56 protein-coding genes and 2 tRNA genes (2 of these 58 running past the window's edge) are annotated in these 55,922 nt (G+C 68.8%); 25 read left to right on the top strand and 33 right to left on the bottom strand.

What is annotated here, in order from left to right; all coding sequences use genetic code 11:
* From ACIGEP_RS10535 to ACIGEP_RS10580, 10 genes are all read right to left on the bottom strand, one after another.
* A protein-coding gene (locus ACIGEP_RS10535; protein WP_396661572.1) for a cytidylyltransferase domain-containing protein crosses the window boundary here: on the bottom strand, positions 1 to 228 show its 5' end (the start). 942 nt of this gene lie to the left of the window's left edge; 228 of the gene's 1,170 nt are visible here — the first part of the coding sequence; its start codon is at positions 226 to 228; its stop codon lies beyond the left edge, outside the window.
* A complete protein-coding gene (locus tag ACIGEP_RS10540) occupies positions 225 to 1,577 on the bottom strand; it encodes a polysialyltransferase family glycosyltransferase (RefSeq protein ID WP_396661573.1) in 1,353 nt (450 codons plus the stop codon). The genes ACIGEP_RS10535 and ACIGEP_RS10540 overlap by 4 nt, the downstream gene beginning before the upstream one ends.
* Positions 1,574 to 2,551 carry a glycosyltransferase family 2 protein gene (locus ACIGEP_RS10545; protein WP_396661574.1) on the bottom strand — a complete coding sequence of 326 codons (978 nt, stop codon included), beginning with the start codon at positions 2,549 to 2,551 and terminating at the stop codon, positions 1,574 to 1,576. The genes ACIGEP_RS10540 and ACIGEP_RS10545 overlap by 4 nt, the downstream gene beginning before the upstream one ends.
* A 75-nt stretch (positions 2,552 to 2,626) precedes the next feature.
* Positions 2,627 to 3,493 (bottom strand): fumarylacetoacetate hydrolase family protein, encoded by an 867-nt coding sequence (locus ACIGEP_RS10550; RefSeq protein WP_396661575.1) that lies wholly within the window; start codon positions 3,491 to 3,493, stop codon positions 2,627 to 2,629.
* Positions 3,494 to 3,547: 54 nt separating this feature from the next.
* Positions 3,548 to 4,210 carry an SDR family NAD(P)-dependent oxidoreductase gene (locus ACIGEP_RS10555; protein WP_396661576.1) on the bottom strand — a complete coding sequence of 221 codons (663 nt, stop codon included), beginning with the start codon at positions 4,208 to 4,210 and terminating at the stop codon, positions 3,548 to 3,550.
* An 8-nt stretch (positions 4,211 to 4,218) separates the two neighbouring features.
* The gene (locus ACIGEP_RS10560) at positions 4,219 to 6,111 is read right to left on the bottom strand and encodes an alpha-galactosidase (RefSeq protein WP_396661577.1); all 1,893 of its coding nucleotides are present in this window, start codon (positions 6,109 to 6,111) and stop codon (positions 4,219 to 4,221) included.
* Positions 6,108 to 6,947, bottom strand: coding sequence for a carbohydrate ABC transporter permease (locus ACIGEP_RS10565; protein WP_396661578.1), 840 nt, complete (start codon positions 6,945 to 6,947; stop codon positions 6,108 to 6,110). Before ACIGEP_RS10565 ends, ACIGEP_RS10560 begins: the two co-directional genes overlap by 4 nt.
* Positions 6,947 to 7,879 (bottom strand): carbohydrate ABC transporter permease, encoded by a 933-nt coding sequence (locus tag ACIGEP_RS10570; RefSeq protein ID WP_396661579.1) that lies wholly within the window; start codon positions 7,877 to 7,879, stop codon positions 6,947 to 6,949. Before ACIGEP_RS10570 ends, ACIGEP_RS10565 begins: the two co-directional genes overlap by 1 nt.
* Positions 7,879 to 9,201 carry an extracellular solute-binding protein gene (locus ACIGEP_RS10575; protein ID WP_396661580.1) on the bottom strand — a complete coding sequence of 441 codons (1,323 nt, stop codon included), beginning with the start codon at positions 9,199 to 9,201 and terminating at the stop codon, positions 7,879 to 7,881. The genes ACIGEP_RS10570 and ACIGEP_RS10575 overlap by 1 nt, the downstream gene beginning before the upstream one ends.
* Positions 9,202 to 9,271: 70 nt before the next feature.
* Positions 9,272 to 10,030 (bottom strand): SDR family NAD(P)-dependent oxidoreductase, encoded by a 759-nt coding sequence (locus ACIGEP_RS10580; protein ID WP_396661581.1) that lies wholly within the window; start codon positions 10,028 to 10,030, stop codon positions 9,272 to 9,274.
* Between the two features lie 656 nt (positions 10,031 to 10,686).
* Between ACIGEP_RS10580 and ACIGEP_RS10585 the strand changes: the two genes are divergently transcribed.
* Genes ACIGEP_RS10585 through ACIGEP_RS10595 form a run of 3 tightly spaced genes read left to right on the top strand, consistent with a single transcriptional unit; the run spans position 10,687 to position 13,128 of the window.
* The gene (locus ACIGEP_RS10585; RefSeq protein WP_396661582.1) at positions 10,687 to 11,187 is read left to right on the top strand and encodes a hypothetical protein; all 501 of its coding nucleotides are present in this window, start codon (positions 10,687 to 10,689) and stop codon (positions 11,185 to 11,187) included.
* Positions 11,188 to 11,209: 22 nt separating this feature from the next.
* Positions 11,210 to 12,370, top strand: a complete 1,161-nt coding sequence (locus tag ACIGEP_RS10590) for a mandelate racemase/muconate lactonizing enzyme family protein (protein ID WP_396661982.1) — start codon at positions 11,210 to 11,212, stop codon at positions 12,368 to 12,370.
* A 17-nt stretch (positions 12,371 to 12,387) separates the two neighbouring features.
* A complete protein-coding gene (locus tag ACIGEP_RS10595) occupies positions 12,388 to 13,128 on the top strand; it encodes a FadR/GntR family transcriptional regulator (protein WP_396661583.1) in 741 nt (246 codons plus the stop codon).
* Positions 13,129 to 13,160: 32 nt separating this feature from the next.
* On the opposite strand, the gene ACIGEP_RS10600 is transcribed toward ACIGEP_RS10595, so the two are convergent.
* The 4 genes from ACIGEP_RS10600 to ACIGEP_RS10615 all read right to left on the bottom strand — a co-directional run bounded on the left by ACIGEP_RS10600 (position 13,161) and on the right by ACIGEP_RS10615 (position 17,009).
* Positions 13,161 to 13,547, bottom strand: coding sequence for a DUF779 domain-containing protein (locus tag ACIGEP_RS10600; RefSeq protein ID WP_396661584.1), 387 nt, complete (start codon positions 13,545 to 13,547; stop codon positions 13,161 to 13,163).
* Between the two features lie 10 nt (positions 13,548 to 13,557).
* A complete protein-coding gene (locus ACIGEP_RS10605; RefSeq protein ID WP_396661585.1) occupies positions 13,558 to 15,108 on the bottom strand; it encodes an aldehyde dehydrogenase family protein in 1,551 nt (516 codons plus the stop codon).
* A 156-nt stretch (positions 15,109 to 15,264) separates the two neighbouring features.
* Positions 15,265 to 16,578 (bottom strand): GAF domain-containing protein, encoded by a 1,314-nt coding sequence (locus ACIGEP_RS10610; RefSeq protein ID WP_396661586.1) that lies wholly within the window; start codon positions 16,576 to 16,578, stop codon positions 15,265 to 15,267.
* A gap of 101 nt (positions 16,579 to 16,679) precedes the next feature.
* Entirely contained in the window at positions 16,680 to 17,009 is a 330-nt protein-coding gene (locus tag ACIGEP_RS10615) for a winged helix-turn-helix transcriptional regulator (protein ID WP_396661587.1), read from the bottom strand.
* Between the two features lie 72 nt (positions 17,010 to 17,081).
* Here ACIGEP_RS10615 and ACIGEP_RS10620 point away from each other — a divergent pair, with 72 nt between their 5' ends.
* A complete protein-coding gene (locus ACIGEP_RS10620; protein ID WP_396661588.1) occupies positions 17,082 to 17,729 on the top strand; it encodes an FMN-dependent NADH-azoreductase in 648 nt (215 codons plus the stop codon).
* 96 nt (positions 17,730 to 17,825) lie between these two features.
* Entirely contained in the window at positions 17,826 to 18,221 is a 396-nt protein-coding gene (locus tag ACIGEP_RS10625) for a DUF6992 family protein (protein WP_396661589.1), read from the top strand.
* Positions 18,222 to 18,240: 19 nt separating this feature from the next.
* Here ACIGEP_RS10625 and ACIGEP_RS10630 read toward each other — a convergent pair whose 3' ends face one another.
* Complete coding sequence (locus ACIGEP_RS10630; protein WP_396661590.1) at positions 18,241 to 19,668, bottom strand: CCA tRNA nucleotidyltransferase; 1,428 nt, start codon at positions 19,666 to 19,668, stop codon at positions 18,241 to 18,243.
* A 207-nt stretch (positions 19,669 to 19,875) separates the two neighbouring features.
* Positions 19,876 to 21,399 carry a methyltransferase gene (locus tag ACIGEP_RS10635; RefSeq protein ID WP_396661591.1) on the bottom strand — a complete coding sequence of 508 codons (1,524 nt, stop codon included), beginning with the start codon at positions 21,397 to 21,399 and terminating at the stop codon, positions 19,876 to 19,878.
* 107 nt (positions 21,400 to 21,506) lie between these two features.
* On the opposite strand from ACIGEP_RS10635, the gene ACIGEP_RS10640 reads away from it, so the two are divergent.
* The 4 genes from ACIGEP_RS10640 (at position 21,507) to trxA (ending at position 26,668) form a co-directional block, all read left to right on the top strand.
* Entirely contained in the window at positions 21,507 to 23,576 is a 2,070-nt protein-coding gene (locus ACIGEP_RS10640) for a DUF6049 family protein (RefSeq protein ID WP_396661592.1), read from the top strand.
* Positions 23,576 to 25,192, top strand: a complete 1,617-nt coding sequence (murJ, locus tag ACIGEP_RS10645) for a murein biosynthesis integral membrane protein MurJ (protein ID WP_396661593.1) — start codon at positions 23,576 to 23,578, stop codon at positions 25,190 to 25,192. Before ACIGEP_RS10640 ends, murJ begins: the two co-directional genes overlap by 1 nt.
* Positions 25,193 to 25,277: 85 nt before the next feature.
* Positions 25,278 to 26,270: a thioredoxin-disulfide reductase gene (gene trxB, locus ACIGEP_RS10650; protein ID WP_396661594.1), complete on the top strand. Its 993-nt coding sequence runs from the start codon at positions 25,278 to 25,280 to the stop codon at positions 26,268 to 26,270.
* Positions 26,271 to 26,344: 74 nt separating this feature from the next.
* Positions 26,345 to 26,668, top strand: coding sequence for a thioredoxin (trxA, locus tag ACIGEP_RS10655; protein ID WP_396661595.1), 324 nt, complete (start codon positions 26,345 to 26,347; stop codon positions 26,666 to 26,668).
* Between the two features lie 10 nt (positions 26,669 to 26,678).
* Here the strand turns inward: trxA and ACIGEP_RS10660 are convergent, their stop codons facing one another.
* The 10 genes from ACIGEP_RS10660 to rpmH all read right to left on the bottom strand — a co-directional run bounded on the left by ACIGEP_RS10660 (position 26,679) and on the right by rpmH (position 33,298).
* Entirely contained in the window at positions 26,679 to 27,689 is a 1,011-nt protein-coding gene (locus ACIGEP_RS10660) for a hypothetical protein (protein WP_396661596.1), read from the bottom strand.
* A gap of 68 nt (positions 27,690 to 27,757) precedes the next feature.
* Positions 27,758 to 28,093, bottom strand: coding sequence for a tryptophan synthase subunit alpha (locus tag ACIGEP_RS10665; protein WP_396661597.1), 336 nt, complete (start codon positions 28,091 to 28,093; stop codon positions 27,758 to 27,760).
* A gap of 40 nt (positions 28,094 to 28,133) precedes the next feature.
* Complete coding sequence (locus ACIGEP_RS10670; protein ID WP_396661598.1) at positions 28,134 to 29,120, bottom strand: ParB/RepB/Spo0J family partition protein; 987 nt, start codon at positions 29,118 to 29,120, stop codon at positions 28,134 to 28,136.
* Positions 29,120 to 30,049 carry a ParA family protein gene (locus ACIGEP_RS10675; protein ID WP_396661599.1) on the bottom strand — a complete coding sequence of 310 codons (930 nt, stop codon included), beginning with the start codon at positions 30,047 to 30,049 and terminating at the stop codon, positions 29,120 to 29,122. The genes ACIGEP_RS10670 and ACIGEP_RS10675 overlap by 1 nt, the downstream gene beginning before the upstream one ends.
* Positions 30,050 to 30,193: 144 nt before the next feature.
* On the bottom strand, positions 30,194 to 30,838 hold the full coding sequence (gene rsmG / locus ACIGEP_RS10680; RefSeq protein WP_396661600.1) for a 16S rRNA (guanine(527)-N(7))-methyltransferase RsmG: 645 nt from the start codon (positions 30,836 to 30,838) through the stop codon (positions 30,194 to 30,196).
* Positions 30,831 to 31,334 (bottom strand): protein jag, encoded by a 504-nt coding sequence (locus tag ACIGEP_RS10685; RefSeq protein WP_396661601.1) that lies wholly within the window; start codon positions 31,332 to 31,334, stop codon positions 30,831 to 30,833. The genes rsmG and ACIGEP_RS10685 overlap by 8 nt, the downstream gene beginning before the upstream one ends.
* Positions 31,335 to 31,355: 21 nt before the next feature.
* Positions 31,356 to 32,453, bottom strand: a complete 1,098-nt coding sequence (yidC, locus tag ACIGEP_RS10690) for a membrane protein insertase YidC (protein WP_396661983.1) — start codon at positions 32,451 to 32,453, stop codon at positions 31,356 to 31,358.
* Between the two features lie 6 nt (positions 32,454 to 32,459).
* Positions 32,460 to 32,771 (bottom strand): membrane protein insertion efficiency factor YidD, encoded by a 312-nt coding sequence (gene yidD, locus ACIGEP_RS10695; RefSeq protein WP_396661984.1) that lies wholly within the window; start codon positions 32,769 to 32,771, stop codon positions 32,460 to 32,462.
* 41 nt (positions 32,772 to 32,812) lie between these two features.
* Positions 32,813 to 33,151, bottom strand: coding sequence for a ribonuclease P protein component (rnpA, locus tag ACIGEP_RS10700; protein ID WP_396661602.1), 339 nt, complete (start codon positions 33,149 to 33,151; stop codon positions 32,813 to 32,815).
* 9 nt (positions 33,152 to 33,160) lie between these two features.
* A complete protein-coding gene (gene rpmH, locus ACIGEP_RS10705) occupies positions 33,161 to 33,298 on the bottom strand; it encodes a 50S ribosomal protein L34 (protein WP_022879826.1) in 138 nt (45 codons plus the stop codon).
* A 426-nt stretch (positions 33,299 to 33,724) separates the two neighbouring features.
* On the opposite strand from rpmH, the gene dnaA reads away from it, so the two are divergent.
* From dnaA to ACIGEP_RS10740, 7 genes are all read left to right on the top strand, one after another.
* Positions 33,725 to 35,026 carry a chromosomal replication initiator protein DnaA gene (dnaA, locus tag ACIGEP_RS10710; RefSeq protein WP_396661985.1) on the top strand — a complete coding sequence of 434 codons (1,302 nt, stop codon included), beginning with the start codon at positions 33,725 to 33,727 and terminating at the stop codon, positions 35,024 to 35,026.
* Between the two features lie 431 nt (positions 35,027 to 35,457).
* Positions 35,458 to 36,600, top strand: coding sequence for a DNA polymerase III subunit beta (gene dnaN, locus ACIGEP_RS10715; protein ID WP_396661603.1), 1,143 nt, complete (start codon positions 35,458 to 35,460; stop codon positions 36,598 to 36,600).
* 54 nt (positions 36,601 to 36,654) lie between these two features.
* Entirely contained in the window at positions 36,655 to 37,821 is a 1,167-nt protein-coding gene (gene recF, locus ACIGEP_RS10720) for a DNA replication/repair protein RecF (protein ID WP_396661604.1), read from the top strand.
* Positions 37,808 to 38,302 (top strand): DUF721 domain-containing protein, encoded by a 495-nt coding sequence (locus ACIGEP_RS10725; protein WP_396661605.1) that lies wholly within the window; start codon positions 37,808 to 37,810, stop codon positions 38,300 to 38,302. Before recF ends, ACIGEP_RS10725 begins: the two co-directional genes overlap by 14 nt.
* Positions 38,303 to 38,426: 124 nt before the next feature.
* Complete coding sequence (gene gyrB / locus ACIGEP_RS10730; protein ID WP_396661606.1) at positions 38,427 to 40,469, top strand: DNA topoisomerase (ATP-hydrolyzing) subunit B; 2,043 nt, start codon at positions 38,427 to 38,429, stop codon at positions 40,467 to 40,469.
* 53 nt (positions 40,470 to 40,522) lie between these two features.
* Complete coding sequence (gene gyrA / locus ACIGEP_RS10735) at positions 40,523 to 43,081, top strand: DNA gyrase subunit A (protein ID WP_396661607.1); 2,559 nt, start codon at positions 40,523 to 40,525, stop codon at positions 43,079 to 43,081.
* Entirely contained in the window at positions 43,078 to 43,485 is a 408-nt protein-coding gene (locus ACIGEP_RS10740) for a DUF3566 domain-containing protein (RefSeq protein ID WP_396661608.1), read from the top strand. The genes gyrA and ACIGEP_RS10740 overlap by 4 nt, the downstream gene beginning before the upstream one ends.
* Positions 43,486 to 43,506: 21 nt before the next feature.
* Here the strand turns inward: ACIGEP_RS10740 and ACIGEP_RS10745 are convergent, their stop codons facing one another.
* Complete coding sequence (locus ACIGEP_RS10745; RefSeq protein WP_396661609.1) at positions 43,507 to 44,232, bottom strand: VIT family protein; 726 nt, start codon at positions 44,230 to 44,232, stop codon at positions 43,507 to 43,509.
* Positions 44,233 to 44,346: 114 nt separating this feature from the next.
* On the opposite strand from ACIGEP_RS10745, the gene ACIGEP_RS10750 reads away from it, so the two are divergent.
* The 4 genes from ACIGEP_RS10750 to ACIGEP_RS10765 all read left to right on the top strand — a co-directional run bounded on the left by ACIGEP_RS10750 (position 44,347) and on the right by ACIGEP_RS10765 (position 46,460).
* Positions 44,347 to 44,420: transfer RNA gene (locus ACIGEP_RS10750), tRNA-Ile, on the top strand.
* Positions 44,421 to 44,434: 14 nt separating this feature from the next.
* Positions 44,435 to 44,507 (top strand) — tRNA-Ala (locus tag ACIGEP_RS10755).
* 163 nt (positions 44,508 to 44,670) lie between these two features.
* Positions 44,671 to 45,798 (top strand): dimethylsulfone monooxygenase SfnG, encoded by a 1,128-nt coding sequence (sfnG, locus tag ACIGEP_RS10760; RefSeq protein WP_396661610.1) that lies wholly within the window; start codon positions 44,671 to 44,673, stop codon positions 45,796 to 45,798.
* 236 nt (positions 45,799 to 46,034) lie between these two features.
* Entirely contained in the window at positions 46,035 to 46,460 is a 426-nt protein-coding gene (locus ACIGEP_RS10765; protein ID WP_396661611.1) for an NUDIX hydrolase, read from the top strand.
* On the opposite strand, the gene ACIGEP_RS10770 is transcribed toward ACIGEP_RS10765, so the two are convergent.
* Together ACIGEP_RS10770 and ACIGEP_RS10775 are read right to left on the bottom strand one after the other, a co-directional pair.
* Positions 46,451 to 46,948, bottom strand: coding sequence for an aminoacyl-tRNA deacylase (locus ACIGEP_RS10770; protein ID WP_396661612.1), 498 nt, complete (start codon positions 46,946 to 46,948; stop codon positions 46,451 to 46,453). The genes ACIGEP_RS10765 and ACIGEP_RS10770 overlap by 10 nt on opposite strands.
* On the bottom strand, positions 46,941 to 47,510 hold the full coding sequence (locus tag ACIGEP_RS10775; protein WP_396661613.1) for a DNA helicase: 570 nt from the start codon (positions 47,508 to 47,510) through the stop codon (positions 46,941 to 46,943). The genes ACIGEP_RS10770 and ACIGEP_RS10775 overlap by 8 nt, the downstream gene beginning before the upstream one ends.
* 100 nt (positions 47,511 to 47,610) lie before the next feature.
* Here ACIGEP_RS10775 and ACIGEP_RS10780 point away from each other — a divergent pair, with 100 nt between their 5' ends.
* Positions 47,611 to 48,168, top strand: a complete 558-nt coding sequence (locus ACIGEP_RS10780; protein ID WP_396661614.1) for a peptidylprolyl isomerase — start codon at positions 47,611 to 47,613, stop codon at positions 48,166 to 48,168.
* Between the two features lie 7 nt (positions 48,169 to 48,175).
* Positions 48,176 to 49,051 carry a rhomboid family intramembrane serine protease gene (locus ACIGEP_RS10785; RefSeq protein WP_396661615.1) on the top strand — a complete coding sequence of 292 codons (876 nt, stop codon included), beginning with the start codon at positions 48,176 to 48,178 and terminating at the stop codon, positions 49,049 to 49,051.
* A gap of 57 nt (positions 49,052 to 49,108) precedes the next feature.
* On the opposite strand, the gene ACIGEP_RS10790 is transcribed toward ACIGEP_RS10785, so the two are convergent.
* Positions 49,109 to 49,345, bottom strand: a complete 237-nt coding sequence (locus ACIGEP_RS10790; protein WP_251577380.1) for a cell division protein CrgA — start codon at positions 49,343 to 49,345, stop codon at positions 49,109 to 49,111.
* Positions 49,346 to 49,400: 55 nt separating this feature from the next.
* Here ACIGEP_RS10790 and ACIGEP_RS10795 point away from each other — a divergent pair, with 55 nt between their 5' ends.
* From ACIGEP_RS10795 to ACIGEP_RS10805, 3 genes are read left to right on the top strand one after another with little or no spacing between them, the layout of a single operon-like run.
* A complete protein-coding gene (locus tag ACIGEP_RS10795) occupies positions 49,401 to 50,198 on the top strand; it encodes a class E sortase (RefSeq protein ID WP_396661616.1) in 798 nt (265 codons plus the stop codon).
* Entirely contained in the window at positions 50,198 to 50,365 is a 168-nt protein-coding gene (locus tag ACIGEP_RS10800) for a hypothetical protein (protein ID WP_396661617.1), read from the top strand. Before ACIGEP_RS10795 ends, ACIGEP_RS10800 begins: the two co-directional genes overlap by 1 nt.
* Positions 50,362 to 51,000: an anthranilate synthase component II gene (locus ACIGEP_RS10805; protein WP_396661618.1), complete on the top strand. Its 639-nt coding sequence runs from the start codon at positions 50,362 to 50,364 to the stop codon at positions 50,998 to 51,000. The genes ACIGEP_RS10800 and ACIGEP_RS10805 overlap by 4 nt, the downstream gene beginning before the upstream one ends.
* A 9-nt stretch (positions 51,001 to 51,009) precedes the next feature.
* Here the strand turns inward: ACIGEP_RS10805 and pknB are convergent, their stop codons facing one another.
* From pknB to ACIGEP_RS10820, 3 genes are all read right to left on the bottom strand, one after another.
* Complete coding sequence (gene pknB, locus ACIGEP_RS10810; RefSeq protein WP_396661986.1) at positions 51,010 to 52,707, bottom strand: Stk1 family PASTA domain-containing Ser/Thr kinase; 1,698 nt, start codon at positions 52,705 to 52,707, stop codon at positions 51,010 to 51,012.
* Between the two features lie 88 nt (positions 52,708 to 52,795).
* A complete protein-coding gene (locus tag ACIGEP_RS10815) occupies positions 52,796 to 54,625 on the bottom strand; it encodes a protein kinase (protein ID WP_396661619.1) in 1,830 nt (609 codons plus the stop codon).
* Positions 54,622 to 55,922, bottom strand: the 3' portion of a protein-coding gene (locus tag ACIGEP_RS10820) for a peptidoglycan D,D-transpeptidase FtsI family protein (protein ID WP_396661620.1). Its footprint extends 154 nt past the window's final position; 1,301 of the gene's 1,455 nt are visible here — the last part of the coding sequence; its start codon lies beyond the right edge, outside the window — the gene reads right to left on this strand; the stop codon is at positions 54,622 to 54,624. Before ACIGEP_RS10820 ends, ACIGEP_RS10815 begins: the two co-directional genes overlap by 4 nt.

Genomic DNA, 55,922 nt, shown 5'->3' on the forward strand with positions numbered 1-55,922 from the left:
CCGGTCGACGACGCGCGCCCCGGCGGCCCGTGCGGCGTCGGCGATGGCGCCGTCGTCGGTCGACACGACGACGAGGTCGATCGCACCGGAGGCGAGCGCGGCCCGCACCGCACGCGCAACGAGCGGGATGCCGCCGACGCGGGCCACGTTTTTGCCCGGCACGCCCTTGGACCCGCCGCGGGCGGGGATGATCGCGGCCGTCTCGATGGTGCTCCGTGTCACGGTCATCCTCCTCGCAGGGCCTTCCACGCGCGCTTGCTGCGTCGCTGCGCGCCGCGGAGCGCGAGCTGCACCTCGGTGATCCGGCTCGCGCCGTCCCGCGGGCCGAGGACGCGCGTGAGCCGTCCCGGCGTGCTCCCGCCGGGGAGCCCGAGCGACGTGAGCCGGGTGCGGGCGAAGTAGCGGTGGCGTTCGGCGGCCGTCGCGGCGCCGAGGAACTCCTCGGCGCGCGGGCGCAGGTGCGCGGTGATCACCGGCTGCATGGCGTAGCCGACGGCGTCGACGAGCAGCTGCATCCGCTCGTCCCGGTACGGACTGTCGGTGCGGGTGAGTGCGTCGATGATCGTCACCGGGATGCGGTTGCCGTTCTCGAACGGGGTGAGCCGCTGCAGCAGCAGTTCGGTGCCGACGGCGGCGATCGGCAGGCCGGTGAGCGCCTGCAGGGTCGGCAACGCGGTCGAGAAGCCCGCGACCGCGCCGACGAACGGAGCGCGAAGGGCGAGGACCTCGGCGGGCGTGCCACCGCGGAAGACGGTGAACGCGACGCCACGCGAGGCGGCGTGCGCGGCGAGGTCGTCGATGAGGGCGGGTGCGGACGACGGATGCGGCTTGAAGACGATCGCCCCGGGGCGCCACTCGAGCGCGCGGTCGATCATCTCGCCCTGCATCCGCAGTTCTTCGTCGGGGGAGATGAGTTTCAGTGCCGAGAGGTACTGGCCGAGGATCAGCGCCGGGCGGTCGAGCCCCTCGAGCGCAGCAATCGCCGGGTCGTCGGTCGCCGCGGCGACCTCCGCCACGACGGCGCGCAGGGCTGCGGGCGTCACCGACGTCCGGGCGGCGTCGGGGAACAGGAGCGGCTCGACCCCCGGCACCGTGTCGGCGTACACGACCGCGGTGACACGACCGGCGACGGTGTGCGGCCAGCGGTTGCGGATGGGTGAGTAGGTCATGAGGCCGTCGCCGACGATCACGACGTCGGCGCCTGCGAACACGTCCATGAACACCCGTGACGGCGCGACCTGCGGGCTCTGCAGGAACAGCTCCACGTCCGCGTCGCCGATGCCCCACGCCTGGCGCAGCAGACGCTCCAGCACGGGGCCCTCGTTTGCGGTCACCCGCCAGTGCGGCGGTCGCTCCGGCGCGAGCAGCTCGTTCAGATCCACGACCCGATCGAACCTTGCGCGTAGCGTGGCGAGCTCGGGAGCGTCCACGATGCCGGGTGCGGCCTCGGGGATGATGGCCGCGTTCACGGCGATCAGGATGCGTCCCGACGGGGATGCCGGAATCGCACCGGCATCCATCGCGGCGACCGCCGTCATGAGGCCGTATGCGGAGTTGAGGACGAAGATCTGCGTCATGCGCTGCGCACCTCGCGCACCAGGCGCGCAAGGATGCGGCGACGGCGATCCGACAGCCGCGACAGCGCCGGGTCTATCTGCTCGGCCGGGATCGCGCGCAGCAGGTCGCGGATACCGGTGCGCAGCGCCGTGCGGTCGGCCGTGGACATCGCCCGGGCGCGGAAGAGGTGGTACGCGCAGACCGACATGGTCGTGGTCGCGATCTTGGGGAGGAACCGGTCGGCCTCGTGGTCGTCCTCGACGACGCGGATCGCCTCGGCGAAGGCCGGGAGGAAGTCGAGCTGGCGCCGATCGAGCACCTGCGTCAGCGACGTGGTGACGCCGCGGCGGTAGAGGATCGCGGGGGCGTCGACGACGGCGAACGACTCCGCCCGCAGGTGCAGGCGCCAGATCCACGGGCGGTCCTCCGCCGTGAACAGGCCCGGTTCGAAGTGCGCGAGTCCCCGGTCGAGCACCCGGCGGTGGAACATGCCTGCCCAGGCATAGGGGTAGTCGACCATCGTGGTCTCATCGGCCGGCAGGATCGCGTCGCGCGGTGACACGACCCGCCCGCGAGGGCCGTGCGGGGCCCGCATCAGGCGGCGACGGCCGTCGGTGTCGGTGACGTGGTCGGTGCGGACGAAGTCGCATTCCAGTCTGCGCATCGAGTCCACGAGGCTCTCGAGACGGTCGGGGTGCATCCAGTCGTCACCGTCGACGAAGCAGAAGAAGTCGGTGTCGACGAGGTCGAGCCCCTGGTTGCGGGCCGCGGCGAGACCGACGGGCTGGGGGTTCGAGAGGATCTCGACGTGCGGCATCTCGCGCGCGAAGTGCTGCACCTGCGCACGGGTGTCGTCGGTCGAGCCGTCGTCGATGACCACGAGGCGGAGCCTGCTGGGGTCCTCGAACTGGCGGCCCAGGGTCGTGACGGTCGTGCCGATGTACGGACCGGCGTCTTTCGCCGGCAGGATGACGGTCACGATCGGGGAGGACACGCCGCGATCCAAACAAGCGGGCGTGACCGGAAGGTGGCCTCCGGGTGAACGGTCGCTGTCGCGCTCAGGCGAGCGTCAGGGTGAGTCGCGCCCGACGACCAACTGGCGCTGAACGCCGAGTCCGTCGATCGCGAGCTCCATCACATCTCCCTCGCGGAGATACTCCGGCGGCGTCATGCCCATCCCCACGCCCGGCGGCGTCCCCGTGTTGATCAGGTCCCCCGGTTCGAGCGCGAGGAACTGGCTGATGTATCGGACGATGGTCACCGGGTCGAAGATCATCGTCGCGGTCGACCCCGCCTGCCGGTTGACACCGTTGACGTTCAGATGCATGCCGAGGTCGAGGACATCCGGGATCTCGTCGGCCGTCACCAACCACGGCCCGGTGGGATTGAAGGTAGGGGCGGACTTGCCTTTGAGCCACTGACCTCCACGCTCGAGTTGGAAGGCCCGCTCGCTGACGTCGTTGACGAGCACGTACCCGGCGATAGCCGCCTCTGATTCGAGATCCGAGTCAAGCTCATAGGCCCGCGCACCGATGACGATTCCGAGTTCGACCTCCCAATCGAGCTTCGTAGCCCCCCGCGGCATGCGGACGTCGTCGTTCGGGCCGACGAGCGTATTGGGGGACTTGGTGAAGAGGATCGGCTCGGTCGGCACGTCCTGCCCGGTTTCGCGGGCGTGATCCGAGTAGTTGAGGCCGACGCAGATGATCTGATGCGGACGCGCGATCGGTGCTCCGATGCGTTTGGTCGGCTCGACATGGCGCGCGTGCGCCGAGCCCGTTTCGGTGAGGAACTCCCGCACGCGCGCGATGCCCCCGTTCCGGAAGAAGACGGCATCGATGTCGTCGGCGAGATCGCCGAGTTCGACCACGCGACCGTCGCTGAGGAGCGCAGCCGGTCGTTCGAGACCCGGTTCGCCGAGGCGGAGAAGCTTCATGGGATCCTTCCTGAAGGAGAGGCGGCCGACGCATCATCGTCCACCGTCATACGCTCAGTACGTGGCGCGGCCGCCCGAGATGTCATAGACGGCCCCCGTCGAGAAGGAGACGCGATCCGACGCGAGCCACGCGATCAGTTCGGCGACCTCGTCCGCCCGCCCGACCCGCCCCATTGGGATGAGGCTCGTGATGTGGGCCAACACGTCGGGAGACGTCTCCGCATTCATGGGCGTCGCGATCACGGCCGGCGCGATGGAGTTGACGAGGACTCCGGTGCGTGCGAGTTCCTTGCCCGCCGACTTCGTGAGTGCGATCACGGCGGCTTTGCTCGCCGAGTACGCCGATAGGCCAGGGTTGCCGTCCTTGCCCGCCATGCTCGCGATGTTCACGACGCGCCCCCACCCGCGCTCGACCATGCCGGGGATGAAGGCCCGCATGGTCGCGACCGTTCCGAGCACATTCACGCCCAGCACGCGCTGCCAGTCTGCAGCGGTCGTCTCGAGGAGCGGCACATTCGCGCCGACGATCCCTGCGGAGTTCACCAGCACATCAACGGCACCGACGGATGTCGATGCTGCGGCGACCGCGGCATCGTCGGCGACGTCGACGACGACGTCGGCCGAAGACTGCAGGTCGAACGTGATGACGTCCGCCCCCTCAGCTCGCAGCCGCTCCGCGGCGGCATACCCGAGGCCGCTGCATCCTCCCGTCACCACGACCCTTCTCACTGATCGACCCACGTGCCTTCTGCCCTCTCGTTTCGCTCGACGGCCAGCCACAGCCACGACGCACCCCGGCGCGCGAAGCCCCGCATGAGGTCGCCCCCCGTGGCGATGAACGGAACCTCGTCGTCCGCCAACGGGCTGACCTCGTAGACCGTGTTCTCGTTCAGACCGTCGAGTCGGAGCGTCACCGGTTCTGCGAGGCCGTCCAACGCGAAAGCAGCGAGCAGATGGCCGTGAGAGGAGTCCAGTTGGAAGGCCGGCTGGCGGCATCCGCCTCCGCCGCGGAGGGGCTGCGGCGTCGTCGATCGGAGCACGCCGTCCACCAGCAGCGGGGCGATGTGTGACCGGAAGGCGGCGATGTGACAGGCGACCCGACGCCTCAGCGGCTCCGAGAGTGTGGTCAGGCGCATCGACAAACCCGTTCGGTGCAGCATCGCTGCGCGCAGAGACCTGTCGAAGTCCCGCGGTTCGATGCTGTCGAGATCTCGCCGCTGCGCAGGGTGATCGCCGCGCCATTGCGACCACGCCCAGTGGAGGAGCGCCGCGGGCGGCAGCATGAGTGACGCGCCCCACAGCACCTGCAGGTGATGTTCGGTCCAGTCGGGGTCGGACAGGAAGTGGCAGTGCACGTGGCGCGCGATGCCGACATCGAGTCGAAGACCTCCCGACGAGCAGGACTCGAGGATGACCTCCGGGTGCCGCTCCCGGAAGTCGTCGAGGACGGCGTAAAGGCCCTCATAGTGGCGGAACAGCCCATCTCCGGCTCCATGGCCGTGGTCCTCGCGGTCGCACCCGCTGCCGGGGTCGACGTTGAAGTCCAGTTTCACCCAGCGCGCACCGGTGCGTTGGACGAGGTCGTCCAGGGCGTCCGCCGCGAAGCGGCGCCCGTCCGGGCTTCCCAGACAGACGTACCCCAGGAATCCCGGGTCGCGTGGATCGACCGACACGGTGATCCGGGGAGCGTCGTCAGGTCGCGAACGGGTCGCGGCGATCTCGGGACGCTCCCGGCGCGCACGGGCCTCGGCGCCCAATGCCTCCGCCTCTATCCAGATGCCGAACTCGACGCCCGTCCGGCGAACGTCGTCGGACAGTCGATCGATCCCACCGGGGAAGCGCGCGGCGTTCTCGAGATCCCAGTCGCCACGCTCGGCTTGCCAATCCGCCGCAGGGCTGCTGCTGCCGAACCAACCGGCGTCGAGCGTTGCGACCTCGACGCCCAAGCTGGCCGCGAGGGTCGCCTCCGCGAGGAAGTGATCGGCGTCGATGTCGCGATCCTCGTAGGGCCACCAGTGATTCCACTCGGTGGGCATCGCGTCGCTCCAGGTCGTGCGCGGGATGAGGGAGCCGACAGCGCGAGTGAGTGCGCTCCCCGCCGCGGCCAGAGTCGGCCCCACCGAGACCAAGACGTTGGGCGCCGTCACCGTCTCGCCCACGGCGACGTCGATGAAGAAGTCATCGGGCGAGACCCCTGCCCGCAGCACCCCCTCCTCGTCGATCGCGATGCGCCAGTTTCCGCTCCACGCGACCGTGACGATCATGACCCCTGCCGCGCACTCGAGAATGAGCAGGGGGTGCGAGCCATGCGAGGATCGTCCCGCGCGCACAGCGATGCGCAATCCTTCGACCCGCTCGTGGAAGACCGGTTCGAACTCGGCGCCCCATGCCGCGGAGAAGGAACGGGCTGTCCAGTCGTGCGGTTCGAGTCGCACCACCAGGGCGTCGAGCTGCGAAACGCGGACAGTCTCAGCTGACAGGCCGGTCCGCCGCAACGTCATCTCCCAGGCATCACCGGTCCGAGCCCACGCTCGTTCATCCGAGACCCCGGGCTGCCCGGCGATGGCGGCATCGCTGGCCAGCAGGACGCCGGCGAGATCCACCCCGCGTGCCGTCATCGGCCGAAACTCGCAGCGAGCCCGCTCATGACATAGCGCGACGCAAAGGCGAGCAGGAGCATCGGGAACAACGCGGTGACGATGAGCCCGGCCGAGACGAGCGGCTGATCGCTCGTGAAGCGTCCGCCGATCTGGGCGAGCGCGGGTGTCAGCAGGCGCAGGTCGTTGTCGGGCAAGAGGATGTATGCGAAGAGGAGCTCGTTCCACATACCGAGGAACTGCAAGACGGCGAGAGTGGCGATGCCCGGGGCGGCCATGGGCGAGGCCACACTCAGCAGCGTGCGCCAGAACCCGGCGCCGTCGACGGTCGCGGCCTCGAGAACGTTCTGGTCGACACCGGAGAACGCGGCCGTCATGAAGAACACGGCGAAAGGGAGACCGGTCGCCACATAGACCAGGATGAGCCCTTGGAGCGACCCGACCATTCCTATGCGAGACAACAAGAGGTAGATCGGGATGATGAGCACCTGGCTGGGAATGAGCATCACGGAGACGAAAGTCGCGTTGATCGCACGGGCCCCCGGGACGTCCAGCCTCGCCAGCGCGTAGCCGGCGAGCATGGCGATCCCGAGCTGGAGCGTCAAACCGATGATGACGACGACGACGCTGTTGCGGAGGGCGATACCGAGGTCGTAGTTGTTCCACAGCACGATGAAGTTCTGGAACGTCCACTCCGAAGGCAGGCCGAAGGGGTTGGCGAGGTAGTCGGCCTTCGTGCGGAACGCTGCGGTGGCCAGGTAGACGACCGGGTAGACGATCGTCAGGGCGATGAGGACCAGCCCGACGCCGATCGGCAGTCGCGCTCGTCGCGGAACCCCCACATGATTGGTTGTCATCAGTCGTCCACCGATCGGAAGAAGCGCAGCTGCAGCAGGGTCAGCGTGCCGATGAAGAGGAACACCAGGACGGCGAGCGCTGACCCCTCCCCAAGCCTCGAGGACGAGAAGGCCAGGCTGTAGATCAGGTAGTCGAGGGTCGTCGTGTCGTAGCCGGGGCCCCCCGCGGTCATCACGAAGATGAAGCCGAACAGGGACGTGAAGGTGTACAGCACGTTCAGGATCGAGACGAGCACCACCACCCGGCGGATGTTCGGCAATGTGATCGACCACAGCCGGCGCCACCACCCTGCGCCGTCCAGCACCGCCGCCTCGAACACCTCCGGGTTGATCGAGCTCAGCCCGCTCAACAGGATCAGCGACTGATACCCGAAACCAGACCAGACCAGCGCGAGCACGATCACGAAGATCGCGCTGCCCGCGCCCGCGAAGAAGTCGACCGGCTCCCCGCCGAACACCTCGATGATCGCGTTGACCGGACCGCTGTAGGCGAACAAGGTCTTGAACATCAGGCCGATGACGGCCGTCGACAGGACATTCGGCACAAAAAAGAGCACTCGGTAGAACTTCCATCCCCGGACGCGTTCGTAGAGCAGCACCGAGCACACGAGAGCGGCGAAGATCACGATCGGCACCGACACGAGGAAAAGGAGGTTCGTGCCGAACACCTTGTAGAGGAGCGGATCGGTCAGCAGCTTGGCGTAGTTGCCGAGGCCGACGAACTCGAAGCGCAGTCCATTCGTCTTGTGAACGGAGATGAAAAGGGCGTAACCGACGGGGTACACCATGAATCCGAGCGCCAGCACCAGTGCGGGGGCGACCGCGGCGAGCGCGATCCAGCGCTCACGGCGGCGCCACCTGCTCTTCCCCCGGGGGGATGGGGTGCCCGCGCGGGATACGGTGCGCGCGGACACCCCTACCGAGACCGTCATCAGCCAGCGGTCTCGGCTTCATACGCCTCCTGAAGCTGCGACACAGCATCTTCGGGCGTGGTCTGGCCGGTGTAGACGGTCGCGTTCAGTCGGTAGAACAGGTCGATGACCGACTGGGGCATCACGTTATCGAACGGGTAGACGACGGCGTCGGATGTCGAAACATACTCCGCCTCGGACTTCAGGTAGTAGTTGGTGATGACGGACGTGTCCGCAGAGGCGCTGTTGGACGGTTCGGTCTGGAAGAGCTCCACGTACATGTCGATCGTGGCGGGTTCAGCGAGGTACTGCAGGAACTGCTCGGCCAGGTCCTTGTGCTCGGAGTAGTTCGTGATGGACACCGACACATTCGGCCCCCCCGCGAGAGCGCTCGGGTACGCCGAGCCGGCGAGAGTCGGGATCGGGAAGACACCGGCGTCCTCGCCCATCGCCTCCTCGAGGGCCCCGTTCTCCCAAGCGCCCGAGACCATGAACAGTCCCTTGCCCTGCACGAAGCCAGTGAGCTGCTCCGAGTTACCGATCGAACCGGCGTCCGGATTGGTGAGGCCCAGGGAGTAGAGCTTCGAGTACGCCTCGTAGGCCTTCACCATCGCGGGGTCCGTAAGCGGTGTGTCGCCGTTGTACATGTCGGTGAACGCGCTCGAGCCCAGCTCGCCGCCCACCAGGGCTGCCATGACCCACGCGCCGACGTAGCCCTCCTGGTTCGGGGTCCAGAACGGCACCGCATCGCCGATCTTGCCCTTCGCCTGCTCGCCGAGAGCGATCATGTCCTCCCACGTCGTCGGGGGCGTCGACATGTCGATGCCCGCCTGCTCGGCAAGAGCCTTGTTGTAGAAGACGTAGAAGTACGATCCGCCGCCGTACGGCAGTCCGAGAAGGGCGCCGTCGTCCGCGTACCCTGCTCGCACGGTGTTCCATCCCGACAGGTCGCTCATCGTCTCATCCGAGAAGACACCGTCGAGATCCTGCAGGAAGTCCGCGTAGTCGACGGTGTTACCGCCGGTGTACCCGATGCGGACGTCGGGCCCGTTGCCTGCGATCGATGCCGCCTGGAACTGGGCGGCATCCTTCGAGATGTCGCCCGAGAGCGTCACGACGTCCACTGTGACGCCGGGATTGTCCTTCTCGAATTGATCGACGGCGATGTCGAGGAAGGAATTGTCGGCCACCGCACCGTCGTTGGTCTTCTTCGTCAACAGGCCGGGATCCCAGACGGTGAGGGTGGTCGAGTCGTCGGCGCCTTCGCCGCCGGGCGCGCATGCGGCCAGTCCCAAGGCGAGGGTGCCCGCCGCGACCACCGCACCGATTCGCTGGAGCTTCATGTCGTTTCCTTTCCGAGTGATTGCCGTGCAGGGTGAGAAGTTGATCGATCAAATTTTTCGACGCACCACATCAGAGTGCCGCCGATAGTCCGCCGTCCACGGTGAGCACCGAGCCGGTCATGTAGGTGTTCTCCGGCGCGAGGAGCAGCGCGATGACCGCGGCGACCTCGGCCGCCGTGCCGGGTCGGCGCAACGGAATTCCCGCGTGCCGCACGAAGACGGATTGGAACCACTCGGTCTCGTACTCCGTTCGTCCGTCCGCGAGGCGCGCCATCGGGGTGTCGACGAACCCCGGGGATACGGAGTTCACGAGGATGCCGTGTGCCGCGAGATCGACGGCGAGCGCGCGCGTCGCGGCGTGCAGCCCTCCCTTGCTCGCCGCATATCCGACGGAGGAGCGGGCCGCCCGTTCGGCTTGCACGGAGCCGACGTGCACCACGCGGCCCGGGTCCGCGTGCCGAAGCAGGGGGACCAGTTCGAGCGTGAGCCTCACCGCTGCAAGGAGATTGATGTCGAGAATCCGCTCGAGGTCGTCACCGTCTTGCGCACCGCTGTCGCCGGGAGCGATGCCGGACGCGGTGACCAACGCATCCAGACGACCGGTTTCGAGCTCGATCCGCTCGCGAACGGACGACGGAACCGCCGGATCGGCGAGGTCCATCGCGAGCCCGGTGGCATTCGGGAGTTCCGCCTCCAGCGCGCTCAGGGCATCTTCCTGACGGTCGACCAGGAAGAGATGGTCACCACGCGCCGCGAGTGCGCGCGCCGTGGCCGCTCCGATACCGCCGGCAGCGCCGGCGATCAGCACGGTGCGGTGGGAGGGCGACATCGGGCATCCTTGCGTCGAGGTGTATTGATCCTACCTAAAGCGGTCGAGTATCCGCCAGGCCCAAGTTAGTGGCATTTTTCCGTAGCGCAAACAGATTTCAGATAATACCTTTGGGTTCACGAACGGAAGGGTGGCGAGTCGTGGAGCAGGTCGATGTCGCGTGGGATCGCGGGGCTGCCTCTATGGTGTCCACGGCGGCCATGCTCACGCGCGCCTCCTTCCTGATCGGATCCCGCAGGATCGCTCCGTTCGCGCGCGCCCCTTGGAAACCCGATGACGACGACCTTCGGACGCAGCCCGGTCATGTCCGCGTGCTCGGCGGCGACTTTGTCGCCCTCCCATTCGGGTCGGCGCCCGTCCCCCCGAAGGCACCCTGCGCGTGGCGCGGATCCCGTGATCGAGGCGCAGCCGGCGCAGACGCACCGAGCCCACCGCACGGCGAGCCCGCAGACCGAGACTGGCGCCTGCGCTCTCTGGGACCCGCGAGCCTCGAAGCGGAGCTTGAGCTCGCCGCGGGAGGCGTGAAGCGATTACGCCGACGTGTCACCGGCGTCCCCGGGCGCGCCCGAATCGAGTTCGAACTCGACATCGAGCCGCGGAGCACGCACCGGACTTCCATCGGACTGCACCCCATCCTTGCCCTACCCCGACGCGGGATGGCCCGGATCGAGGTTGGCTTCTCCTGGGGTCGTGTCTGGCCGGTGCGACTGCATCCAGATGCGCGACCGCTCCCCGACGCCGTGTTCACCGCCCTGGACTCTGTTCCCGCCCCGAGGGGTCGAGTCGATCTGAGCCTGCTGCCCCCGGCGCATCCGACCGAGGAGGTCGTGCAGCTCGTCGACGCCCGCTCGCCCGCGCTCATCCGACATGCCGACGGCACCGTGGTCGCCATCGAGTGGGACGACGACGTCCTCTCGTCACTCCTCCTCTGGATCTCCGACCGCGGCATCCCGAATCCGCCGTGGAACCACCGCTACCGCGGACTGGGTGTCGAACCCGTGGCATCCGCCTTCGACTTCCCGCTGGCGACGTCACTCGCCGACAACCCGCTATCCGACGCGGGCGCTCGCACGTGGATCACCCTCGAGGCCGGCAGAACTCTCCGCGTTCGTCACGCGGTGGAAGTGATGAGAAAGGACCGTCGTGCACATCGATAGTGTCGACTTCTTCTACGCGAGCATGCCCGAGGTGACCCTCGAGGCAGACGGTAGCCAAGATGCGCTGCTGGTTCGGGTGCGTGCCGGTGACGCAGAGGGCTGGGGGGAATGCGAGTCTTCACCGCTGACGTCGATAGCCGCCTTCGTCGCCCCACGATCGCACGGCGTGTGCCGGCCGGTCTCGGACTCCGTTCTAGGAGAACGACTCGACGGTCCAGACGATATTCGGCGGATCGCGAGGCAGGTCGCGCGCAACAGCATGGACCTGCTGCAGGCGCCCCACACCTTCTCGGGCATCGAGATCGCACTCTGGGATCTTCTCGGACGCGCGCGGGACGAGCCGGTGTGGCGGATGCTGGGTGGCCGGACGGCTCACGGCAAGCTGCCCTACGCTTCGGTCCTGTTCGGTGACACCCCCGACGAGACGATCGCTCGCGGACGTGAGGTCGTTGCGCGCGGCTTTCGGGCTGTGAAGTTCGGGTGGGGTCCGTTCGGCCACGGCACGGCCGCCGCCGATGCCGATCAACTCCACGCGGCGCGCGAGGCCATCGGCTCCGACCACGCGTTGATGGTGGATGCCGGCCAGGTGTGGGAGAACGACGTCGACGCGGCCAGCGAACGCATGGGCGCCCTCAACGACGTCGGCGCCCTCTGGCTCGAAGAGCCGTTCGGGGCGTCTGAGTTCGATGCCTACCGGACCTTGGCAGCGCGCTCCGGATCGGTCCGACTCGCCGGGGGGGAAGGGGCGCATGAGGAAGCGATGGCGCGCAACCTCCTCCGGCACGCAGACATCGGCTACATCCAGATCGATACCGGAAGGGTGGGCGGCATCGGTCCATCCGCGCGCATCGCCGAGATCGCTCAGCACGCCGGTGTCACCTACGTGAACCACACGTTCACCTCGCATCTCGCACTGTCCGCCTCCTTGCAGGCGTACGCCGCTATGCCGGATCACCTGATCTGCGAATACCCTGCCGAACCGAAGCAGCTCGCCGTCGATCTCACGACGAGCCACTTGCACCTCGATGCAGACGGGCTCGTCCACCCGCCCGACGCGCCGGGTCTCGGAATCACGGTGGACCTCGAAGCCCTTTCGCCGTATCTGCGCTCGGTGGTCATCACGGTCGACGGAGAAAGCCTGTACTCTAGCGCGCAGCCCGACAGCAGCGCGGGCTCGTCATGACGAGCGGTCGGAGGCATGTGAGCGGGACGACTGCAGAGGGCGGCTCCGGCTATTCGCTCCGCGGACGTCAGGGTCACGTCATCGAAGCCCTCGGACGCGCGATCGTCGGCGGAACCTACGCGCCCGGAGAACTGCTCCCGCGTGAAGCGGAACTGACGGACGAGTATGGAGTCAGCCGCACATCCGTCCGCGAGGCGATGAAGGTGCTCGCCGCGAAAGGTCTCGTCGACATCCGCCCCAAAGTGGGGACCCGAGTGCGTCCGCGAGAGCTGTGGAGCAGCTTCGATTCCGACCTGCTCATGTGGACTCACGCCGAGGGGATGGCGACGGAGCTCATGAGGGATCTCGTGGAACTCCGACAGATCGTGGAGCCCAACGCGGCTCGGCTCGCCGCGAGTCGATCGACGATGCACGACTTGGGACGAATCGAACGGGCCGCTGTCGGTCTCGCCGAGGCGGCTGACGACCACGCGGCCTATACGGAACACGATGTGGAGTTCCACCTCGCGGTCTACGCCGCGTCGCACAATACGTTCCTCTCCCGGTTCGGGACGCTCGTCGCCGACTTCATGAAGCTCTCTTTCGACCTCCAACAGGAGGCGACGGCCCTCTCACTGGAGGAGGATGCCGCCCGTCACCTCGCCGTCCTCGAGGCGATCACCCGCGGGGACAGCGAAGGGGCGAGCGAGCGGATGCTGCAGGTCGTGCTCGACGGGAAGCTTGCACTCATCGCCGCGCTGCGCGACCAGGAGATCTGACACCCGCAAGTGCGCGGGAGAACAGATCGAACTCAGGCGATCCCGAAGGCCGCGACCTCCTCGTCGGTCAGCATCCGCGACCGGATGAGGAACCGCATCCCGGTCGGCCCCTCGACCGAGAACCCCGCACCGCGTCCGGGGACGACGTCGATCGTGAGGTGCGTGTACTTCCAGTACTCGAACTGGGATGCCGACATGTAGACCTCGATCGGATCGTCGAGACCCGCGTCGATCTCGCCGAGCCTCACGTCGCCGGACCCGGTGAGGAACATGCCGACCGGGTAGCACATGGGACTGCTGCCGTCGCAGCATCCGCCCGACTGATGGAACATCAGCGGACCGTGTTGCGCGGTGAGGGTGCGCAGCAGGGCCGCCGCCTCGTCGGAGACGGCGACCCTGCTGTAGGTGGTGTCGGTCATGGGTGGCGGCTCAGAAGAAGCCCATCGCGCCTTCGGCGTACGACACGAGGAGGTTCTTCGTCTGCTGGTAGTGGTCCAGCATCCGGAGGTGGTTCTCGCGTCCGATGCCGGACTGCTTGTACCCGCCGAACGCAGCGTGTGCGGGGTATTGGTGGTACGTGTTCGTCCACACGCGGCCCGCCTCTATCGCCCGACCGGCGCGGTAGGCGATGTCGCCCGAGCGGCTCCAGACGCCGGCACCGAGACCGTAGAGGGTGTCGTTGGCGATCGAGATCGCGTCGTCGAAGTCGTCGAAGCTCGTGACCGACAGCACGGGACCGAAGATCTCCTCCTGGAAGATGCGCATGTCGTTCGTGCCCTCGAACACCGTCGGAGCGACGTAGTAGCCGCCGCTCAGGTCGCCGCCCAGGTCGACCCGCTCACCGCCGGTGAGCAGCTTCGCACCGCCCTGCTTTCCGATGTCGATGTAGCTGAGGATCTTCTCGAGCTGGTCGTTCGAGGCCTGCGCGCCGATCATCGTGGCCGGGTCGAGCGGATTGCCCTGCACGACCTTCGACACCCGCTCCAGCCCGTCCGCGAGGAACGAGTCGTAGATCGAGCGCTGGATCAGCGAGCGCGACGGGCAGGTGCAGACCTCGCCCTGGTTGAGGGCGAAGAGGGTGAACCCCTCGAGCGCCTTGTCGTAGTAGGCGTCGTCGGTCGAGCGGGCGACATCCTCGAAGAACAGGTTCGGGCTCTTGCCGCCGAGTTCCAGGGTCACCGGTATGAGGTTCTGCGACGCGTACTGCATGATGAGTCGCCCGGTCGTGGTCTCGCCGGTGAACGCGATCTTGCGGATGCGCTTGTGCGAGGCGAGCGGCGCCCCGGCCTCGATGCCGAACCCGTTGACGATGTTGACGACACCGGCAGGCAGCAGATCGCCGATGATCTCGAAGAGGAACAGGATGGACGCCGGGGTCTGCTCGGCGGGCTTGAGCACGACGCAGTTGCCCGCGGCGAGGGCGGGGGCGAGCTTCCAGGTCGCCATCAGGATCGGGAAGTTCCACGGGATGATCTGACCGACCACGCCCAGCGGCTCGTGGAAGTGGTAGGCGACCGTGTCGTCGTCGAGCTGGCTGAGCGTGCCCTCCTGGGCGCGGAGGACGCCCGCGAAGTAGCGGAAGTGGTCGACGGCGAGCGGGATGTCGGCGGCGAGGGTCTCGCGGACGGGCTTGCCGTTCTCCCACGTCTCGGCGACGGCGATCTTCTCGAGGTTCTCCTCGATGCGGTCGGCGATCTTGTTGAGGATGACGGCGCGTTCGGCGGGTGTCGTCTTCTTCCACGAGGCGAAGGCCTTCCACGCGACGTCGACCGCACGGTCGATGTCCTCGACGGTGCCGCGGCCCACCTCGCAGAAGGGCTTGCCGGTGACGGGGGTGATGTTCTCGAAGTACTGGCCCTTGACGGGGTCGACGAACTCGCCGCCGATGTAGTGGCCGTAGCGTGCCCGGTACTCCGCGACCGCTCCCCGCTGGCCGGGTGCGGCGTAGACGCTCGAGACGCCCTCTTCGACGATGGTCATGCTGTCTCCTTCGACGGACATGGATGCGGCGACGTCGCCGCGGATCGGATGCCGGGCACGCTACGCCGCGCAACGTTGCATCCGGTTGCGAGGACGCCCGCCGACGGCCACCCCTGCGCGACCGCGGCGAACACGGCCACCGGCAGGGCCGGGGCCTCAGGCGCCGAGCGCCTCGAGGCGCGCGACGAGCCCAGCGCGGCGCGGTGAGCGCGCGGGCAGCATGCGCAGGCACAAGCGCAGCACCTCGGCATCCTCGCCGCCGTCCGCGGTGTCGGCGTAGGCCAGCAGCGCCTCGATCCCCGCTTCGCCGACCATCGTCTCGCGCAGGGTCGCCCGCACCGAGGCCCGGAGCTCCTCGACGCCCGGAGCGACCGAGTCCGGCAGCACGGGACCGGTGTAGGCGGCGAGCGCGACCCGGTGCGCGCCGCGGTCCAGCAGCGAGACGACGTGCTGCACGTCGGTTTCGAGCTCGGCCGGCAGCCGGTACGGCCGCGACAACGGCACGAGGTGCGGCGCGTGCATCTCGAGCACCTTCCGCAGCCGCACCATCTCGGGGCGCAGCGTCTCGACGGCGGGCTCCCCGTAGACGAGGTCGGCGAGCGCCTCGGCCGACAGGCCCTCGCGGTGGCGGGCGAGCATGAGCAGGATCTCGGCGTGCCGTGCGCTGAGCTCGACGACGGATGCCGCCGCATCCCCCTCCGTCTCGAGCAGGGCCCGGTCGCGCCCCAGCACCCGCAGGGTCGCGTGCCGCACAGCTGTCGGGCGCGACGGGCGGCGGCGGGGGGACTCGGCGCGGGAGCGCAGCCGGCCGACCAGCAGCTCGCCCTCGATCGCGCGTGCCGTCGCGTCGACGAGCAGCTGCGCCTGCGGGGTGACGGCCTCGCTGCCGCCGGTCACGTCGATGACCCCGAGCAGCCGCCGCGTCTCGGGGTCGTGGACGGGCGCGGCGGTGCACGACCAGGGCTGCACGAAGCGGTTGAAGTGCTCCGCCTGCCGGATCTGCACCGCCCGGTCGAGCGCGAGAGCCGTGCCCGGCGCCGAAGTGCCGACGGATGCCTCGGCCCAGTCCGCGCCCGCGACGAATCCCATGTCGCCGGTCAGCGTCCGCACCCCGCGGTCGCCCTCGACCCACAGCAGACGTCCTGACGCATCCCCGACCGCGACGATGACACCCGACTCCTCGGGCGACCCCGGCAGCAGGAGCGACCGGACCATCTCCATGACCCCCGCAAGCGGGTGCGCACGGCGATAGGCCTCGAGCTCGTCGGCGGTCATGTCCAGGCGTGGGAGGCCCTCGGCCGCGGCATCCGAGGCGAGCGATCGGCGCCACGACTCGCGCACCAGCGGACGCACGTCCTCGAGCCGCGGGTCGCCGGCGTTACCGGCGAGGAGCTCCTCGTGCGCACGCTCGATCAGCAGGCGCGAGGTGGCGGGCGCGACCTCGACCCGGGCGGACCACGGCGAGCTCATGGGGCTCCGATCATCGGCGAAGGAGCGGTGCCGGTCAGTCTAAGTCGGTCTCGGCCGACGCGACAGGTCCCGAGGCGACAGGTCTCGGGGCATCAGGTCCGTCAGCGGCGCACGAGGTTGCCGTCGGCCCACTCGCCGAGCTGGCTGAGGATCGGCATGAGCCGGCAGCCCGCCTCGGTGAGCGCGTACGAGACGGCGACGGGCGGTCCTGCTTCGACGTGACGGGCGATGAGCCCGGCATCCGCCAGCTCGGTCAGGCGGTCCGACAGGACGGCGTCGCTGATACCCGCCACGGCCCGTCGCACGCCCGAGAACGAGAGCTCGCCCTGTCCGAGGACGTCGAGGATCATGCCGTTCCAGCGCTTGCCGAGCACCGAGAACGCATGCGAGACCGCGGCGTCGCACTGTCGCGCGTCATGTCCCTCGGCCATGCCTCCATCGTACGTGTGCTAGCGTTCCCGGAGCCGCTTTCTTTTTCATAGTGACTCTGATCGGAGAAGCACATGACCCTGTTCCGTCTGGATGCCAGCATCCTGCCCGCCACGTCTGCCAGCCGCGAGCTCGGCGACCTCGTCGAGGCCGAGTGGCTCGCTGTCCACCCGGCCAGCGACGTCGTCCGCCGCGATGTCGCCGCCGACCCGGTCCCCGCCACCGCGTGGCGCGACTCGGTGACCTCGGGCTTCACCCCCGCCGACCAGCACACCGACGGTCAGCGCGCGGCGATCGCCCTGCGCACGCAGCTGGCCGATGAACTCATCGGCGCGGACGCGCTCCTGTTCACCGTCCCGCTCTACAACTACGGCGTCTCGCAGCACGTGAAGACCTGGTTCGACCTCGCCTACACCGACCCGCGCATCGACCCGCAGGGCACGGCGCTGCGCGGCAAGCCCGCCACGCTCGTCACCGTGCTCGGCGGCAACTACGAGCCCGGCAGCCCCAAGGAGGGCTGGGACCACTCGACCGGTTGGCTCCGCCGCGTCTTCGAGGACGTCTGGGGCCTCGACCTCACCGTCGTCCACCGGCCCTTCACCCTTGTGGGCGTCAACCCCGCCCTCGACGCGTTCACCGACGCCGCCGCCGAACTGAAGGCCGGTGCCGAGCAGGCTGCGGTCGACGCCGGGCGCACGCTCGCGGCATCCCGCGCAGCCTGAACACCCGCCGTTCGCCTGTCACGACACGCCGCCTCGCACCGCAGATCGTGACAGGCGAACGGCCGCCGGGGCCAGCGGCCGGGCCATGATGAACACATGAGCTCCGCGAAGACCGTCGCCGCCACCGTCGTCCGCCGCCTGACGCGGTGGGGCACGGCATCCGTCGTCCTCGGCGGGGTGCTCGCCCTGAGGCCGCGCACGCGCGCCTTCGGTCTGCAGAACCTGATGTGGGGCGCGATCGACGTCGCCCTCGCGGAGTTCACCCGTCGTCAGCGCAGCGTCCCGAATAAGCGGATGCTGCGCCGCATCCTCCTCGTCAACACCGCCCTCGACGTGGGGTACGTCGCGACCGGCGCGCACCTCGCCGCGCGCACCCCGTCGTTCGGTGGCCGCCTGACCCCGGCGGACGCCCGCGGCCACGGCCTCGCCGTCGTGATCCAGGGCCTCGCGCTGTTCGTCATCGACCTGACGGCCGCCCGCCGGCTGCGCTGAGTTCAGCTCTGCGCCGGCCTCAGCCTCGCGCCGCCCACCATTCGCGCAGACGCTGCTCGGCGGCCTCCTGGCCGATGACACCCTCGTCCAACCGGATGTCGAGCAGGAACCGGTACGCCTCGCCGACCTCGCGGCCCGGACGGATGCCGAGGACCTCCTGGATCCGGTTACCGTCGAGCTCGGGCCGCATCGCGTCGAGCTCCTCCTGCTCGGCGAGGGCCGCGATGCGCGACTCGATGTCGTCGTACGCCGTGCGCAGCCGCGTCGCCTTGCGCTTGTTGCGGGTGGTCACGTCGGCCCGCGTCAGGATGTGCAGCCGCTCGAGCTGATCGCCCGCGTCGCGGACGTACCGTCGCACCGCCGAGTCGGTCCACGCCCCTTCGGCGTACCCGAAGAAGCGCAGGTGCTGCTCGATGAGCTGGCTCGCGGCATCCGTCGTCGCGCCGTCGAAGCGGAGGGCCTGCAGGCGCTTGCGCGCCATGCGCGCACCCTTGATGTCGTGGTGGTGAAAGCTGACCGCGCCGCCGGGCTCGAGCTTGCGGGTCGCCGGCTTGCCGATGTCGTGCAAGAGGGCGGCGAGGCGCAGGGTGACGTCCGGCGCCTGCCCCGGACGCCGCTGCTTCTCGAGGTCGATCGCCTGTGCGAGCACCGTCAGCGAGTGCTCGTAGACGTCCTTGTGGTGGTGGTGCTCGTCGACCTCGAGGCGCAGTGCCGGCACCTCGGGCAGGAACAGCGCCATAAGCCCGCTGTCGACGAGCAGACGGATGCCGCGGTCCGGCGTCTGCGTCGACAGGAGCTTCACGAGCTCCCCCTGGATCCGCTCGGGGCTCACGATCGACAGGCTCGGCGCGAGCCGGCTCATCGCCTCGAGCGCGGCCGGGTGCACGTCCATGCCGAGTTGGCTCGCGAAGCGGGCGGCGCGCAGCATCCGCAGCGGGTCGTCGCCGAAGCTGACGTCCGGGTCGGTCGGCGTGCGCAGCGACCCGCCGACGAGGTCCTCGACTCCCCCGGTCGGGTCGACGAGCGCGGGACCCGGGATCCGCAGCGCCATCGCGTTGACAGTGAAATCCCGCCTGACCAGGTCCTGCTCGAGCGTGTCACCGAACTCGACGGTGGGTTTGCGGGTCGTGCCGTCGTAGCTGTCGGCGCGGTACGTCGTGATCTCGACCTGCTCGCCGCGGACCTTCGCGCCGATCGTGCCGAAAGCGCGCCCGATGTCCCACGTCGCCGTCGCGAGCGGTTTCACGATGCGCAGGATGTCGTCGGGGCGGGCGTTCGTCGTGTAGTCGAGGTCGTTGACCGTGCGGCCCAGCAGCGCGTCGCGGACGGGTCCACCGACGATGGCGAGCTCGAACCCGGCATCCGCGAACGCGCGGGCGAGTGCGGCCGACACGGGAGCCTCGGCGAGCGCGCCCAGGCGCGCGAGACCCTCGGCCATGTTCAGCATGCCTACGAGCCTACCGACGCCCGCAGGCCGCCCCCGCGGCGCTCGCACGGCGTTCGCGGATGCAATGGATGCCGCGCGACACGCCGCGCCCCGGCATCCGTACCCGGCGCGTCGCCTCAGATCCATTGCATCCGCGCACACGGGCCGCTCGGCCCCGTCGCGCACCCGCGCACACCGGCCGCGCGCGTGCACCGCCGGCTCACGGGCTCACACCACGCGCAGGAACCCCGTGAACGCCAGCTCGCGCACGCGCGGCAGAAGGTCGGCGCGCAGCGCGGCGGCATCCACCTCGAGCAGGTCCGCGATCGCGTCGATCAGCACGCCGAGCGGCAGATCCCCGTCGCACGCGCCGACGAGCGCGGCGAGGGACGGGTCCACGTTCATGACCCGCCCGAACCCGCCTCCCTGGCGCAGCTCGATCACCGAGGGCTCCTCGACGCCCGGGCGGTGGTGCCGCGCCTCGGTGACGTCGGGCGCCACGAGCGCGGTCGCCTCGGCCAGGCCGTCGTCGTCGAGCAGGCCCAGGCGGTCCCACGCCACGAGCGCCGATCCCAGGTGCGGTCCGAGGGCGCTGGCGACCGGCTGGGTGATCCGCTCGTAGCGGGCGAGCTGCGGCATCCCGATCGGCGTCCGTCGCAGCAGCAGGTACCCGAAACCGACCGCCGTCACGCCCCGCTCGGCGAAGTCGGCGAGCCAGGCGTCGATCAGCCGCGCGTAGTCGGGGCTCCCCGGTGTCGTGCCGCCGTCGCGCACCCACAGTTCGGCGTACGCGAGCGGGTCGAGCTGCTCGCGTTCCACGATCCACGCGTCGAGCGGGTGGGCGGATGCCGCGACCCACGCGCGGACCCGGTCGAGACCGTCCTGTCCGTCGCGGTACTCCCAGTTGCCGAGCAACTGCGCCGTCCCGCCCGGCATCAGCACGTCGCCGACGCCCGACACGAACGCCGCGACGAGGTCGTCGCCCGCGAAGCCCGCGTCGCGGTACTCGTACTCGGGCACCCCGGCGACCCGCGGCGTGATGACGAACGGCGGGTTCGAGACGACGCGGTCGAACTGCTCGCCCGCGACCGGCTCGAACAGGCTGCCGTGGCGCACCTCGATCCCGTCGACGTCGTTCAGCGCGGCGTTCAGCAGCGTGAACTGCAGCGCCCGCTCCGACACATCGGTCGCGACGACGCTCGACGCAGTGCGCCGTGCCCGCAGGGACTGGATGCCGCATCCCGTCCCGATGTCGAGCACGCGCTGCGCAGGGGTGTCGAGCTGCAGGCCGGCGAGCGTCAGCGAGGCGCCGCCGACCCCGAGGACATGCCCGGTCGGGAGCGCCCCGCCCAACGCCGCCTCGTCGAGGTCGCTCACGATCCACCACCCTCCGGCACCGGCGGCGTCCGCGAAGTCCTGCGGACGCAGGAGCACGAGCGGGGATGCCGCGTCGCCCTCGAGCCGGACGAGGCCCAACCCCGCGAGACCGGCCACCCCCGCCGTGGGCAGCGCACGGTCGAGGTCCGCGACCGGAGCGGCGTCGCCGAGGAAGAGCGCCCGGCACAGCACCGCGAGCGCGTCGCCGCGTCCCGCGAGGGCCCGGCGGGCAGGGGCGAGCAGGCCCCGCCCGATCGCGTCGTCGGCCAGCGGACCCCACGCGGCGCGGACCGCGTCGGCGGTGTACCCGGCAGCGGCGAGGTCGGCGCGGAGGGCCGCGATCAGAGACGGGTCGGGATGCCGGGTGTCGCTCACCGTCCCATTCAACCGGCCCGTGGGGGCAATCAGGGGCTCCGCAGGACCGGGACCCTAGAATCACTCCCGATGGTGCGGTCATCGATCGCACGGGAACCGACCTCTTCATGACCTTCATCTCGCCTGCTCCGGGCCGACGTCCGCCTCGCCGATCCCGGTGGCTGCGCGCGGCGGCGGCCGCGACGGCCGCGATCGCCCTCGCCGTGCCCGCCCCGGCCGCGTTGGCCGCCGTCGACGACACGGCCGACGACACGGTCACCGCCTCGTTGGCACCCGCTGACGGCGGCGTGGTTCCCTCCGTCGGCGAGCTGACCCTGACGCTCACCGCCGACAACCCGGGACCCGACCCGCTCCCCGCCGGCCCGGCGACGGTCGGAATCGGAGCCGAGCCGCTCGCGTCGACAGCCGCCCTCGCGTCCTGGCTCGACAGCGGTTCCACGGGAACCTCGTTCGACGAGGTCGGCGAGATCGCGATGCCCGAGATCGCAGCGGAACAGTCGGCATCCGCTTCTCTCGCGATCGACACCGGCGACGCCGCCGTCGACGACCTCGACCCGGGCGTCTACCCGGTCCGCGCCGTCTACGGCACGGGCGACGACACCGTGCGCGTCCGGACCGTCGTCGTGGTGCCCGAGACGGGCGCCAGCGAGCGTCAGGTGGGGGTGATCGTGCCGATCACCGCCGGGCCGCAGTCCAGCGGTGTCCTCAGCTCCGAGTCGCTCGCCGAGCTCACCGCCGACGGGGGCGCGCTCCGCAACCAGCTGGATGCCGTGGCGGGAACGGCCGCGATCCTCGCCGTCGATCCCGCGATCACGGCGTCGATCCGCGCGCTCGGCTCCGCGGCTCCCACCGAGGCGGTCGCATGGCTGGACGAGCTCATGGCGCTCCCGAACGACCGCTTCGCCCTGCAGTACGGCGACGCCGACCTCACGGCGCAGATCGGTGCGGGCGAGGCATCCCCCGTCCGTCCCGTCTCGTTCGCGGCCTACCTCGACCCGGCGGACTTCGCGGTGACGGCCGACGGTGCGGCCGCGACCCCCACGCCGGTTCCGACGCCCGCCGAGCCCGTTCTCCCCACGCTCGAGGAGTTGTTCGACGTCGGAGCCGATCGCGACAGCGTCTTCTGGCCGGCCACGGGTACGGCCGGCGCCGAGACGGCCGCCGCTCTCGGAGCCGTCACCGGCGGCGAGGACGCCCCCGTCACCCTGCTGCCGACGTCGGTCGTGCGATCGGGGCCCGGGGCGCACGCGGTCGCCGGTGACGCCGACCTGCTCGTCTACGACGACACCCTGTCGCGCCTGCTCGAGGACGCCTCGACCACAGATGCCGAGACCGCGCGCGGCGCCGTCCTCGCGGAGTTCACGGCACGGGCAGCGCTGAGCGACCCGGCCGCGCCCCTGCTCGTCACGGTCGACCGTGCGAACGGACGGTCGGCGGCGGCCCTCAACGCCGCGATCGACGCCGCCACCGACCTGCCCGGATGGACCACGACCGACCTCGACGGCCTCCTCGCGGCGCCCCCGGCGGCGGTCGAGCTCGACTCCGTGCCCGCGGACGGCGACCGCACCGCGGTGATCGACGAGTTCCGCGCCGCGCAGGGCGGGCTGCAGCGCATCGCCGGTGTGCTCGAGGACTCCTCGCTGCTCACCTCGTCGGAACGGGCGACCGAGCTGCAGCTGCTCGGCAACGCGTGGCTCGATGACCGTGAAGGGTGGGATGCCGCGATCCAGGCCCAGCGCGAGCGCATCGCCACGTGGACCGACGGGGTCGCCCTGGTCCTCGGCGGTCCCATCACCCTCGCGGGGTCGTCCGCGCCCCTCGTCTTCACCGTCCGCAACGACCTCCCCTGGCCGGCGCGTGTCGACCTGCTGGCCGCACCCGGCGATGCGCGCCTCGTGATCGAGGCGTCGACCGAGGTCGAGATCGGTGCACAGCAGACCAGCCGCGTCGCGATCCCGGTCTCCGCCCTCGTCGGCAGCGGCGAGTCCTCCGTCGACCTGCAGTTGCGCACTCCCGCGGGCGTCGAGATCGGTCCGAGCGAGACCGTCGAGGTGTCGGTACGCGCCGAATGGGAGTCGGTGGCCCTCGTCATCCTCACCGTCCTCGTCTCGGCCCTCCTCGTCTTCGGTGTCGTTCGCACGGTGCGACGTCGCAAGCGGATGCCGGTGGCCCCCTGATGGCAGGTCTCGGACGCGCGAGCGCCACCGTCGCCGCCGGGACCATGGCGTCCCGGATCACCGGGCTCATCCGCAACATTGTGCTGACCGTCGCGGTCGGAACCGTCGGCGCGAAGGCTGCCGACTCCTTCGCCATCGCGAACCAGCTGCCGAACTCCGTGTTCGCATTGATCTCTTCCGGGCTACTGGCCGGGGTGATCGTCCCGCAGATCGTCAAGGCGGTGAAGACCCACGACGACCGGGGCGACGCCTTCGTCTCGAAGCTCCTGACACTGGGCGTGCTCGCGTTGCTGTTCGTCACGGCGGTCGCCGTCGTCGCCGCCCCCGTCCTGGTCGAGATCTACGCAGGAGAGTTCACGGACGAGGCGAAGAGCCTGACCCTCGCCCTGGCGTACTGGTGTCTGCCGCAACTGCTCTTCTACGGCCTGTACGCGCTCGTTGGCGAGATCCTCAATGCGAACCGCGTCTTCGGCCCGTTCGCGTGGTCTCCCATCGTGAACAACGTGATCTCGATTGCCGGCTTCGGTGTCTTCATCGCCCTGTTCGGCACCTACGAAGCCGCCACGGGCTGGACGACGGGGATGATCGCGTTGATGGGCGGCACCGCGACCCTCGGCATCGTCGTGCAGGCCGGCATCCTCTTCCTCTTCTGGCGGCGCGCGGGCCTGCACGTGCGGCCCGACTTCCGGTGGCGGGGCATCGGTCTCCGACAGATCGGACGACTGGCCGGCTGGACGTTCCTCATGGTCGTCGTCGGCCAGGTCGCCGGGGCGTTCCAGGTCAACATCGTGGGCGCCGCGTCGGGTCCCGCCGCGGCCGGGGCGACCTTGCAGAACGCCTGGTTGCTGTTCATGCTCCCGTTCTCCGTGATCGTCCTGTCGCTCGGCACTCCCTACTACACGAAGCTCAGCGAGCATGTCGCCGAGGGACGGACGGATGCCGTCACCGCCGACCTGTCCTCCCTCACCCGCACCGTCGGGATCTTCATGGTCGGGATCCTCGCCGCGATGGCTGTGGCCGCGGTGCCGCTCTCGCGCCTGTTCACCCCCACGCCCGAGAAGGCGGTCGCCTTCGCCCTCGTCCTCGCGGCCTACCTCGTCGCCCTCCTGCCGCTGTCCTTCCAGTTCGGCCTCCAGCGCACGTTCTACGCATTGAAGGACACGCGCACGCCGTTCTTCTACACACTCGTGCAGGCCGTGCTGGTCATCGCGACGGCCGTGACCGCCTCCGCCCTGCTGAGTGCCGGAATCCTGCCCGTCACCTGGCTCGCCGTCGCCATCGCGCTCGGTCAGTCGGTGGCCAACATCGTGCAGTTCGCCCTGGCTCTGCTCCTGCTGCGACGCAGGATCGGTCCCCTGGGACTCGGCGACGCGTTCCGCGGGATCCTGCGCTTCCTCCTCGCCGCGATCCCCGCCGCTGCGGCCGGCTGGGGCCTGTTCATCCTCTTCGGCGGGGTCGACGGCTGGGCCGTCTCCGAGCGTCTCCTCGGCTTCGTCGGCGCCGCGCTCATCGGCGGTGTCACGCTGCTCGTCTACGGCGGCATCCTGGCCCTGTTCCGCACCCCCGAGCTCGGTGTCGCGTTCCGCGCCGTCCGCCGCTTCCTTCCGGGCCGGTGAGCCCCCGGTTCGTGGAATGCCACGCGGCTACCATGGGTTGAACTGTCCGGGCGCGAACTTCGCCCAGACGAAGAGAGGATTCATCGTGCGCAAGGTCATCATCATCGGCTCGGGTCCGGCGGGGTACACCGCGGCGATCTACGCGGCGCGCGCGAACCTGTCGCCCCTCGTCGTGGCGAGCTCGGTCGAGGCCGGCGGAGAGCTGATGAACACGACCGAGGTCGAGAACTTCCCCGGGTTCCCCGAGGGCATCATGGGCCCCGACCTCATGACCAAGATGCAGGAGCAGGCCGAGAAGTTCGGCGCCGAGGTCGTCTACGATGACGTCGTCTCGCTCGACGTGTCCGGCGACATCAAGAAGGTCACCCTCGGCCGCGGCGAGACGCATGAGGCCGAGGCGATCGTCTTCGCCACCGGTTCCGCCCCGCGCAAGATCGGCATCGAGGGCGAATCCCGCCTCTCCGGCCGCGGTGTCTCGTACTGCGCCACGTGCGACGGCTTCTTCTTCCGCGAGAAGGTCATCGCCGTCGTCGGTGGTGGCGATTCGGCGATGGAAGAGGCCACGTTCCTCACCAAGTTCGCCTCGAAGGTCTACGTCATCCACCGTCGTGACGAGCTGCGCGCCTCGAAGATCATGCAGGACCGCGCCAAGGCGAACGAGAAGATCGAGTTCGTCTGGAACAGCGAGGTCATCGACGTCCTGGGCGAGGATGCCGTGACGGGCCTGCGCCTGCGCGACACCGTCGACGGCTCCGAGCGCGACCTGGCTCTCGACGGTGTGTTCGTCGCGATCGGGTACGACCCGCGCACCCACCTCGTGCACAACGTCCTCGACATCACCGAGCACGGCACGGTGTGGGTCGACGGCCGCACGTCGAAGACCTCGATCCCCGGTGTCTTCGCCGCGGGTGACGTCATCGACCCGACCTACCGCCAGGCGGTCACCGCGGCGGGCAGCGGAACGGTCGCCGCGCTCGACCTCGAGCACTACCTCGCCGCGCGCGGCGACGCCGGGGCGCCCGCTCAGGATGCCGCCGTCATCGACGATCGTCCCGACGCCGAGGCCGACGCGGCCTGAGCGCGGAACAATTGCGGCATCCGCTGCGTTCTTTTCCCTGACACCGACGTGTCGATTCTTAAGGAGACAGACATATGACCGCCAAGGCCACGAGTGAGAGCACCTGGCAGCAGGACGTCATCAACGCCGAAGGTCCCGTTCTGGTGGACTTCTGGGCGGCGTGGTGCGGCCCCTGTCGCATGGTCGGCCCCATCCTCGACGAGATCCAGACCGAGAACCCCGAGAAGATCACGGTTCTGAAGCTGAACGTCGACGAGAACCCGAACCTCGCCATGGAGTACCAGATCACGTCGATCCCGGCGATGAAGGTCTTCAACAAGGGTGAGGTCGAGAAGACGATCATCGGCGCGAAGCCGAAGTTCGCCCTCGAGCAGGACCTCGCCGACTACATCGGCTGAGCAGCCCGCTTCACGAAGGACCCGCGCGACCCCGGTCGCCGGGTCCTTCGTCGTTTCCGCCGCGTCGGAACAGCCGAGACCACAGGGACGGGCGCGCCGTCAGCTCCCACGCACGACGCCCCCATTCCGTGCGCTCGATGCGACGCGCGCCCGGGAGGGCGTCGACGTCGACCCGCCGCAGGACGATGTCGTCGACGACGCCCGGGAGATGGAACGTGCGCACGATGTGTCCGGCCAGGGCGCCGTCGTTCTGCAACGAGCGCAGCCGGTCGAGCTCGGGCCGCGTGAGACGCAGCTCCTCGAGCACCGGACCCTCATCGGGGAGCTCCGGGATCCGCTCCAGCGCCGCCTGACACAGCATGCGCTGCACCTCCCCCGCGGTGCCCACCTCCGGGAGGACCGGGAACCACCGGGCCGGCCACGACAGGGTCAGATCCGGGATGCCGCGCCCCCGCATCCGCTCTGCGTCGGGAAAGGCGGCCAATCCGGCCGCGCTGAAGACCTCGACGACGACACTCGTCCGGGTGCGGCTGATGGTGACGACGGGGCGCTGCGCAGGCGGCCATGCGTCCCGGCTGTGCCCGTGGGGCATGACGATCAGCGCGCCCTCCGCCTCGACGACGGTGACGGATGCCTCCAGCTGCTGCGGAAGCGCTGCCCGCGACCCCGCGTGGTCGCCCCGCACGACGTGTACGCGGACCGGATGGTCCTGCACCGGGGCGGTGACCGGTGCCTCGTCTGCGGCACCCCGGCCACGACCGACCAGGAAGAGGTCTCCCGCCTCGAGCAGGACGTCAGCCGACCAGTCCCGTGCGAGAGCGTCGAGCACAGGCTGCGGCGCCGTCGCGGTCAGCGAGTCCCCCGACTCGACGACGAGGTCGCCGCCCGTCGTGAGAGCGACGCGGGCGGTCACCGTACCGTCCTCCTCACCGACGACCGCCGCGACCCCGCGCTTCCTCAGCGCGGCCGACACCCTCTCGAGGTTCAGGTCGGCGCCGCCGGACGGAGCGATGTCCAGCATTGCGACCCTGAGGAGATCGGGTGTCACGCGCGAGCCCTAGCGAGATGCGGATGTTTCACGTGGAACGGTCAGGACGCGCGAACCGACACATTCCACGTGCGGTGGGGCTCGCTGCCCAGCAGACGCCACACGGCAGCGCTGAGCGGCGGATAGTCGAGGGCGATCTGCCGCAGCACGCGGTAATTGCGCGCCTGCGTCGGACGCTGTCCCCCGTCGGCGGCGATGTTCTCGGCACGCAAGGTGAGGACGACGAGCTCATCGACGGAGGGAAGGTCCTCCATGAACGCCCAGGGGTCTTCGCCCTCTCTCAGGCGCTCTTCGACCAACACCGACAGCTCATCCGAGGCCTCTGCGCGCAGTACCTCGAGACTGGCGCGTCGAGGGAGGTTCAGACGATCGTTCACCCCACCAGCCTACGCGCGCACCCGCGCGGAGGGGACCCGCTCACGACGCGCCGAACTCCGTCTCACCGAGCTCGCCGAGGATGCGGTTCAGATCCTGGATGGTCGCGAAATCGATGCTGATCTGGCCTTTACGCGCCGACAGTGAGATCTTGACCTTCGTGTTGAGCCGGTCTCCCAGACGCTCTGCGACGTCGTCGAGATGCGCACGACGGGCGCCGGCCTTGGGCAGCGGACGCACCCGGTTGCCGATCGTCTTCGCCGCAGCCTCGGCCGCGCGGACCGACAGATCCTCGTTCACGATCTTGTCGGCGAGGCGCTGCATGTGCTCGGCGTCGTCGACCGAGAGGATGGCGCGGGCATGGCCGGCACTGAGCACACCGGCGGCCACACGCTGCTGCACGGGCATCGGCAGCTTGAGCAGGCGGATGGTGTTGCTGATCTGCGGACGGGACCGACCGATGCGGGTGGCGAGCTCCTCCTGCGTGATGCCGAAGTCCTCGAGGAGCTGCTGGTACGCCGACGCCTCCTCGAGCGGGTTCAGCTGGGACCGGTGCAGGTTCTCGAGGAGCGCGTCGCGCAGGAGGTTCTCGTCCTCGGTCTCGCGGAGGACCGCGGGGATCGCCGTGAGCCCCGCTTCCCGGGCGGCGCGGGTGCGGCGCTCACCCATGATGAGCTCGTACTCGCCGTCGTCGTTGCGGCGGACAACGATGGGCTGCAGCACGCCGAACTCGCGGACGCTGTGCACGAGCTCCGCCAGGTCATCCGGGTCGAAGTTCGTCCGCGGCTGGCGCGGGTTGGGGACGATCGCGTTCGGGTCGACCTCGATGAGGCGCGTGCCGGGGACGGCGACCAGGTCATCCTCCCCCGCCAGAGCCTCCGATGCGGGAGTATCCGCGGGTGCGGCATCCGTCTCGGCCGCCGAAAGGGACGCACCCGGGAAGAACACGTCGACAGGACGGGCCTCCGACGGGTCCTGCGTGGGGATGAGGGCTCCGATGCCCCGCCCCAATCCGGTTCGCTTCGCCATCAGTGGGCTCCTTCTTCTGAGTTCTGTGCGCGTCCGCGGCGCGCGATCTCGACGGCCGCCTCGCGGTAGGCCACGGCACCGGCCGACTGGCCGTCGTAGGCGATGACGGTCTGACCGAAGCTGGGCGCCTCGGAGACGCGGACCGATCGCGGGATGACGGTCGTCAGCACGCGATCCGGGAAGTGTGTGCGCACCTCGTCGGCGACCTGCTGGGCCAACCGCGTCCTGCCGTCGTACATCGTGAGCAGGATTGTCGAAAGATGCAACGCCGGATTGAGGTGCTTCTGGATCATCGACACGCTTCCGAGCAGCTGGCTGAGGCCTTCGAGTGCGTAGTACTCGCACTGGATCGGGATCAGCACCTCCGTCGCCGCGGTGAAGGCGTTGATGGTGAGGAGTCCGAGCGACGGCGGGCAGTCGATGAAGACGAAGTCGACATGGTTGTCGGCGAGATACGACTCGAGCGCGGTCCGCAGCCGGTGCTCGCGGGCGACCTGCGACACCAGCTCGATCTCCGCGCCCGCCAGGTGGATCGTCGAGGGCGCGCACAGCAGGTTGTCCGACTCAGGGCTCGTCTGGATCACGTCCGAGAGCGGCTCCTCGTCGATGAGGACGTCGTAGATGCTGGCGACATCCGCGCTGTGCGGGATACCGAGGGCGGTGGACGAGTTGCCTTGCGGATCGAGGTCGATGACCAGCACCCGAGCGCCGATGGACGCGAGACCCGCCGCGAGATTGACCGTCGTCGTGGTCTTGCCCACGCCGCCCTTCTGATTCGACACCGTGAAGACGCGGGTGGAGCCGTCGAAGTCGACCTTCACCTCGGCGAGGACCTTCCTGCGGGACGTCAGATCGGCCAATTCGCGCGCGATCGGACTGTCGTCGAAAGAGAAGGGTGCGGGAGAGGTGGTGTTCTCCGAATCCGGCACCTGTTACTCCTGTCGTGTCGAGGACGTACCCACTGTAGTCGAGGCCATGGACGACCCCCGGGCCGCGGGCGTTGTTTCACGTGAAACACGTTCTGCTGACCGACCCTCCGCGTCGATGTTCCACGTGAAACACCCACGGATTGATCAGCGCACGGTGGCGCGGATCACTCGGGTCGGCTCGGAAACGACCCCGTCGCCGATCGGCTCGACGCGGACGTCCGACAACCGGAACTTCCGTATCGCCTTCTCTGCGGCAGATATCTCATTCGCCGCGTTGGCACCCTTCAGCAGGATGAGCTCGCCGCCATCGCGGACCAGGGGCGCCGTGATCGGGATCAGCGTGCGGAAGGCGCTCACGGCACGAGCAGTCACGGCGTCGAGCACCGGTCCCTCCGACCAGTCCTCACCACGAGCCCGCATCACCTCGACGTTGTCGAGCCCGAGCTCGTTCGTCTGCTCGGTCAACCACGCGACCCGACGCTCCATCGGCTCGATGAGCACCCATCGCACGTCCGGGCGCGCGATCGCCAGAACGAGTCCCGGGAGGCCGGCGCCGGAACCGATGTCACCCACCCGGGATCCCGCGGTGAACAGAGGTGCGGCAACGGCGCTGTTCAGGATGTGACGCGTCCAGATGCGGGGGAGTTCGAGCGGACCGATGAGGCCGCGCTCTTCTCCCTGCGCGATCAGCGCCTGTGTGAAGCGACGCCCGAGGTCGATCCGATCACGGAAGACGGATGCCGCGGCATCCGGCTCCTTCTCGGATGTTTCACGTGAAACGTCAGCCACGGCGGAGAACGGTGTGGCGGTCTGCGCCCTCGCCGTACGACTCCGACACCAGTCCGTGCTCCGCGGCGATGTCGTGCACCAGCTTGCGCTCGTAGCTCGACATCGCGGGCAGGGAGGCCTGCGACGCACCGTCGTCAAGGCGCTCCACCGCGCGCTCCACGAGCTTCTGCAGCTGAACGCGGCGCGCATCGCGGGATCCGCCGACATCCAGGATGAGTCGCGAGAACCGTCCGGTCTTCGTCTGCACGGCGATACGCGTCAGCTCCTGCAGCGCCTGCACCGTGTCGGGGTCCGACAGGAGTGCGAGGGCGTCGGGCTGGTCGTTCTCGACCGACACGTAGGCACGGCCGGCACGGACATCGAGTGTCAGGTCGCCGTCGATGTCCGCGATGTCGAGGATTCCCTCGACGAAGTCGGCGGCGATGTCGCCTTCCTGCTCGAGTTCGTCGACGGTCGGCACCGCGCGGGCGGCGGGGGTCTGGTCAGTGGTCGTCATCGATCGATCCTTCGGTCCTCGTCAGGACGTGCCGTCCTGCTTGCCCTTCTGGGCCTGCTTCTTCGCGCGCTGCTTGCTCACCGGCTGCTGGCGCTTCGGTGCGTCGGCCTTGGCGCGCTCCGCCTCTTCGAACAGGCGCTGCTGCTCGGCCTCGTACTTCGCGAGAGGGATGACCTTGCCGCTGGAGTCGAGCGCCTTGCCCTTCTTCGCCAGGCGCTCCTCGCGGGCTTTGGCGGCCTCCGAGCCCGGGGTGGGCAGGTTCCGGATGACGACGAACTGCTGGACCATGGTCCAGATGTTCGAGGTGAACCAGTACATGACGACGCCGAGCGGGAAGAAGACACCCGAGAAGATGAAGGCGAGCGGCAGGACGTACAGCATGATGCGCTGCATCTGGTAGGCCTGGCCGGTCTTGGCTTCGGGGGAGAGGTTCTTCGAGATGATCTGCAGCTGCGTGAAGAACTGCGACAGGATCATCAGGATCACAAGGATCACCAGGATGACGACGGTCGCCGTCTGATTGGTGTTGATCGCGTCGATCATGTTGACGTGCAGCGGTGCGACGCCGAAGAGCTCCGCGTTGTAGAACTCGCGGGTGAGGGTCGCGTTCAGCAGGCCGGTGCCGCCCACACCCCACTCGGCGTGCCGCTTCACCTCACTGAGCGTGTAGAACATGCCGAGGAGGATGGGCATCTGCACGAGGAGAGGCAGGCAGCTCGACAGCGGCGTCGTGCCGTGCTTCTTGTACATCGCCATCGTCTCGCGGCTCATCGCCTCGCGGGACAGCTGGTCGCGCTTGCCCTTGTAGCGCTCCTGGATCTTGCGCATCTCGGGCGCGAGCTCCATCATCTTGCGCTGGCTCTTGATCTGGCGCACGAACAGCGGGATAAGCGCGGCACGGACCACAATGACGAGGCCGATGATGGACAAAACCCAGGTCAGGCCGGCATCCGGCGCCAGTCCGATGGAGGTGAAGATCCAGTGCCAGAAGACGAGAATGGCCTCGACGACGAACTTGAACGGCCACAGGATGATGCTGAAGAAATCCGGGTCACCCGGCTCAGGTGTCGTCGGGTTCGGAAGCGGCGGGAGGGTCGCCGCGGCGGCGAAGAGATCCACCAAGGATCAATCCTTTCTGCGTGGCACGACGAAGCCGTGCGAAGTCAGGTCGTGCCGGAAGTGCGAGTGAGCGGGGACGTCGTCGATGCCGCCCGCGGCCCAGGGGTGACATCTCGCGAGACGGGCTGCCGCGAGAGCCGAGCCCTTGAGGACCCCGTGCTGCTGCACGGCGCCCAGCGCATAGGCCGAACACGAGGGATAGTACTTGCACACGTCGCCGTACAGCTGAGAGACCGTCGCCCGGTATCCGTGCAGCAGGGCGATGGCCGCGTTGCGGGGGAGCAGGGTGATCGCCGCCGGCAGAGTCCCGGCATCCATCACCGCGTCCCCGCGGGTGTACGACGGCAGCGGCGCCGAGCTCACGCGGCGGCCTTCCGCTCGATGCAGCGGATGACCTCGGCGCGCAGGGTCACGAAGTCGGCGGATGCCGCGGCCGGCAGCGCGCGGATCACCACATCGGCACCGGGCCGGACATCCGGCAACGCCTCCGCGCAGATCGCCTTCAGCCGGCGACGCACCGTGTTGCGCACGACAGCGCCCCCCACCTGCTTGCTCACGATGAAGCCGAAGCGTGGGGGGCGCTGTTCAGACGTGCTGACCACGTGGGTCACGGTGTGTGCCGCCGGACAGCGAGAACCTCCGCGGACGACGGAACGGTAGTCCGCCCCACGGGTGATGCGGTTCCCGCGCGCCAGCACCGCGTGGTGTCAGGCCGAGAGCTCGGTGCGCCCCTTGGCGCGACGAGCCGAAAGGATGGCGCGGCCGGCGCGGGTGCGCATACGGGCGCGGAAGCCGTGCTTCTTGGCGCGGCGGCGGTTGTTGGGCTGGAACGTGCGCTTGCTCATGAAGATCACTCCGGATGGGCGGGGTCACCCGAACGCTCGAGACCGGGGACACAGGTACAGGGGGACTCGCGTCGGAAAGGCGCAAGTCAACCGACCTAGGATACGTCGAGATTCCTGAGATCCCAAACCGGGACGCCGACCGGCCATTATCCACCGACGCCGGGAGGCTGCTGGCGACGACACGCGGGCCGGTTCTACAGTGGGTTTTGCCTTGCGGAGCGCCGATGACTAGCGTGATCCGGATACTTATCCACAGGTTGTGCACAGTACCGTACACACCATTGTCCACACCCCGGGAGGGTCATGTCCGAGCACGAACTTCCAGATGTCCCCGTCTGGAGCGCAGTGCTCGACGTGCTGGCCACCGACGACCGGGTCACACCCCAATTGCACGGCTTCGTGAACCTCGCCGTCGCGCAGGGAGTCATGAGCGGCACGCTCTATCTCGACGTCCCCAACGACCTGACGGCCGGACAGTTCAACAAGCGCCTGCGGGGGCCGATCATGGAGGCCCTCGCACAGGTCGACGCCGAACCGTCCGCGAGCACGTTCCGCGTCGTCGTGAACCCCGAGCTCGGTGACGCGCACCTGACCGCTCCGGTCCCGGTGCAGTCCGCGCTCTCACCCACGGCGTCGGCGCCGACCCGCCCGATCGCCGAGGAGTACAGCGAGCAGGCGGCCCCGGCATCCCGCAACGACACCCGGCTCAACCCGAAGTACACGTTCGACAACTTCGTCATCGGCCAGTCCAACCGTTTCGCGCACGCCGCTGCCGTCGCCGTCGCCGAGGCTCCGGCCAAGGCCTACAACCCGCTGTTCATCTATGGCGACTCCGGGCTGGGCAAGACGCACCTCCTGCACGCGATCGGCGATTACGCGATCAACCTCTACACGGGCATCAAGGTCCGATACGTGTCGAGTGAGGAGTTCACGAACGACTTCATCAACTCGATCGTCAACAACCGTGCCTCAGCGTTCCAGGCGCGCTACCGGGACGTCGACATCCTGCTCATCGACGACATCCAGTTCCTGCAGGGGCGTGCCGAGACGCAGGAGGCGTTCTTCCACACCTTCAACCAGCTGCACGACCACGACAAGCAGGTCGTGATCACCAGCGATGTGCCGCCTCGTCACCTCACCGGATTCGAGGACCGGATGCGGAGCCGCTTCGAGTGGGGCCTCATCACCGACGTGCAGGCCCCCGACCTCGAGACGCGTATCGCGATCCTGCGCAAGAAGGCGCAGTCCGAGCGCCTGCAGGTGCCCGACGACGTGCTGGAATACATCGCCACGAAGGTGTCGAGCAACATCCGCGAACTCGAGGGCGCCCTCATCCGGGTCTCGGCGTTCGCGAGCCTCAACCGCTCGAACCTCGACATCTCGCTCGCCCAGACGGTTCTGCGCGACATCGTCGACCAGGACGACGCGAACATCATCTCGCCGACCGACATCATCTCGGCGACGGCCCAGTACTTCCGCCTCACGGTCGACGACCTCTACGGGTCCAGCCGTTCGCAGTCGGTCGCCACGGCCCGCCAGATCGCGATGTACCTGTGTCGCGAACGCACGAGCCTGTCCCTCCCGAAGATCGGGCAGCTCTTCGGTAACCGCGACCACACCACGGTGATGTACGCGTACAAGAAGATCAGCGAACTCATGAAGGAGCGTCGCTCGATCTACAACCAGGTGTCCGAGATCACCTCGCAGCTGGGTCGATCGGCTCGCTGACGGGCCCACACGCCCGACTGTGCGGCCGCACTTGACACGTGTGCCGTGCGACCACCAAAATGCCGTTTCCCACAGTGTGGAAAGCCTGTGGATAACTGTGCGTCGCGGGCCCTCGAATGTGAACGAACGGCGACCAGCTGTGGATGAACTCCTGGAGCGGATCCTGGCGGCTGCCCGACATTCACGCGTCTTTCCGCAGCCCGTGCACAAGTTACACGGATGTGGTTCCGGCTCCACGACAGGGATCCACCGACTTATCCACAGTTTCCACAGCTGTTAACAAGAAGACAGAGATCTATCTAATGGAAGCCCGGTTCGATCACACCCACGGGGTGCGGAGCGGTCTCGTGGAGCCTGCGAGGGCCGCTTCCGGAGGGTCCTGTCGTGGGCACTAGCATGAGAGGGCCCATCTCGCCGTCAAGGGAGCATCAGTGAAGTTCCACGTCAACCGCGATGTATTCAGCGAAGCCGTGTCGTTCGTCGTGAAACTGCTCCCGCAGCGGAACCCGCAGCCGATCCTCGCGGGCGTCCTCATCGAGGCGAGTGACGAAGGACTCTCGCTCGCCGCGTTCGATTACGAGGCATCCGCCCGTACCCGGATCGAGGCGACGGTCGACGAGCCGGGCACGATCCTCGTCCACGGGCGTCTGCTGTCCGAGATCGCGAGCCGGCTGCCGAACGCACCGATCCAGATCACGCAGGATGCCGACGGCGAGATCCTTCTCACCTGCGGCTCCGCGCGGTTCACGCTGGCGGCCATGCCGGTCGCCGAGTACCCCGCGATCCCCGAGGTCTCGGGCGACTCCGGCCTCGTCCCGGGCGACGACTTCTCGACCGCCATCGCGCAGGTGGCGTTCGCGGCATCCCGTGACGACGTCACCCCGGTGCTCACCGGTGTCCAGCTCGAAGTGACGGGCAACGAGCTCAGCCTCGTCGCCACCGACCGCTACCGGGTCGCGTTGCGCGAGATCAACTTCGACAGCGGCGCCGTCGCCCGTGAGGAGGCGACGACCGCCCTGGTTCCCGCCCGCACCCTCACCGAGGTCGGCAAGACGTTCGCCCACTCCGGCGACATCCAGGTCTCGTTCTCGGGCTCGGGTGACCGCGAGATCATCGCCTTCACAGCGGGCAACAAGACCGTCACCTCGCTTCTGATCAAGGGCAACTTCCCGCCCGTCCGGCGACTGTTCCCGGCACAGACCGAGCACTACGCCGTCGTCAACACGGCCGAGCTCGCCGAGGCCGTCCGTCGTGTGTCGCTCGTGCTCGACCGGTCGGCCCCGCTGCGGTTCACGTTCTCGGACGAAGGTGTGTCGATGGATGCCGCCGGCACCGAGCAGGCGCGTGCCACCGAGTCGGTCGACGCGACGCTCGCCGGCGACGAGGTGACCCTGGGCCTGAACCCGCAGTACCTGCTCGAGGCGCTCGGCGCGGTCAAGAGCGAGTTCACGCGGATCACGTTCACCTCGAGCGAGAACGCCAACAAGCTCAGCCCGGTCCTCATCACGCCGCAGACCTCGGGGACCCCCGAGAGCTTCAAGTACCTGCTGCAGCCGAACCTGCTGCTGCGCTGATCGCGCCGTCCGTCCACCGCGAGGCGTGTCGGTGCCTCGAAGGAGGGTGATCCGGTGATCGTGGAGCACCTGAACCTCGTCGATTTCCGCAATTATGCGGCGGCCGACGTGAGCCTGGCGTCCGGACCGAACGTGTTCGTCGGCCGGAACGGTCAGGGCAAGACCAATCTCGCCGAGGCGATCGGCTACTTCGCGACCCTCGGCTCGCACCGCGTCTCGCAGGACGCCCCGATGGTGCGTTACGGCGCGGATGCCGCGTTCGTCCGCGCGCGTCTGGCCTACGGCGATCGCCGCATCCAGCTCGAAGCGCAGCTCAACCGGTCCGGATCGAACAAGGCCCGGGTCAACGGTTCGCCGGTGCGCACCGCCGAACTCCCGAGGTACGCGCAGGTCGTCCTCTTCGCCCCTGAGGACCTGCAGATCGTGCGCGGCGACCCGTCGGCGCGTCGCCGCTTCGCCGACCAGCTCCTCGTGCAGCGCGCGCCGCGGATGACAGGCGTCCTCGCCGACTACGACCGCGTCCTCAAACAGCGCACGGCGCTGCTGAAGTCGGCGCGGGCCCGGGGACTCAAGGCGGATCAGCTCACGACGCTCGACGTGTGGGATGACAAGCTCATCTCCCTCGGCACCGAGATCATCCTGGCCCGTCTGCGTCTCGCCGAGGACCTCGCCCAGCCGATGCGCGATGCGTACGAGGCGATCGCGGGAGCCGATCACGATCCGCAGCTCGAATGGGTCCTCACGGTGGAGGGCGCCGACCCCGAGGACGACGCGGCCCCGGTCGCGCAGACCGGCTCGGCCATCGGGGCCGAAGCCGTCGCGGCATCCTTCCGCGCCGGACTCGCGGCCAAGCGTGCGCAGGAGCTCGAGCGGGGGGTGACGCTCGTCGGCCCGCATCGCGACGATCTTCTGCTGCGTCTGCGCGGACTCCCGGTGAAGGGCTACGCGTCGCACGGCGAATCGTGGTCGACCGCGCTGTCGTTGCGGTTGTCGTCCGCACAGCTCCTGCGCGACCAGCTCCGCCTGGGCGATCCCATCGTCATCCTCGACGACGTGTTCGCCGAGCTCGACGCCGATCGCCGTGCGCGATTGGCGGGTGTCGTCGCCGACTTCGAGCAGGTGATCGTGACGGCGGCCGTCGAGGGCGACGTCCCCGAGTCGCTCCGGGTCCGGACCGTCCGCGTCGAGGCGGGCACGATCGTGACGGATGCCGATGTCTGAGCCCGCCGGCATCCCCGAGACCGTCGCGACCTACCTGCGACTGCGCGGCCTCGAGCCCTCGGCCGCGAAGAAGCGCCGCCGCACGCGGCGGAACGACGACGACGAGAACCAGCCCTTCACGCCGGGTCGGGATCCCAAGGGTGTGGGCGACCTGCTCGCCGACCTGACACGCCAGTCGGGGTGGGACGCCCAGCTGGCGAAGGAGGACCTCGTCCTGCAGTGGGCCGAGGTCGCCGGCGAGGAGACCGCCCGTCACGCGGATCCGGTCGCGCTGAGCGACGGCGTGCTGACCGTGCAGTGCGATTCGACGGCGTGGGCGAAGAACCTGCATCTCATGCGAGCGACCATCGTCACCGAGCTCATCCGACGCTTCCCCGAGGCCGGTGTCGAATCCGTGCGATTCGTAGGCCCGGACGTCCCCTCCTGGAAATGGGGCCCCAGAGCCGTTCCAGGGCGGGGTCCGCGCGATACCTACGGCTGACCGACGTCCCGGAGCCTTCGGAAAGGTTTCATGCCGCCACAGCGGCGTTCAGCGGCGCGGAAACGGTCGAGGGCACTAGACTGTCATCAAGCCCAGACGATGGATTGTGGAGCGCGCGAAACCGATGACGTCAGATACCCCCGACAACATTCCCGAGGATCTCGACCCGCCCGCCGCACCCCGGATCCCCGCGGAGTACGGGGCTGACGAGATCCAGGTCCTCGAGGGCCTCGAGGCCGTCCGCAAACGCCCCGGCATGTACATCGGCTCGACCGGTGAGCGCGGTCTGCACCACCTCGTCTACGAGATCGTCGACAACTCCGTCGATGAGGCCCTGGCCGGCTACTGCGACACGATCCACATCACGATCCTGGCCGACGGTGGTCTGCGCGTCGTCGACAACGGCCGCGGCATCCCGGTCGACCCGCACTCCTCCGACCCCAGCAAGTCGACCGTCGAGGTCGTGCTGACCGTGCTGCACGCGGGCGGCAAGTTCGGCGGCGGCGGATACGCCGTCTCCGGTGGTCTGCACGGTGTCGGATCATCCGTCGTGAACGCGCTGTCGACCCGGTTCGAGGTCGAGATCGCGCGCCAGGGGCACATGTGGCGTCAGACGTTCTCGGGCGGCGGCAAGCCTGAAGGTCCTCTCGTCCAGGGCGAGCCGAGCGAGAAGACCGGGACGACCATCACGTTCTGGCCGGACGGGTCCATCTTCGAGACGACCCACTTCGACTACAACACGCTGCGCACCCGCTTCCAGCAGACGGCCTTCCTCAACAAGGGTCTGCGCATCACACTCACCGATGAGCGTCCCGACGCCGTCGACGTCGTCGACCTCCCCGAGGGAGGATCGGATGCCGTTCAACGGCACGACGACTTCCTGTACGAGCGCGGGCTCGTCGACTACGTCGAGTACCTGAACAAGGTCCGCAAGACCGACGTCGTCAACGACGAGATCATCGAGATCGAGGCCGAGGACACCGTCCGTCACATCTCGCTCGAGCTGGCGATGCAGTGGACCACCACGTACACCGAGAACGTCTTCACCTTCGCCAACACGATCAACACGCACGAGGGCGGAACCCACGAAGAGGGTTTCCGGGCCGCGATGACGACCCAGATCAACCGGTATGCGCGCGAGAAGGGCATGCTGAAGGAGAAGGACGTCAACCTCGCGGGCGAGGACATCCGCGAGGGACTCACCGCGGTCATCTCGGTGAAGCTGTCCGAGCCCCAGTTCGAGGGCCAGACCAAGACGAAGCTCGGCAACACCGAGGCGAAGGCGTTCGTGCAGAAGGTCGTGGGCGACCAGCTCACCGACTGGCTCGACCGCAACCCGCAGCAGGCCAAGCTCGTCATCACGAAGGCCGTCGAGGCGGCGACCGCGCGAATGGCGGCGCGCAAGGCCCGCGAGACCGCACGTCGAAAGAGCGTCTTCGAGTCGGCATCCATGCCCGAGAAGCTCAAGGACTGCACGAGCAAGGACCCGTCGATCAGCGAGATCTTCCTCGTCGAGGGCGACTCGGCCGGCGGCTCGGCGGTCTCCGGACGCGACCCCGAGCGGCAGGCGATCCTCTCGCTGCGCGGCAAGATCCTCAACGTCGAGAAGGCGCGGCTCGACCGTGCTCTCGGCAACGCCGAGATCCAGGCCATGATCCAGGCGTTCGGCGCCGGTATCGGACCGGACTTCGACGTCGCGAAGGCGCGCTATCACAAGATCGTTCTGATGGCGGATGCCGATGTCGACGGCCAGCACATCACGACGCTGCTGCTCACCCTGCTGTTCCGGTACATGCGCGGACTCGTCGAGGCCGGGTACGTGTACCTCGCACAGCCCCCGCTGTACCGGCTGAAGTGGTCTAACGCGCCGCACGAGTACGTGTACAGCGATACCGAGCGCGACGCGCTGCTGCGCGAGGGCGCCGCGGCGGGCCGCCGCATCCCGAAGGACAACGGCGTGCAGCGCTACAAGGGTCTCGGTGAGATGAACCCCAAGGAACTGTGGGAGACGACGATGGACCCCGAGACGCGCACGCTGCGTCAGGTGACCATCGACGACGCCGCCGCGGCCGACGAGATCTTCTCGGTGCTCATGGGCGAGGACGTCGAGGCGCGGCGCGGGTTCATCCAGCGCAACGCCAAGGACGTGCGGTTCCTGGACATCTGAGTCCGCCCGCATCCCGCCCCGGCACTCCGACGACGAACGAAGACTGAGAGAACATGGCTGACGAAGAGCGCCCCGACCCGACCGCCGGTTACAACCACGGCAACATCGACCAGGTCGACCTTCAGGTCGAGATGCAGCGGAGCTACCTCGACTACGCGATGAGCGTCATCGTGGGCCGCGCGTTGCCCCGCGTCGAGGACGGCCTCAAGCCCGTGCACCGCCGTGTGATCTACGGCATGTACGACGGCGGCTACCGTCCCGACAAGAGCTACTCGAAGTGCGCGCGCGTCGTCGGCGAGGTCATGGGTCAGTACCACCCGCACGGTGACAGCGCGATCTACGACGCCCTGGTCCGCCTCGTCCAGCCGTGGTCGCTGCGCTACCCGCTGGCCGACGGTCAGGGCAACTTCGGCTCCCCCGGCAACATGGGCGCCGCGGCCCCGCGGTACACCGAGACGAAGATGGCCCAGCTCGCGCTCGAGATGGTGCGCGACATCGACGAGGACACCGTCGACTTCGAGGACAACTACGACGGCCGCACGCGCGAACCGGTCGTGCTGCCCTCGCGGTTCCCGAACCTCCTGGTCAACGGATCGGTCGGCATCGCCGTCGGCATGGCGACCAACATCCCGCCGCACAACCTGCGCGAGGTCGCGGACGGTGTGCTCTGGGCGCTGGAACACCCGGATGCCACGCGTGAGGAGCTGCTCGACGCGCTGCTCGAGCGTATCCCCGGCCCCGACTTCCCCACCGGCGCACAGATCCTCGGCACCAAGGGCATCCGCGAGGCCTACCGCACCGGACGCGGCTCGATCACGATGCGCGCCGTCGTGAACGTCGAGGAGATCCAGAACCGCACGTGCCTGGTCATCACCGAGCTGCCGTACCAGGTGAACCCCGACAACGTCGCAGCCAAGATCACGGCCCTCGCCCGCGAGGGCAAGCTCAGCGGCATCGCCGACATCCGCGACGAGACGAGCGACCGCACCGGACAGCGCCTCGTGATCGTCCTCAAGCGGGACGCCGTCGCGAAGGTCGTCCTCAACAACCTGTACAAGCACACGCAGCTGCAGGAGAACTTCGGCGCGAACATGCTCGCGATCGTCGACGGGGTGCCCCGCACGCTCCCCCTCGACGGCTTCATCAGCTATTGGCTGACGCACCAGTTCGAGGTCATCGTCCGCCGCACGCGCTACCGCCTGCGCGAGGCCGAGAAGCGCATGCACATCCTGCGCGGGTACCTCAAGGCGCTCGACGCGCTCGACGAGGTCATCGCCCTGATCCGCCGCTCCCCCACCGTCGACGAGGCTCGCGACGGCCTCAAGTCGCTGCTCGAGATCGACGACGCGCAGGCCGATGCGATCCTCTCGATGCAGCTGCGTCGACTCGCCGCCCTCGAACGCCAGAAGATCATCGACGAGGCATCCGAGCTCGAGATCAAGATCGCGGACCTCAACGACATCCTCGCCTCGCGCGACCGGCAGAGCGCGATCATCGCCTCCGAGCTGAGCGAGATCGTCGCGAAGTTCGGCGACGAGCGCCGCACGCACATCCTGCACGGCTACGACGGCGACATGTCGATGGAGGACCTGATCCCCGAAGAGGAGATCGTCGTCACCGTCACGCGCAACGGCTACGTCAAGCGGACCCGCAGCGACAACTACCGCTCGCAGCACCGCGGCGGCAAGGGTGTGAAGGGCGCGCAGCTGCGTGCCGACGACATCGTCGAGCACTTCTTCGTCTCGACGACCCACCACTGGCTGCTGTTCTTCACGACGAAGGGCCGCGTCTACCGCGCGAAGGGCTACGAACTCCCCGAGGGCGGGCGCGATGCCAAGGGTCAGCACGTCGCGAACCTCCTCGCCCTGCAGCCGGGCGAGGACGTGGCGCAGATCCTCGACATCCGCGATTACGCGGCGGCGGAGTACCTCGTGCTCGCCACCCGCGACGGCAAGATCAAGAAGACGGCGCTCTCGGAGTACGACACGAACAGGCAGGGCGGCATCATCGCCATCCGCCTGCGCGGTCAGGACGAGGAGGACGGCGACGAGCTCGTCAGCGCGATGCTCGTCGACTCGACCGACGACCTGCTGCTCGTCTCGCGCCTGGGCATGTCGTTGCGCTTCACGGCCAACGACGAGTCGTTGCGCCCGATGGGCCGGTCGACCGAGGGCGTGAAGGGCATGTCCTTCCGCGACGGCGACAGTCTGCTCTCGGCATCCGTCGTCCGCGACGAGGGGTACGTGTTCGTCGTCACCCAGGGCGGCTACGCCAAGAGCACCTCGGTGGACCAGTACCGGGTGCAGGGCCGCGGCGGCCTCGGCATCAAGGTCGCGAAACTCCACGACGACCGGGGTGAGCTCGCCGGTGGTCTGATCGTCAGCTCGGACGACGAGGTCCTCGTGGTTCTTGCCAGCGGCAAGGTGGTACGCTCGGCCGTTGCTGAGGTGCCGGCGAAGGGTCGCGACACGATGGGTGTCGTCTTCGCTCGCCCCGATGACGACGACCGGATCCTCGCGATCGCCCGAAACGGTGAGCGGGGACTGGCTGAGAGTGCGGAGGCCGACGAGGCCGCCGCGGCTCCCGAGACCACCGAAGAGAGTGACGCATGAGCTCCGTAGCCGACAAGCTGGCCAAGAAGTCCTCGAGCCGGACGACCGCGAAGCAGGTCCGCCTCCGTCTCGTCTACCTCGACTTCTGGTCGGCGGTGAAGCTGTCGTTCCTGGCGGCGGTCGCCCTTGCGATCGTCACCGTCGTCTCGACGCTGCTCGTCTACCTCGTGATCAGCTCGACGGGTCTCGTCGGACAGGTCGACGCCCTGCTGGGCGCGGTCAACGGCGAGAACACCTTCACTCTGGCCTCGATCCTGAACCTGCCTCAGGTGATGGCGTTCGCTGCGGTCGTCGCGATCCTGAACCTCATCGTCGTGACGGTGCTGGGCGCGGTCCTCGCGGGGATCTACAACCTCATGGTCAAGGTCACCGGCGGCCTGCTCGTCGGCTTCACCTCGAACTGAGTCGGATGCCGCGGCATCCCGTCACGCGACGGAGGTGCCCAACAGCAGACCCAGCGCCCACGTGACGGCAAGGGCAAGCGCCCCGCCGACGACGAGACGGACGACGGCGCGACGCCTGCCGGCTCCGCCGAGTGTCGCCGACACGGTGCCGGTCATTCCGAGCGCGATGAGGACGGCGACGAAGGTTGTCGGGACCCGCCACTCGGCCGGCGGCAGCAGGATCGCAAGGAACGGCAGCAGTGCACCGAGCGTGAACGCGATGGCGGACGACACAGCCGCCTGCCACGGGCTCGTCAGTTCATCGGGGTCGATGCCGAGCTCGATGTCGAGATGGGAGCGGAGCGCATCGTGCGCGGTCAACTCTTCGGCGACGGCGCGGGCGGTCTCCTCCGAGAGGCCCTTCGCCCGGTACAGCTCGGCCAGCTCGGCGAGCTCCTCGTCGGGCATCTCGGCCAGTTCGCGGGTCTCCTTCGCGATGAGCGCTCGCTCGGTGTCGCGCTGGCTGCTGACCGAGACGTACTCGCCCAGCGCCATGGAGATGGCGCCACCCACGAGCGCGGCGGACGTCGCCGTGAGGATCGGGCCGAGGTCGCTCGTCGCCCCCGCGACACCGACCGCGACGGCGGCGACACTGACGATGCCGTCGTTCGCGCCGAGCACGCCGGCGCGCAGCCAGTTCAGTCGCTGCCCCAGGCCCGCCCCTTGCGGCTCGCGGTGGGCGGGTTCGCGGGGCGCGGTCGTGCTCATGAGGCCAGTGAACCAGACCGGACGGATGCCGCGGGCCGCCCGCGCTGCGGATTCGTCAAACGGCGCCCTCTTCGGGTAAAGTCTTGGAGGTTGCCGACGCGAGCCGGCAGCGACGGGGCTATAGCTCAGGCGGTTAGAGCGCTTCACTGATAATGAAGAGGTCCCAGGTTCAAGTCCTGGTAGCCCCACCGTCACCGCACCGGGGGCCTTAGCTCAGTTGGTAGAGCGCCTGCTTTGCAAGCAGGATGTCAGGAGTTCGAATCTCCTAGGCTCCACAGTTTCAGAAACGCCGGAACCCGTTCGGGTCCGGCGTTTCGTGTCGCGCCGGCCGTCACATCCCGTCACGCCGCGACACAGATCGTCGTCATCTTTGACACCCCGCCCTCCAGGGCCGAGATTCGTTCCGGAGTCCTCACCACGAGGCGAAGGGAGCGGATGATGACCGAGACGACGGAGGCCGTCGAGCCCACGAAGTTCGCGTACTGGGTACCCAATGTGTCGGGCGGGCTGGTGGTGTCGTCCATCGAGCAGCGCACCTCGTTCGACCTGGACTACAACATCGAGCTCGCTCGCACGGCGGAGCGGGTCGGTTTCGAGTACGCGCTCAGCCAGGTCCGCTACCTGTCCAGCTACGGTGCCGCCCAGCAGCACGAGTCCACCTCGACGAGCCTCGCTCTGCTGCTGGCCACCGAGAAGCTGAAGGTCATCGCCGCCGTCCATCCGGGTCTCTGGGAACCGGCGGTGCTCGCGAAGTTCCTGCTCACCGCCGATAACTTCTCGAAGGGTCGGGCCGCCGTCAACGTCGTGTCCGGATGGTTCAAGGACGAGTTCACGAAGCTCGGACTCCCCTGGCTCGATCACGATGAGCGCTACCGACGTTCGGGCGAGTTCCTTCAGGTCCTGCGCAAGCTCCTGACCGAGGAGAACGTCCGATTCTCGGGGGACTTCTACCGCGTGAACGACTTCACCCTGCGGCCCGGACCCTACGAGGTCCCCGGCCGGCCGCATCCCGAGATCTTCCAAGGCGGCAACTCCACGGCGGCGCGCTTCAATGGCGGCGCCTACGCGGACTGGTACTTCTCCAACGGCAAGGACTTCGACGGCTTCACCGAGCAGTACGACGAGGTGACACGGATCGCCGCCGAGCACGGCCGCCGCGTGCGCTTCGGCCTCAACGGGTTCGCGATCGTCCGCGACACCGAAGCGGAGGCCCGCGAGCAGTTGCGCGAGATCATTGCGAAGGCCGACACCGAGGCGGTCGAGGGCTTCCGCGCGTCCGTGCAGCAGGCCGGTGCCGCGACCGCGGACCGCAAGGGAATGTGGGCCGACTCGAGCTTCGAAGACCTCGTCCAGTACAACGACGGCTTCCGCACCCAGCTCATCGGCACGCCCGAGCAGGTCGCCCGGCGCATCGTCGAGTACCGGCGGCGGGGAGTCGACCTTCTCCTCCTCGGCTTCCTCCACTTCCAGGAGGAGCTCGAGCAGTTCGGTGAGAAGGTCATCCCGCTCGTGCGGGAACTCGAGGAGCATGAGGCCGCTCCGCAGCGGCGCCACGCCGACGTATGACGAATCTTGCGCGTTTCTTGAGGTGACGTTGCGCTGAGCTTGCGCCGGACGGGACACCATGAATGGTGTCGCCGTTGGAGACGACCCCCCGAAAGTCGGATCCATCGAAGAGCAGCAACTCCGCGGGGGGACGCGGAGTGTCTGGGGGCTCTGCCGCGACATCGCCTGGGGTGCGGGCTGGGGAGCTCGCGCCCCAGGCAGTCCCACACCGCCGACGTGACGCGTAGGGTGAACGGGTGGACATCCGCGTCGCCGCGTACGCCGTCGTCACCGACGGGGATCGCATCCTGCTCGCCCACTGGAACAGTCCCACGCGCCCGGCCTGGACGATGCCCGGCGGTGGGATCGATCCCGGCGAGGATCCGAAGGATGCCGCCGTGCGCGAGGTCTTCGAGGAGACGGGGTTCCACGTGGAACTCGACGGCATCCTCGGCACCGACTCGCAAGTGATCGCCGCCAAGGACAGACTGCACGGCGAGGGACCGATCCATGCGCTCCGCATCCTCTACCGCGCCCACATCGTCGGCGGCGACCTCCGCAACGAGGAGGACGGGTCGACCGATGAGGCGGCGTGGTTCCCGCTCGCCGACGTGCCGGGTCTGACCCGCGTCGGCCTCGTCGACACCGCCCTGCGGATGGCGGGGCTGCCGCCTCAGGCCTGACGCCCGCCCAACGGTTGCGAGATGTCGGCGACGGTCGCGTCGTAGGCACGGATGAGCTCGTCGGCATCGACGAAGAGGCTGAACCCGTGGGCACCGGCCCCCATCGCGATCCGGCGACCGGCGATCGACTCGTCCGCGTAGACGGGCCACTCCGTGGTGCTGCCGATCGGGGTGATGGTTCCGCGCTCGAAGCCTGTGGCGGCCAGCGCGAGCTCCGGCTCGGGCAGGCGCAGCTTGTTCACGCCGACGACGGCGCGCAGCTTGGGCCACGAGATGGCCCGGTCCCCCGGAATGAGCGCGAACAGATAGGTGTCGTCGCTGCGCTTGACGACGAGGGTCTTGACGATGTCGGACGCCGCCAGGCCCAGCAGACCGGCCGCCTCCTCGAGACTCCCCGCCGCGGGTCGGGCGACGAACTCGACCGACAAAGACCGGGAGCGCGCCGCCTCAGCGACGCGCTCCGACGGTACGGGCGTGGATTCAGGCATCCGGGGCGCGCAGCGGGTCGTCCGCCACCCACAGCTCGTCGTCCGCGCGCAGCGTCTGCCAGGCGGCGTAGAGCACCCCGGCGGCCGCGGCGATCCCGAGGATGAGGGCGATGACGCCGCCGGCGCTGGGGCCGCTCTTCTTCTCGGGGACGCTGAGCTTCTTGCTCGCCTTCTTGCCCGCCTTCTTCGCCTTCTTGCGGAAGTCGTCGGCGTCGAAACCGCCGAATCCCTTGCCCTTCGACAGGCGGTGGCGCTGGTCGTTGGCGACATCCCACACCGACAGCGCGGTGCCGACCACGGCTCCCGCAGCGGGGACGAGGGCGCCGTTGAGCACCTTGCGTCCGGTCTCGACACCGCGGTCGACGTACGGTGCGGCGTAACGCTCGTAGGAGTGCTTCGCAGCGGGCACCACGTGGTCGTGGTTGTACTTGCCGAGCTGGCGGCCCGCTTCGCGGGCGACCTCACCGGCCTGGCCCACCAGCACCTGCTGGGACTCCCAGAGGTTCGAAGCCTGCTTCTGCAGCTTGCGAAGTTCCTTCTTGGTCTTGCGGTTGAGGCTCACGGGGCCCTCCCTTTTCGGGGTTCATCCGGGGACGTAGTGGGTCCATACTGCCAGACGCATTCAGGCTGTGAGGGGGGTTGCAAGTGAGAGGATGATGGGTATGCCGATTCACTCCGCTGTCGCAACCCTGCACACCACCCACGGCGACATCGTCGTCAACCTGTTCGGCGATCAGGCGCCGCGCACCGTCAAGAACTTCATCGGCCTCGCCGACGGATCCCAGGCCTGGACGCACCCCGCTACCGGCAAGCCGGGCGAGGGCCCCCTGTACACCGACGTCATCTTCCACCGCATCATCCCCGGCTTCATGATCCAGGGTGGCGACCCGCTCGGTCAGGGCGTCGGCGGACCGGGATACAACTTCGACGACGAGATCAGCCCGGAGCTGAACTTCGGCAAGCCGTACCTGCTCGCCATGGCGAACGCGGGTCTGCGTCGCAACGCGATCACGGGCAAGGCCGAGGGCACCAACGGGTCGCAGTTCTTCATCACGACCGACCCGACGCCGTGGCTCAACGGCAAGCACACCATCTTCGGCGAGGTCGCCGATGACGCGTCCCGCGCCGTGGTCGACGCCATCAGCGCCGTCCCGACCGGTGCGCAGGACCGTCCGCTCGAGCCGGTCGTCATCTCGTCGATCGACATCTCCGAGGCCTGATCCCTTCGTGACCTCGGCCGACCCCCGGACCAATCCGGACAACTTCTGCTACCGGCATCCCGACCGGCAGAGCTTCGTGCTCTGCCAGCGGTGCCTCCGCACCATCTGCCCCGAGTGCCAGACTCCCCTCCCCGTGGGGGTCATCTGCCCGGAGTGCCACGCGGAGCAGCAGAAGGGCGCGCGGTCGGCCGAGGTGCGGCGGATGCCGGGGCGGTTCGCGCGAAAACTGCGCAGCGACCGCCCCGTCATCACCTACGCCATCATGATCGTCACGGTGGCGGTCTACCTGGTGCAACTGATCCCCGTCATCGGTGACACAGTCACGGGTGCGCTCGCCTTCGCTCCGCCGTACGTCGTGCCGGGCACCGGCGCGCCCTTCGAGCCGTGGCGGATGGTGACGGTCGCCCTCGTGCACTCGACACCGCTGCCATTCCATGTCGCGCTCAACATGCTGGCGCTGTGGGCGCTCGGGCGCAGTCTCGAGCCTCTTCTCGGCAAGGCCCGGTTCCTCGGGCTGTATGTGTTGAGCGCGATCGGCGGGTCGGTCCTCGTCGCGCTCATCGCCCCGGGCTCCGCCGTGGTGGGTGCGTCCGGCGCGGTCTGGGGACTGCTGACCGCAATGCTCATCATCGGTCGCCACGTCGGTGCGAACATCCTGCCGATCGCGATCCTGCTCGGGATCAACCTGGTGTTCTCCTTCGTCGGCGCGGGAGTGTCGTGGCAGTCCCACATCGGCGGAGGCCTCGTCGGTCTCCTGGTCGGCTTCGTGTTCTCGAGGACGCGCGCGCAGAACCGTCAGAAGCTGCAGGCACTCCTGCTCGTGGTGATCGGGCTCGGCCTGGTCGCGCTCGCCGTCACGGTCCCGGGACTGCTCTACCTCTGAGTTATCCACAGATTCATCCCCAGGTTGGGGATGAATCACACCGGTGTAATTTCGGGGTCAGCGCCAGCGCGTGGTCATCAGGAACCCGATGAACGCGATGCCGAAGCCGATCGCGAGGTTCCACGGCCCGATGTCGGGGATCGGGAAGGCCTGGCCGCTCAGGTAGAAGACGATGATCCAGATCAGACCGATGAGCATCAGCCCGAGCATGATCGGCTTGAACCAGACGGGGTTCGGGGCGGCTTCGCCCTCGGTCTGGACGAGTCGGTCGTCGTCCTTGTCTCCACGTGCCATGGGGGGAAGTCTACCTGCCAGCCCGGATTCAGCCTTCGCTGGCTAAACTCCGATCGTGACCGACTCCTCGCCCACGGAGCACCCCACCCGACGTTCGCGTCGTCCGCGTCCCCGTCGGCGCGCCACCGTCGCGAGCGTCCTCGGCGAGATCCTCCTCACCTTCGGTGTGCTGACCCTGCTCTACGTGTCCTGGCACACGTGGATCGGCGACGCCATCGTGCAGAGCGAGCAGCACGCGGCGGCCCAGGCTCTCGCGGACGAGTGGGCGAACGAGGCCCTGGAAGACCCGGCCCCGTCCGAGACCCCGGCACCCGATGCGACAGCGGAACCCGGCGCTCCGGCGGCGATCCCCGTCCTGGGCGACCAGTCGCACGGCGACGTGTTCGGGATCATGAAGGTGCCGCGTTTCGGGGCGAACTGGCAGTTCAAGATTGCGTCGGGCATCACCCGTCCCGACATCCTCGATCGGGGTGAGATCGGGCACTATCCCGACACCGCCATGCCCGGCGCAGTGGGGAACACTGCGTACGCCGCACACCGCTGGACCTCCGGCGCCCCTTTCGACCCCATCGACCGCCTCGTGATCGGCGACGCGATCGTCATCCAGACGAAGGCGGGGTGGTACACCTACCGGTTCCGCTCGCTCGAGTATGTGCAGGAGACCCAGGTGCAGGTCCTCCTCCCCGTGCCCAACCAGCCCGACGTCGACGCCAACGGACGCTACCTCACGCTGACCAGCTGCGCGCCGAAGCTCAACTCCCTGGAGCGCATCATCGCCTACGCCGTGTTCGACGAGTTCACCCCGACCGCCGACGGACCGCCGGCGTCGCTGACCGGCGGGGTGGGTGCCTGATGTACGCCGCACTGTGGCGGGTGCTGCCGGGTCCCTGGTGGGTCCGGGTGCTGATCCTGCTCGTGCTCGCCGCGATCATCCTGTATCTGCTCTTCTACTACGCGTTCCCCTGGGTCTTCCACACGCTCTGGCCGAGCGAGGAGTCGACCGTCGGCGGCGGCGGGTGACCGGCGGCATCCGCGTTCTCGTCGTCGACAACCACGACAGTTTCGTCCACACCCTGATCGGCTACCTCGTCGAACTGGGTGCGGGCGTCGACATGGTCGAATCGGATGCCGCCGACGTCCTCTCCCGGGTCGACGGGGCCGATGGCGTGGTGATCTCTCCCGGCCCCGGGACGCCCCAGGATGCGGGGGCGTCGATCGAGGTCGTCCGCCGGTGCGCGGCGACGGGGACGCCGCTGCTGGGGATCTGCCTCGGACATCAGGCAATCGCGGCGGCGTTCGGCGGTGTCGTCTCGCACGCGCCCGACCTCATGCACGGGCGGACGTCGGCCGTGCACCACGAGGGCGCGGGAGTGTTCGCCGGGCTGCCGGATCCCTTTACCGCCACCCGCTACCACTCGCTCGCCGTCGAACGGAGCACCGTTCCGGCCGAGCTGCGGGTGACGGCGTGGACCGCACCCGGAACGGTCATGGGTCTCGCCCATCGCTCCCTGCCGATCGAGGGCGTGCAGTTCCATCCCGAGAGCGTGCTCACCGAAGGCGGCTACCGGCTCCTGGGCACGTGGCTCGAGGGCATCGGAGTGACCAATGCCGCCGAACGCGGCGCCCGGCTCTCACCGCATCGCACCGTGGTGTGACCGCCCGGATCAGCCGCTGCAGGTCGTGAGGACGATCTCGGAGCCCACGGGCACCTCGCCGATCGCCGACTGGACCTTGACCATCCGCGGGTCGGTGGCCGGGCACGACGCATCCTCCTGGACGACCGGCTCGAGGCCGTACTCGTCGGAGCTCAGGATCTCGACGGCCTTGTCGACCGTGTAGTTCAGTGCGAAGTCCTCGACGGTCACGGTGCCGGTGGCGACCACGAGGTCGACCGCGGTGCCCAGCGGGACCTCGTCGCCGGGGTTCGCCGCCGCGCCGTTCACGGATCCACTGATGACGGCGTCGGCCGCACGGTCGGGATCGTTGCGTCGCGTGATGGACCCGAGCTTCAGGCCCTCCTGCTCGAGCGCGGAGGTGACCTCGGTGACGGTGAGGTTGACGAGGGTGGGGATCGCGGCGGTCTCGACGCCCTCCGACACGTAGACGGTGACCTGGTCGCCCGGTGCGACAGTGGTGCCGGCGACGGGGTCGGTGCGCACGACGGCGCCCTCGGGGATCTCGGCGCTCGTCTCGCCCACCTGCTGCGCCTCGAGCTGGTCCTTGTCGAGGACCTGCTGCGCACGGTCCCAGGTCATCGTGACGACGTCGGGCACGGTGAGCGCGTTGGGGGTGACGGTGCCTTCTTCGGGGCGGATGGTGCCCACCCAGATGAACACCGACACGAGCAGGACGGCGAGCATCGCGATTCCCGCCCACACCCACGCGACCGGAGGGCCGGCCTGGGTGCGTCGCATCGTGTCGTCGCTCGTGAGCTGCCGGAGCGACCGGGCCGTCTCGGCCGCCTGCTTCGGGTCGGGGCCGTACAGCTCGTTGCTGAGGTGCTCGACGCGTCGCTTGCTCGGTGCCTTTCGACCGGTCGCCGCGGCGAGGGCGTCGCGGAACGCGACCGCCGTCTGCGGACGCTGGAAGGGATCCTTCGCGAGCGCGCGGAGGACCAGCGCGTCGAGGGAACGCGGAACGGTGTCGACCACCTCGGACGGCGGGACGGGAGCCTCGGACACGTGCTGGTAGGCGACCGCGATCGGGTTCTCGCCGCGGAACGGCGGCTGACCCGTGAGCAGTTCGTACAGGACGATGCCGGCGGAATAGATGTCGGCGCGCGCGTCGACCGGGTCGCCCTTGGCCATCTCGGGCGAGAAGTACGAGGCCGTGCCGATGATCGCGGTGGTCTCGGCGACGGTCGACGACGAGTCCGAGACGGCACGGGCGATGCCGAAGTCCATGACCTTCACCTGACCGGCATCCGTCACCATGACGTTGCCGGGCTTGATGTCACGGTGGACGACCCCGGCGCGGTGGGAGTACTCGAGGGCCTCGAGGATGCCGTCGGTGTAGCGCAGGGCGTCCTCGATCGGGACGGGTCCCTCGCTGATGATGTCCTTCAGCAGGCGCCCGGAGACCAGCTCCATGACGATGTACGGCTCGGGATGCGGCTGCCCCGCGGCATCCGTCCTCGTCTCCTCACCGGCGTCGAAGACGCGGACGATCGCCGGATGCGACATGCGCGACGCGGACTGCGCTTCGAGGCGGAAGCGGGTGCGGAACGCCCCGTCGGCGGCGAGGTCGGGTTCGAGGATCTTGATCGCGACGTCGCGCCCGAGGGTGAGGTCCTGCCCGCGGTACACCGAAGCCATGCCGCCTCGGCCGATGAGGTCATCGACTCGATAGCGGCCCGACAGCACACGTTGCGGAACGGACACATCACTCCCCGGAATGGAACCCGGACAGCCTAACCGACCGCGCTCGAAAGCCTGCTGAAAGCGGGCGTGATCAGCCGTCCGCGCCGTTGTCCCCACCGTCGGCCGGCGGCGTCTCCTCCGGTGCCGCCACGATCGACGCCGATGCTTCGGGCGAGCTGCCCGAAACGCGCTCGGTGCTCTCGCCCGTGCACGTCACGGTGTAGGTCACCGAGAGCGCCTGGCTGCCGTTGTCGTCGACGACGATCTTCGCCGGGCGCTGATCGATGCCGAAGCTGGCCGTCGACTCCCCGTTCGTGTCGAAGACACCGCCCGAGAGCGTCATCGTGTAGCTCGACGCCGTCGGCGCGCCCGCGGGGCAGGTGTAGCTGTCCCACATGACCTGGACGGTCGATCCCGCGGTGACGGTGCCGTCGCCGTTGCCGCCCTCGATCCGCGGGGCGGCGGGGTCGGTCATCGCGGCGGCCTCGGTGTAGAGCGTGAGGGTGATGCGTTCGTCGGCGCCGACGTTTCCGGTCGGGTTCACGCGGTAGACCTGGCCGACCTGGTCGTCGGTGTCGGCAGCGTCGCCGTCCTGGCACAAGACGTTGGTGTAGCCGTTGTCCTTGAGGATCTGAGTTGCGTCTTCGCACGACTTCCCGACGAGGTCCAGCGTGGCGGGGTCGGGCGTCGTGGCCTCGGTCTCGGTCGGGGTGGGCGTCGGCGAGGACGCCGCGGGGCTCGACACCGCCGGAGGCCTCGACGAGCTCTGCACGGGTCCCGCCGAGTTCTGCGGCATGAAAAGCGTGATCAGGAAGCCGACGAGGACGATGGTCAGCAGCACGATGAGCGCGACGAGGGGCCAGGTCCACGGGCTCCGCTTCTTCTTGCGCGGAGCCGGGGCGGGCGAGGCCTGGTCGGTGGACAGCGCGGCCGTCCCGGTGCCGACGGCGGCGGCCGCGCCGAGGCCGGCCGCAGCGGCTCCGCCCGCGGGCAGGAGGCGGGTCGTGGCATCCGACCCCGATGTCGGGGTCAGCAGCTGCGTGAACGCGTCCGCGTCGGCGGCCCCGGCGATCGCCGGGACGATGGCCGCGGCGCCCGCGACGTCACCTCGACGCAGCGCACCGGCGGCGCGCGCGACGGCGGAGGTCGAGGCCGGACGATCCTCGGGCTTCTTCGCGATCATGCTCATCACGAAGCGCTGCACGGGTTCCGACACGGTGTCGGGAAGCGGCGGCGGGGTGTCGTTGATCTGCGCCATCGCGATGGCGACCTGCGACTCTCCCGTGAAGGGACGACGGCCGGCGAGGAGTTCGTAGGCGACGATGCCGAGCGAGTAGATGTCGGTGGCGGGGGATGCCGCGTGCCCCGACGCCTGCTCGGGCGAGAGGTACTGCACCGTTCCCATGACCTGGCCGGTCGCGGTGAGCGGCACCTGGTCGGCGATGCGGGCGATGCCGAAGTCGGTGATCTTCACGCGACCGTCGGGCGTGATGAGGAGGTTGCCGGGCTTGATGTCGCGGTGGACGAGGCCGGCCGCGTGCGCCGCCTGCAGTGCTGAGGCCGTCTGCGCGACGATGTCGAGGGTCTTGTCGGTCGACAGGGCGCCCTCGCGCTCGAGGATCGTCGAGAGGGCCTCACCGGGGACGAGCTCCATGACGAGGAAGGCGGAACCGTTCTCCTCGCCGTAGTCGAAGACGCTGGCGATGCCCTCGTGGTTCACGAGCGCGGCGTGACGGGCCTCGGCGCGGAAGCGCTCGAGGAAGCCCGGGTCGCCCATGTACTCGTCTTTGAGGATCTTGATGGCGACCGTGCGGCCGATGACGTGGTCGGTGGCCTCCCACACCTCGCCCATGCCGCCGATCGCGATCCGCGAGTCCAGTTCGTACCGTCCGCCGAAGCTCACACCCTGCGTCGGTCTCATTCGCTCAGCACCGCCTCAATCACTTTCTTCGCGATCGGGGCCGCGATCCCGTTGCTCGTGCCGTTCTGGCCGAGCCCACCACCGTTCTCCACCATCACCGTGACGACCACCTTCGGGTCCTCTGCGGGCGCGAAACCAGTGAACCAGAGCGTGTACGGGTCCCCCGGATTGTGCTCCGCCGTTCCGGTCTTCCCGGCGACGTCGACGCCGTCTATTCTCGCACCCGACGCGGCGCCGTTTTGGACATTGCCGATCATCATGGTCGTCATCGTCTCGGCGACCTCGGGGCTCAGCGCCTCGCCGAACTGGGTGTCGGCGGGCTCGTCCTGCACCGTCAGGTCGGCGGCGACCACGCGGTCCACCATCCGCGGATTCATGACGACACCGCCGTTGGCGATGCCGGCGGCCACCATCGCCATCTGCAGCGGGGTCGCGCGCACATCCGTCTGCCCGATGCCGCTCAGCGCGGTCTGCGGCTCGTCGAAGCCCTCGGGGTAGCTCGAGGCGGTCACGTCGAGGGGGATCTCGAAGCCGGAGTTGAAGCCGAACTTCTGTGCCTGCTCGCGGATCGCGTCGGTGCCGAGTTCGAGGGCGAGCTCGGCCATCGGGATGTTGCAGCTGAGCCGCAGTGCCGTCTCGAGCGTCGTCTTCTCGCCGGGACCGCAGGTCCCCCGGTCGAAGTTGTGGAGGACGTTGTCCGTCCCGGGCAGCGTGAAGGTCGCCGGGTTGTCGAACTCCGAGTCGGGGGTGTAGTCGCCCGACGCGAGCGCGGCCGACGCGACGACGAGCTTGAACGTCGACCCGGGGGGCTCCGTCTCGCGGGTCACCCGGTTGGTGAGCGGGCGCAGCGGGTCCGCCTGAAGCTCCTGGTCGGCGGCGTTCACCGCCGAACTGTTGTGCGAGGCGAGCAGGTTGGTGTCGAAGCTGGGGCTGGTGGCCATCGCGAGGATGCGGCCCGTGTCGGGCTCCATCGCGACGACCGCGCCCTCGAGACCGTCGAGGGCGTCGTACGCCACCTTCTGCAGCTCGGGGTCGAGCGAGAGGAGCACGTTCGAGCCGCGCGGCGGTTGACCGCTCACGATCTGGTCGAGGCGGGTGAGGAACTGCTGGCTGCCGGTACCGGCGAGGGCCGCGTTCATCGCGTACTCGAGGCCCGTCGACGAGCGGAGCACGGGGTTGATGAACCCCGTCACGGGCGCCCACATCTCGGCATCCGGATACGTGCGGATCCAGCTGTAGACGTCGTCGCTCGGCTTGGACGAGGCGATCGCGGTGCTGCCGGCGAAGATCGTGCCGC

The organism is Microbacterium sp. NPDC077663 (assembly GCF_044542795.1).
Classification (GTDB): Bacteria; Actinomycetota; Actinomycetes; order Actinomycetales; family Microbacteriaceae; genus Microbacterium.

Bases quoted from the DNA above. Each gene is read 5' to 3' on its own strand.
- ACIGEP_RS10540 (WP_396661573.1), bottom strand. From the start codon at position 1,577: ATGACGCAGATCTTCGTCCTCAACTCCGCATACGGCCTCATGACGGCG.
- ACIGEP_RS10550 (WP_396661575.1), bottom strand. From the start codon at position 3,493: ATGAAGCTTCTCCGCCTCGGCGAACCGGGTCTCGAACGACCGGCTGCG.
- ACIGEP_RS10560 (WP_396661577.1), bottom strand. From the start codon at position 6,111: ATGACGGCACGCGGGGTGGATCTCGCCGGCGTCCTGCTGGCCAGCGAT.
- ACIGEP_RS10565 (WP_396661578.1), bottom strand. From the start codon at position 6,947: ATGACAACCAATCATGTGGGGGTTCCGCGACGAGCGCGACTGCCGATC.
- ACIGEP_RS10570 (WP_396661579.1), bottom strand. From the start codon at position 7,879: ATGACGGTCTCGGTAGGGGTGTCCGCGCGCACCGTATCCCGCGCGGGC.
- ACIGEP_RS10575 (WP_396661580.1), bottom strand. From the start codon at position 9,201: ATGAAGCTCCAGCGAATCGGTGCGGTGGTCGCGGCGGGCACCCTCGCC.
- ACIGEP_RS10580 (WP_396661581.1), bottom strand. From the start codon at position 10,030: ATGTCGCCCTCCCACCGCACCGTGCTGATCGCCGGCGCTGCCGGCGGT.
- ACIGEP_RS10585 (WP_396661582.1), top strand. From the start codon at position 10,687: ATGGCCCGGATCGAGGTTGGCTTCTCCTGGGGTCGTGTCTGGCCGGTG.
- ACIGEP_RS10590 (WP_396661982.1), top strand. From the start codon at position 11,210: ATGCCCGAGGTGACCCTCGAGGCAGACGGTAGCCAAGATGCGCTGCTG.
- ACIGEP_RS10600 (WP_396661584.1), bottom strand. From the start codon at position 13,547: ATGACCGACACCACCTACAGCAGGGTCGCCGTCTCCGACGAGGCGGCG.
- ACIGEP_RS10605 (WP_396661585.1), bottom strand. From the start codon at position 15,108: ATGACCATCGTCGAAGAGGGCGTCTCGAGCGTCTACGCCGCACCCGGC.
- ACIGEP_RS10610 (WP_396661586.1), bottom strand. From the start codon at position 16,578: ATGAGCTCGCCGTGGTCCGCCCGGGTCGAGGTCGCGCCCGCCACCTCG.
- ACIGEP_RS10615 (WP_396661587.1), bottom strand. From the start codon at position 17,009: ATGGCCGAGGGACATGACGCGCGACAGTGCGACGCCGCGGTCTCGCAT.
- ACIGEP_RS10620 (WP_396661588.1), top strand. From the start codon at position 17,082: ATGACCCTGTTCCGTCTGGATGCCAGCATCCTGCCCGCCACGTCTGCC.
- ACIGEP_RS10625 (WP_396661589.1), top strand. From the start codon at position 17,826: ATGAGCTCCGCGAAGACCGTCGCCGCCACCGTCGTCCGCCGCCTGACG.
- ACIGEP_RS10630 (WP_396661590.1), bottom strand. From the start codon at position 19,668: ATGCTGAACATGGCCGAGGGTCTCGCGCGCCTGGGCGCGCTCGCCGAG.
- ACIGEP_RS10640 (WP_396661592.1), top strand. From the start codon at position 21,507: ATGACCTTCATCTCGCCTGCTCCGGGCCGACGTCCGCCTCGCCGATCC.
- murJ (WP_396661593.1), top strand. From the start codon at position 23,576: ATGGCAGGTCTCGGACGCGCGAGCGCCACCGTCGCCGCCGGGACCATG.
- trxA (WP_396661595.1), top strand. From the start codon at position 26,345: ATGACCGCCAAGGCCACGAGTGAGAGCACCTGGCAGCAGGACGTCATC.
- ACIGEP_RS10660 (WP_396661596.1), bottom strand. From the start codon at position 27,689: ATGCTGGACATCGCTCCGTCCGGCGGCGCCGACCTGAACCTCGAGAGG.
- ACIGEP_RS10670 (WP_396661598.1), bottom strand. From the start codon at position 29,120: ATGGCGAAGCGAACCGGATTGGGGCGGGGCATCGGAGCCCTCATCCCC.
- ACIGEP_RS10685 (WP_396661601.1), bottom strand. From the start codon at position 31,334: ATGACGACCACTGACCAGACCCCCGCCGCCCGCGCGGTGCCGACCGTC.
- yidD (WP_396661984.1), bottom strand. From the start codon at position 32,771: ATGGATGCCGGGACTCTGCCGGCGGCGATCACCCTGCTCCCCCGCAAC.
- rpmH (WP_022879826.1), bottom strand. From the start codon at position 33,298: ATGAGCAAGCGCACGTTCCAGCCCAACAACCGCCGCCGCGCCAAGAAG.
- dnaA (WP_396661985.1), top strand. From the start codon at position 33,725: ATGAGCGGCACGCTCTATCTCGACGTCCCCAACGACCTGACGGCCGGA.
- ACIGEP_RS10725 (WP_396661605.1), top strand. From the start codon at position 37,808: ATGCCGATGTCTGAGCCCGCCGGCATCCCCGAGACCGTCGCGACCTAC.
- gyrB (WP_396661606.1), top strand. From the start codon at position 38,427: ATGACGTCAGATACCCCCGACAACATTCCCGAGGATCTCGACCCGCCC.
- gyrA (WP_396661607.1), top strand. From the start codon at position 40,523: ATGGCTGACGAAGAGCGCCCCGACCCGACCGCCGGTTACAACCACGGC.
- ACIGEP_RS10740 (WP_396661608.1), top strand. From the start codon at position 43,078: ATGAGCTCCGTAGCCGACAAGCTGGCCAAGAAGTCCTCGAGCCGGACG.
- ACIGEP_RS10745 (WP_396661609.1), bottom strand. From the start codon at position 44,232: ATGAGCACGACCGCGCCCCGCGAACCCGCCCACCGCGAGCCGCAAGGG.
- sfnG (WP_396661610.1), top strand. From the start codon at position 44,671: ATGACCGAGACGACGGAGGCCGTCGAGCCCACGAAGTTCGCGTACTGG.
- ACIGEP_RS10770 (WP_396661612.1), bottom strand. From the start codon at position 46,948: ATGCCTGAATCCACGCCCGTACCGTCGGAGCGCGTCGCTGAGGCGGCG.
- ACIGEP_RS10780 (WP_396661614.1), top strand. From the start codon at position 47,611: ATGCCGATTCACTCCGCTGTCGCAACCCTGCACACCACCCACGGCGAC.
- ACIGEP_RS10790 (WP_251577380.1), bottom strand. From the start codon at position 49,345: ATGGCACGTGGAGACAAGGACGACGACCGACTCGTCCAGACCGAGGGC.
- ACIGEP_RS10800 (WP_396661617.1), top strand. From the start codon at position 50,198: ATGTACGCCGCACTGTGGCGGGTGCTGCCGGGTCCCTGGTGGGTCCGG.
- ACIGEP_RS10815 (WP_396661619.1), bottom strand. From the start codon at position 54,625: ATGAGACCGACGCAGGGTGTGAGCTTCGGCGGACGGTACGAACTGGAC.